51 protein-coding genes, 1 tRNA gene and 2 pseudogenes (2 of these 54 only partly in view) are annotated in these 56,685 nt (G+C 66.2%); 37 read left to right on the top strand and 17 right to left on the bottom strand.

Features of this window, described 5'->3' with window-relative positions; genetic code table 11:
* Both recJ and AC1DOX_RS04150 read right to left on the bottom strand, forming a co-directional pair.
* A protein-coding gene (recJ, locus tag AC1DOX_RS04155; protein ID WP_441615299.1) for a single-stranded-DNA-specific exonuclease RecJ crosses the window boundary here: on the bottom strand, positions 1–1,572 show its 5' portion. Its footprint begins 129 nt before the window's first position; the window shows 1,572 of its 1,701 coding nt (coding positions 1–1,572); it begins with the start codon at positions 1,570–1,572; the stop codon falls past the left edge of the window.
* Between the two features lie 114 nt (positions 1,573–1,686).
* A complete protein-coding gene (locus AC1DOX_RS04150) occupies positions 1,687–2,838 on the bottom strand; it encodes a hypothetical protein (protein WP_441615297.1) in 1,152 nt (383 codons plus the stop codon).
* 102 nt (positions 2,839–2,940) lie between these two features.
* Here AC1DOX_RS04150 and AC1DOX_RS04145 point away from each other — a divergent pair, with 102 nt between their 5' ends.
* The 5 genes and pseudogenes from AC1DOX_RS04145 to AC1DOX_RS04125 form a co-directional block, all read left to right on the top strand.
* Positions 2,941–4,191 carry a lipoprotein-releasing ABC transporter permease subunit gene (locus AC1DOX_RS04145; protein WP_441615295.1) on the top strand — a complete coding sequence of 417 codons (1,251 nt, stop codon included), beginning with the start codon at positions 2,941–2,943 and terminating at the stop codon, positions 4,189–4,191.
* Entirely contained in the window at positions 4,184–4,930 is a 747-nt protein-coding gene (lolD, locus tag AC1DOX_RS04140) for a lipoprotein-releasing ABC transporter ATP-binding protein LolD (RefSeq protein ID WP_441615293.1), read from the top strand. Before AC1DOX_RS04145 ends, lolD begins: the two co-directional genes overlap by 8 nt.
* Positions 4,931–5,024: 94 nt before the next feature.
* Positions 5,025–5,852, top strand: coding sequence for a TatD family hydrolase (locus AC1DOX_RS04135; RefSeq protein ID WP_441615291.1), 828 nt, complete (start codon positions 5,025–5,027; stop codon positions 5,850–5,852).
* Positions 5,853–6,241: 389 nt separating this feature from the next.
* Positions 6,242–6,526: pseudogene (locus AC1DOX_RS04130) on the top strand (hypothetical protein); the annotation flags it as partial.
* 37 nt (positions 6,527–6,563) lie between these two features.
* Positions 6,564–7,034 (top strand): annotated as a pseudogene (locus tag AC1DOX_RS04125) (ComEC/Rec2 family competence protein); the annotation flags it as partial.
* A gap of 231 nt (positions 7,035–7,265) precedes the next feature.
* Here the strand turns inward: AC1DOX_RS04125 and AC1DOX_RS04120 are convergent.
* Entirely contained in the window at positions 7,266–8,348 is a 1,083-nt protein-coding gene (locus AC1DOX_RS04120) for a MurR/RpiR family transcriptional regulator (RefSeq protein WP_441615289.1), read from the bottom strand.
* A gap of 273 nt (positions 8,349–8,621) precedes the next feature.
* On the opposite strand from AC1DOX_RS04120, the gene edd reads away from it, so the two are divergent.
* The 12 genes from edd to ftsB all read left to right on the top strand — a co-directional run bounded on the left by edd (position 8,622) and on the right by ftsB (position 21,838).
* Positions 8,622–10,511 carry a phosphogluconate dehydratase gene (edd, locus tag AC1DOX_RS04115; protein WP_477101312.1) on the top strand — a complete coding sequence of 630 codons (1,890 nt, stop codon included), beginning with the start codon at positions 8,622–8,624 and terminating at the stop codon, positions 10,509–10,511.
* A 146-nt stretch (positions 10,512–10,657) separates the two neighbouring features.
* Positions 10,658–11,176 carry a gluconokinase gene (locus tag AC1DOX_RS04110; RefSeq protein ID WP_441615638.1) on the top strand — a complete coding sequence of 173 codons (519 nt, stop codon included), beginning with the start codon at positions 10,658–10,660 and terminating at the stop codon, positions 11,174–11,176.
* Between the two features lie 235 nt (positions 11,177–11,411).
* Entirely contained in the window at positions 11,412–12,887 is a 1,476-nt protein-coding gene (locus tag AC1DOX_RS04105; RefSeq protein WP_092138693.1) for a circularly permuted type 2 ATP-grasp protein, read from the top strand.
* Between the two features lie 36 nt (positions 12,888–12,923).
* Complete coding sequence (locus AC1DOX_RS04100; RefSeq protein ID WP_441615285.1) at positions 12,924–13,877, top strand: alpha-E domain-containing protein; 954 nt, start codon at positions 12,924–12,926, stop codon at positions 13,875–13,877.
* Positions 13,878–13,958: 81 nt separating this feature from the next.
* Positions 13,959–14,792, top strand: coding sequence for a transglutaminase family protein (locus AC1DOX_RS04095; RefSeq protein ID WP_441615283.1), 834 nt, complete (start codon positions 13,959–13,961; stop codon positions 14,790–14,792).
* Between the two features lie 130 nt (positions 14,793–14,922).
* Positions 14,923–15,729 carry a proteasome-type protease gene (locus AC1DOX_RS04090; protein WP_176860999.1) on the top strand — a complete coding sequence of 269 codons (807 nt, stop codon included), beginning with the start codon at positions 14,923–14,925 and terminating at the stop codon, positions 15,727–15,729.
* Positions 15,730–15,856: 127 nt separating this feature from the next.
* Positions 15,857–16,678 carry an alpha/beta fold hydrolase gene (locus tag AC1DOX_RS04085; RefSeq protein ID WP_441615280.1) on the top strand — a complete coding sequence of 274 codons (822 nt, stop codon included), beginning with the start codon at positions 15,857–15,859 and terminating at the stop codon, positions 16,676–16,678.
* A gap of 220 nt (positions 16,679–16,898) precedes the next feature.
* Positions 16,899–18,551: a CTP synthase gene (locus AC1DOX_RS04080; RefSeq protein ID WP_441615278.1), complete on the top strand. Its 1,653-nt coding sequence runs from the start codon at positions 16,899–16,901 to the stop codon at positions 18,549–18,551.
* Between the two features lie 23 nt (positions 18,552–18,574).
* Positions 18,575–19,444, top strand: a complete 870-nt coding sequence (gene kdsA / locus AC1DOX_RS04075) for a 3-deoxy-8-phosphooctulonate synthase (protein WP_092138689.1) — start codon at positions 18,575–18,577, stop codon at positions 19,442–19,444.
* Between the two features lie 138 nt (positions 19,445–19,582).
* On the top strand, positions 19,583–19,873 hold the full coding sequence (locus AC1DOX_RS04070) for a DUF1330 domain-containing protein (RefSeq protein WP_441615276.1): 291 nt from the start codon (positions 19,583–19,585) through the stop codon (positions 19,871–19,873).
* A 94-nt stretch (positions 19,874–19,967) separates the two neighbouring features.
* The gene (eno, locus tag AC1DOX_RS04065) at positions 19,968–21,257 is read left to right on the top strand and encodes a phosphopyruvate hydratase (RefSeq protein ID WP_092138687.1); all 1,290 of its coding nucleotides are present in this window, start codon (positions 19,968–19,970) and stop codon (positions 21,255–21,257) included.
* Positions 21,258–21,496: 239 nt separating this feature from the next.
* Positions 21,497–21,838: a cell division protein FtsB gene (gene ftsB, locus AC1DOX_RS04060; RefSeq protein WP_092138686.1), complete on the top strand. Its 342-nt coding sequence runs from the start codon at positions 21,497–21,499 to the stop codon at positions 21,836–21,838.
* A 133-nt stretch (positions 21,839–21,971) separates the two neighbouring features.
* Here ftsB and AC1DOX_RS04055 read toward each other — a convergent pair whose 3' ends face one another.
* From AC1DOX_RS04055 to AC1DOX_RS04045, 3 genes are all read right to left on the bottom strand, one after another.
* A complete protein-coding gene (locus tag AC1DOX_RS04055) occupies positions 21,972–22,298 on the bottom strand; it encodes a hypothetical protein (protein WP_092138685.1) in 327 nt (108 codons plus the stop codon).
* Between the two features lie 184 nt (positions 22,299–22,482).
* Positions 22,483–23,505, bottom strand: a complete 1,023-nt coding sequence (hslO, locus tag AC1DOX_RS04050) for an Hsp33 family molecular chaperone HslO (RefSeq protein ID WP_441615273.1) — start codon at positions 23,503–23,505, stop codon at positions 22,483–22,485.
* A gap of 64 nt (positions 23,506–23,569) precedes the next feature.
* Positions 23,570–24,094, bottom strand: a complete 525-nt coding sequence (locus tag AC1DOX_RS04045; protein WP_092138683.1) for a gamma carbonic anhydrase family protein — start codon at positions 24,092–24,094, stop codon at positions 23,570–23,572.
* Between the two features lie 126 nt (positions 24,095–24,220).
* Between AC1DOX_RS04045 and AC1DOX_RS04040 the strand changes: the two genes are divergently transcribed.
* A complete protein-coding gene (locus AC1DOX_RS04040; RefSeq protein ID WP_441615270.1) occupies positions 24,221–25,105 on the top strand; it encodes a ferritin-like domain-containing protein in 885 nt (294 codons plus the stop codon).
* Positions 25,106–25,177: 72 nt separating this feature from the next.
* On the opposite strand, the gene AC1DOX_RS04035 is transcribed toward AC1DOX_RS04040, so the two are convergent.
* A complete protein-coding gene (locus tag AC1DOX_RS04035) occupies positions 25,178–26,902 on the bottom strand; it encodes an acetate--CoA ligase (RefSeq protein ID WP_441615268.1) in 1,725 nt (574 codons plus the stop codon).
* A 156-nt stretch (positions 26,903–27,058) separates the two neighbouring features.
* Between AC1DOX_RS04035 and AC1DOX_RS04030 the strand changes: the two genes are divergently transcribed.
* Positions 27,059–27,952 carry an alpha/beta fold hydrolase gene (locus AC1DOX_RS04030; protein WP_092138680.1) on the top strand — a complete coding sequence of 298 codons (894 nt, stop codon included), beginning with the start codon at positions 27,059–27,061 and terminating at the stop codon, positions 27,950–27,952.
* Positions 27,953–28,011: 59 nt separating this feature from the next.
* Here AC1DOX_RS04030 and AC1DOX_RS04025 read toward each other — a convergent pair whose 3' ends face one another.
* Positions 28,012–29,079: an NAD(P)/FAD-dependent oxidoreductase gene (locus AC1DOX_RS04025; protein ID WP_441615266.1), complete on the bottom strand. Its 1,068-nt coding sequence runs from the start codon at positions 29,077–29,079 to the stop codon at positions 28,012–28,014.
* 188 nt (positions 29,080–29,267) lie between these two features.
* Here AC1DOX_RS04025 and AC1DOX_RS04020 point away from each other — a divergent pair, with 188 nt between their 5' ends.
* The 7 genes from AC1DOX_RS04020 (at position 29,268) to AC1DOX_RS03990 (ending at position 35,327) form a co-directional block, all read left to right on the top strand.
* Positions 29,268–30,113 (top strand): 3',5'-nucleoside bisphosphate phosphatase, encoded by an 846-nt coding sequence (locus AC1DOX_RS04020; RefSeq protein ID WP_441615264.1) that lies wholly within the window; start codon positions 29,268–29,270, stop codon positions 30,111–30,113.
* 33 nt (positions 30,114–30,146) lie between these two features.
* Entirely contained in the window at positions 30,147–30,782 is a 636-nt protein-coding gene (locus AC1DOX_RS04015; RefSeq protein WP_092138677.1) for an L-threonylcarbamoyladenylate synthase, read from the top strand.
* Between the two features lie 48 nt (positions 30,783–30,830).
* Entirely contained in the window at positions 30,831–31,496 is a 666-nt protein-coding gene (locus AC1DOX_RS04010) for a site-2 protease family protein (RefSeq protein ID WP_441615261.1), read from the top strand.
* A 45-nt stretch (positions 31,497–31,541) separates the two neighbouring features.
* Positions 31,542–32,123: a class I SAM-dependent methyltransferase gene (locus AC1DOX_RS04005; RefSeq protein WP_441615259.1), complete on the top strand. Its 582-nt coding sequence runs from the start codon at positions 31,542–31,544 to the stop codon at positions 32,121–32,123.
* 154 nt (positions 32,124–32,277) lie between these two features.
* Positions 32,278–33,162 carry a 4-hydroxy-tetrahydrodipicolinate synthase gene (gene dapA / locus AC1DOX_RS04000; RefSeq protein ID WP_092138674.1) on the top strand — a complete coding sequence of 295 codons (885 nt, stop codon included), beginning with the start codon at positions 32,278–32,280 and terminating at the stop codon, positions 33,160–33,162.
* Between the two features lie 64 nt (positions 33,163–33,226).
* Positions 33,227–34,468 (top strand): outer membrane protein assembly factor BamC, encoded by a 1,242-nt coding sequence (gene bamC / locus AC1DOX_RS03995; protein ID WP_441615257.1) that lies wholly within the window; start codon positions 33,227–33,229, stop codon positions 34,466–34,468.
* Positions 34,469–34,538: 70 nt separating this feature from the next.
* Positions 34,539–35,327 carry an MBL fold metallo-hydrolase gene (locus tag AC1DOX_RS03990; protein ID WP_441615255.1) on the top strand — a complete coding sequence of 263 codons (789 nt, stop codon included), beginning with the start codon at positions 34,539–34,541 and terminating at the stop codon, positions 35,325–35,327.
* Between the two features lie 140 nt (positions 35,328–35,467).
* Here the strand turns inward: AC1DOX_RS03990 and AC1DOX_RS03985 are convergent, their stop codons facing one another.
* A complete protein-coding gene (locus AC1DOX_RS03985; RefSeq protein WP_092138671.1) occupies positions 35,468–35,710 on the bottom strand; it encodes a hypothetical protein in 243 nt (80 codons plus the stop codon).
* Positions 35,711–35,910: 200 nt separating this feature from the next.
* Positions 35,911–37,119, bottom strand: a complete 1,209-nt coding sequence (locus AC1DOX_RS03980) for a ribosomal protein uL16 3-hydroxylase (protein WP_441615252.1) — start codon at positions 37,117–37,119, stop codon at positions 35,911–35,913.
* 11 nt (positions 37,120–37,130) lie between these two features.
* On the opposite strand from AC1DOX_RS03980, the gene AC1DOX_RS03975 reads away from it, so the two are divergent.
* On the top strand, positions 37,131–37,664 hold the full coding sequence (locus tag AC1DOX_RS03975) for an FKBP-type peptidyl-prolyl cis-trans isomerase (protein WP_092138669.1): 534 nt from the start codon (positions 37,131–37,133) through the stop codon (positions 37,662–37,664).
* A 209-nt stretch (positions 37,665–37,873) separates the two neighbouring features.
* On the opposite strand, the gene AC1DOX_RS03970 is transcribed toward AC1DOX_RS03975, so the two are convergent.
* Entirely contained in the window at positions 37,874–38,845 is a 972-nt protein-coding gene (locus AC1DOX_RS03970) for a hypothetical protein (protein WP_441615250.1), read from the bottom strand.
* Between the two features lie 107 nt (positions 38,846–38,952).
* Positions 38,953–41,577: a DNA mismatch repair protein MutS gene (gene mutS, locus AC1DOX_RS03965; protein ID WP_441615636.1), complete on the bottom strand. Its 2,625-nt coding sequence runs from the start codon at positions 41,575–41,577 to the stop codon at positions 38,953–38,955.
* A 585-nt stretch (positions 41,578–42,162) separates the two neighbouring features.
* Here mutS and AC1DOX_RS03960 point away from each other — a divergent pair.
* Positions 42,163–42,636 (top strand): pilin, encoded by a 474-nt coding sequence (locus AC1DOX_RS03960; protein ID WP_441615248.1) that lies wholly within the window; start codon positions 42,163–42,165, stop codon positions 42,634–42,636.
* A gap of 122 nt (positions 42,637–42,758) precedes the next feature.
* On the opposite strand, the gene AC1DOX_RS03955 is transcribed toward AC1DOX_RS03960, so the two are convergent.
* On the bottom strand, positions 42,759–43,583 hold the full coding sequence (locus tag AC1DOX_RS03955; RefSeq protein WP_441615246.1) for an inositol monophosphatase family protein: 825 nt from the start codon (positions 43,581–43,583) through the stop codon (positions 42,759–42,761).
* Between the two features lie 278 nt (positions 43,584–43,861).
* On the opposite strand from AC1DOX_RS03955, the gene AC1DOX_RS03950 reads away from it, so the two are divergent.
* Together AC1DOX_RS03950 and cysE are read left to right on the top strand one after the other, a co-directional pair.
* Positions 43,862–44,806, top strand: coding sequence for an RNA methyltransferase (locus AC1DOX_RS03950; protein WP_441615244.1), 945 nt, complete (start codon positions 43,862–43,864; stop codon positions 44,804–44,806).
* Positions 44,807–45,115: 309 nt separating this feature from the next.
* On the top strand, positions 45,116–45,859 hold the full coding sequence (gene cysE / locus AC1DOX_RS03945; protein WP_092139130.1) for a serine O-acetyltransferase: 744 nt from the start codon (positions 45,116–45,118) through the stop codon (positions 45,857–45,859).
* 38 nt (positions 45,860–45,897) lie between these two features.
* On the opposite strand, the gene AC1DOX_RS03940 is transcribed toward cysE, so the two are convergent.
* The 4 genes from AC1DOX_RS03940 to AC1DOX_RS03925 form a co-directional block, all read right to left on the bottom strand.
* A complete protein-coding gene (locus AC1DOX_RS03940; RefSeq protein WP_441615241.1) occupies positions 45,898–46,695 on the bottom strand; it encodes a UDP-2,3-diacylglucosamine diphosphatase in 798 nt (265 codons plus the stop codon).
* A gap of 67 nt (positions 46,696–46,762) precedes the next feature.
* Positions 46,763–47,263 carry a peptidylprolyl isomerase gene (locus AC1DOX_RS03935; RefSeq protein ID WP_092138664.1) on the bottom strand — a complete coding sequence of 167 codons (501 nt, stop codon included), beginning with the start codon at positions 47,261–47,263 and terminating at the stop codon, positions 46,763–46,765.
* A gap of 37 nt (positions 47,264–47,300) precedes the next feature.
* Positions 47,301–47,903 carry a peptidylprolyl isomerase gene (locus AC1DOX_RS03930; RefSeq protein ID WP_092138663.1) on the bottom strand — a complete coding sequence of 201 codons (603 nt, stop codon included), beginning with the start codon at positions 47,901–47,903 and terminating at the stop codon, positions 47,301–47,303.
* Between the two features lie 81 nt (positions 47,904–47,984).
* A complete protein-coding gene (locus AC1DOX_RS03925; RefSeq protein ID WP_441615238.1) occupies positions 47,985–48,695 on the bottom strand; it encodes a tetratricopeptide repeat protein in 711 nt (236 codons plus the stop codon).
* A 253-nt stretch (positions 48,696–48,948) separates the two neighbouring features.
* Between AC1DOX_RS03925 and cysS the strand changes: the two genes are divergently transcribed.
* The 7 genes from cysS to AC1DOX_RS03890 all read left to right on the top strand — a co-directional run.
* Positions 48,949–50,337 carry a cysteine--tRNA ligase gene (gene cysS / locus AC1DOX_RS03920; RefSeq protein WP_441615634.1) on the top strand — a complete coding sequence of 463 codons (1,389 nt, stop codon included), beginning with the start codon at positions 48,949–48,951 and terminating at the stop codon, positions 50,335–50,337.
* Positions 50,334–51,194, top strand: a complete 861-nt coding sequence (locus tag AC1DOX_RS03915; protein ID WP_441615236.1) for a DNA-3-methyladenine glycosylase family protein — start codon at positions 50,334–50,336, stop codon at positions 51,192–51,194. The genes cysS and AC1DOX_RS03915 overlap by 4 nt, the downstream gene beginning before the upstream one ends.
* 155 nt (positions 51,195–51,349) lie before the next feature.
* Positions 51,350–52,321: an acetyl-CoA carboxylase carboxyltransferase subunit alpha gene (locus AC1DOX_RS03910; RefSeq protein ID WP_441615234.1), complete on the top strand. Its 972-nt coding sequence runs from the start codon at positions 51,350–51,352 to the stop codon at positions 52,319–52,321.
* Positions 52,287–53,771 (top strand): tRNA lysidine(34) synthetase TilS, encoded by a 1,485-nt coding sequence (gene tilS / locus AC1DOX_RS03905; protein ID WP_441615232.1) that lies wholly within the window; start codon positions 52,287–52,289, stop codon positions 53,769–53,771. The genes AC1DOX_RS03910 and tilS overlap by 35 nt, the downstream gene beginning before the upstream one ends.
* A gap of 123 nt (positions 53,772–53,894) precedes the next feature.
* Positions 53,895–55,145 (top strand): aspartate kinase, encoded by a 1,251-nt coding sequence (locus AC1DOX_RS03900; protein WP_441615230.1) that lies wholly within the window; start codon positions 53,895–53,897, stop codon positions 55,143–55,145.
* A 140-nt stretch (positions 55,146–55,285) separates the two neighbouring features.
* Positions 55,286–55,379 (top strand) — tRNA-Ser (locus AC1DOX_RS03895).
* A 119-nt stretch (positions 55,380–55,498) separates the two neighbouring features.
* Positions 55,499–56,685, top strand: the 5' portion of a protein-coding gene (locus AC1DOX_RS03890) for a DUF6538 domain-containing protein (protein WP_441615228.1). 268 nt of this gene lie beyond the right edge of the window; the window shows 1,187 of its 1,455 coding nt (coding positions 1–1,187); it begins with the start codon at positions 55,499–55,501; its stop codon lies beyond the right edge, outside the window.

Genomic DNA, 56,685 nt, shown 5'->3' with positions numbered 1-56,685 from the left:
GCGCTGACTGCCGCGCCCAAGCTGCAGTTTCAGATGCTTGCCCTTGAGCACGGTCTGGCGCAGCACGTCGAACTCCCCGCAAAACGTCGGCGGCGGAAATCCCTGGCCCCACACCTGGCCTTCCAGCAGCGTCACAAATTCCGGGCTGAAGCAGGCATCCTCGATGTCGCCATCGGTCTCGATCACCCGCGCCAGCTGCTCTTCGGTCAGCCATTCGCGGCCCACGGCTTCGAAGGCGGCCATGAAGGTGTCGAAATCCCTGGCGCGCAGCGTCATGCCCGCCGCCATCGCGTGGCCGCCAAACTTGACCAGCAGGCCCGGATGGCGCTTGGACACCAGGTCCAGCGCGTCGCGCAGATGGAACCCGGGAATCGAGCGGCCCGAGCCCTTGATATGTTCGTCATCCCCCGGCGCGAACGTGATCGTCGGCCGGTGGAACTTCTCTTTCAGGCGGGAGGCGACGATGCCGATCACGCCCTGGTGCCACGTGTCGTTGAACACGCTGACGGTGTAGCGTGACGCCGGGTCCAGCCCCGCCAGCGGCTGCTCGAGGATCTGCAGCGCTTCCTGCTGCATGCCGGCCTCGATATCGCGCCGCTCGCGATTCATGCCATCCAGTTCCTGGGCGATTTCCCAGGCGCGATTCGGGTCGTCGGTCAACAGGCATTCGATGCCGAGCGACATGTCGGCCAGCCGGCCGGCCGCATTCAGGCGTGGGCCCAGGCCGAAGCCGAGGTCGAACGTATTGGCGCGCGGCGCCTCGCGCCCGGCGGCGCGGAACAGCGCGGCCACGCCCGGGTGCATGCGGCCCGCGCGCATCCGGCGCAGACCCTGCGCCACGAGGATCCGGTTGTTGCTATCCAGCTTGACCACATCGGCCACGGTACCTAGCGCCACCAGGTCCAGCAGCGTCTGCAAGGGCGGCTGGGTGGCCTGCGTGTAGACGCCGCGCTTGCGCAGCTCCGCCCTCAGCGCCAGCAGCACGTAGAACATCACGCCCACGCCTGCCAGGTTCTTGCTCGGAAACTCGCAACCGGGCTGGTTCGGGTTGACGATCACGGCGGCGTCCGGCAGCACCGCGCCGGGCAGGTGGTGGTCGGTGACCACGACATCGATGCCACGTGCATTGGCCGCAGCCACGCCGTCGACGCTCGCGATGCCGTTGTCGACGGTCACGATCACATCCGGCCGCTGCTGCGCCGCCAGTTCGACAATCTCCGGCGTCAGGCCGTAGCCGTATTCGAAGCGATTCGGGACGATGAAGTCTACGTGTGCGCCGAGCATCCGCAGGCCGCGTACGCCGACCGCGCAGGCGGTGGCGCCGTCGCAGTCGTAGTCGGCGACGATCAGCAGTTTGCGATGGGCCGCAATGGCATCCGCCAGGTATTCGGCCGCGTGGCCGATGCCTTTCATGGTCGACGGCGGTGACAGCTCAGGCAGATCCGTGGCCAGCTCGGACGGATGCAGCACACCGCGCGCCGACAGGATGCGGGCGAGCGTGGGGTGAAGTCCCGACGCGGCCAGCGTGCTGGCGTGGGCGTCGGAGTAGGGGCGGACGGCGATCCGGGTCATGGTTGGTCGTTCGAAACGGTTCTGCGATATTTGGGAGCGATGCGGGGGGGCGCGATGGCGGACGGGCGATGGCCGAGCGCTGGGCGACGGGCTCAGGCGGCCATCAGGCTGTCATCAGGCGGCCATCGCCAGATCGGACAGCAGCGCGCGCCAGTCGCCGCGCGGACCCAGGCCGCGCCAGAACTTGCGCAAGTCCCCGCGCCGCACGGTGAATTCGGCAAAATGATTCTCGCCGCCCAGCACCAGCGTGACCGCCTGAATCTTGCCGTCCGCCAGCGCGGCCAGCGCCGGCGCGAACCAATTGGCGTCAAGCGCGTGCATGTGCTCGATCCACAGGCCCCAGTCCTGGGCAATATGCGCTTCGGTGGCGGTGTCGAGCATCGCCAGCACATCGCCGTCGGTGTTCGCAATGTCCACAAAGCGTGCCGGTTGCCGGCCCAGGTGGCTGCCACCGGCCAACGCCAGGCCGGCCAGGAACGGGTCGTCGGTCAGCACGGTGCCGGCCAGGGGCTTCACGGGCACGCGTTTGCCGCCGCCGTGCAGCCAGACCGAATTGATCGGCAGTCGGCCCTCGGCCTCGCGGGCCTGGTTGACCGGGTGGTCGTGCCACGTCATCTGGATCTCGTTCTGGAGCCGCCGCCAATCGCGCACCCGCGCGCCGGCCTGCATCCAGATATCGATATTGCGGCCCGTGGCCCGCACTGGCGTGGTGGCGTCCAGGTCGCCAAACGTGGCTTCGGGCACATACCAGCGGGCGGGGTGGGGAGTGTCCAGCAGGATGCCGGATTCACTCAGCAGGTCTCCGATGGCGGCGCGAAGTGCTGCGGCCTCATCGGGGCGGATTTCCAGCTGGTCGGGATGCATCAGCACCAGGTGATCGCGCGCGGCGTGGATATGGACCGGCTGGAGGCAGGCCCAGGCCGGCTCGTCAATGGCCGCGCCGCCGCCGGCTCCGATATCATTCGTCCCCGCTGCGGCGTCCGCGGCATCGTGCCGCAGGTCGGCCAGCCGCATATAGGGCGCAGTCGGCACCTGCTTGGTGTCCAGGCCAGCCCGTCCGGCCAGCCAGCGTTCCTGCGGCAGGCTGCGCAGGAAGGGGTCGTCGTGCCGCTCGCGCGGGCCGGGGGTCGCGCGGGTCAGCAACTTTCCGAGCGCCGGCAACTCCAACTGCCGCAGCAGTGCGCCGGGCACGACATCGTCCGTGGCGTCGTCGCCGGCGCCGGGCGGGACGGAAAAGGGCACAATCAGGGTCAGGTGCGTCATCATGGTTGCCGAGATTGTAAACTTCCGGCTGGCCGGCGCCAGTTTTCCGTCACCCGACGGCCGAAGGCGGCCCACCGGCGCATCCCCCGAACAACAGGACTTCTCTTGAACTTTCCCTACGAGTGGCAGATCGGCTGGCGATATACCCGCGCAAGCAAGCGCGCCAGTCGCAACACGTTCATTTCGTTTATCTCGATGATCTCGATGCTGGGCATCGCGCTCGGCGTGGCAGCGCTGATCGTCGTGCTCTCGGTGATGAACGGCTTCCAGAAGGAAGTGCGAGACCGGATGCTGTCGGTCTTGTCGCACATCGAGGTCATCGGCCCGACGGCATTGCCGGACTGGCAGAAGACCGCCGCCGAAGCGATGCAGAACAAGGAAGTGATCGGCGCCGCGCCCTACGTGGCCGCGCAGGCCATGCTCACGCGCGAAGACGCCGTGCGCGGCGTGCTGCTGCGCGGGGTGGACCCTGCCGAGGAGCCGAAGGTCTCCGACATCGGCAATCAGTTCCGTGCCGGCAACATGAACGCGCTGGTGCCCGGTGGTTTCGGCATCGCGCTGGGCAATGAACTGGCCAATGCCATGGGCGTGCGCGTTGGCGACAAGGTCACGCTGGTGGCGCCGCAGGGCACCATCACCCCGGCCGGCGTGCTGCCACGGCTCAAGCAGTTCACCGTCGTTGGCGTGTTTTCCTCCGGTCACTATGAATTCGATAGCGCGCTGGCGCTGATCGACATCCAGGACGCCGAGACGCTGTTCCGCCAGCCCGGGCCCACCGGCGTGCGGCTCAAGCTGTCGGACATGCAGCGCGCCCCGCAGGTGGCCGAGGCCCTGGCTGGGACGATGACCGGCGACCTCTACCTGCGCGACTGGTCCAAGCAGAACCGCAACTGGTTTGCCGCCGTGCAGACCGAGAAGCGCATGATGTTCATCATCCTGACGCTGATCATCGCCGTGGCGGCTTTCAATCTGGTCTCCACGCTGGTCATGACGGTGACTGACAAGCAGGCGGACATCGCCATCCTCCGCACGATGGGCGCGCAGCCGCGCTCGATCATGAAGATCTTCATCGTGCAGGGCGTGGCCATCGGGTTTATCGGCACGCTGCTCGGCGTGCTGGGCGGCACGCTGATCGCGACCAATATCGACGTGATCGTGCCTTTCATCGAGCGGTTGCTGCACGTGCAGTTCCTGCCTAAAGACATCTACTTCATCAGCGAATTGCCCTCGGATCCCCGCGTGAACGACATCGCCACCATCGGCATCATCTCCTTCGTGCTGGCCACGCTGGCCACGATCTACCCCAGCTGGCGCGCCTCGCGCGTCAATCCGGCGGAGGCGCTGCGCTATGAGTGAGACCACGCTGCTCCAGGAAACCACGGTGCCGGGCGTGCCCGGATTGAAGGTGCAGTCCGGTACCCCGGTGCTGGTGGCCGAGGGCCTGACCAAGCGCTTCCACCAGGGCGGACTCGATGTCGAGGTGCTGCGCGGCGTCGACGTGCGCGTGGACGCAGGCGAGAAGGTCGCCATCGTCGGCGCGTCCGGCTCGGGCAAGTCCACGTTGCTTCACGTACTGGGCGGGCTCGACAACCCGGACGCCGGTCGGGTGGCGCTCCTCGGCAAGCCGTTCACGTCGCTGCGCGAAAGTGAACGCAATATCGTCCGCAACCGCGCGCTGGGCTTTGTGTACCAGTTCCACCACCTATTGCCGGAGTTCACCGCGCTCGATAACGTAGCCATGCCGATGCGCATCCGCGGCCTGAAGGAGCATGAGGCGCGCGCCGCCGCGCAGGCCATGCTCGACCGCGTGGGTCTCGGTGGCCGCGCGAAACACCGGCCCGGCGAGCTGTCCGGCGGCGAGCGCCAGCGCGTGGCCGTCGCGCGTGCGCTGGTTGGCCAGCCGGCCTGCGTGCTGGCTGACGAGCCGACCGGCAACCTCGACGACCACACCGCGGGCGGCGTGTATGACCTGATGCTGGAACTGTCGCAGACACTTGGCACGAGCTTCGTCATCGTCACCCACGACCAGGATCTGGCTGGGCGATGCGACCGCGTGCTGCGCCTGCGCGACGGGCACCTGCATCGCGAGCGCTGACCGGTTTGCCTTGATCGGCCACTTTTCCCGTTACGACTTATCCCGCTAGTTTTCCTGACCATTTTTCCGTCACCTCACCGGCCACGCCCCCGCCATGTGGATCGATACCCACTGCCATCTTGACGCCAGCGAATTCGATGACGACCGCGACCGCGTGACGGCGGCCGCCCTCGAGGCAGGGGTGTCCGGCATCGTGCTGCCCGCCGTGGCCGTTTCCAATTTCGACGCCGTGCGCGCGCTGGCCGGCAACGGCTCGCATTGCGTCTATGCGCTCGGCATCCACCCGCTCTGCTCGCCGGGCGCGGGGCAGTCCGACGTGGACGAGCTGCGGCGCCAGGTGGCGATGTCGATGGACGACCCACGCTTTGTGGCCATCGGCGAGATTGGCCTCGACTTCTTCGTCCCGGGGCTGGACGCCGCCCACCAGACCTGGCTTTACGCCGAACAACTCAAGGTCGCGCGCGAGTTCGACCTGCCGGTGCTGCTGCACGTGCGCAAGTCTCAGGACCAGGTGTACGCGCAACTGCGCCGGGTGGGCGTCCGGCAGGGCATCGCGCACGCCTTCAACGGCAGCCACGAGCAGGCACGCCGTTTTGTCGATCACGGCATGAAGCTCGGCTTCGGCGGCAACCTGACCTTCAGTCGCGCACGACAGATCCGCCGGCTGGCCACGGACTTGCCGCTCGAGAGCCTCGTGCTGGAAACCGACGCGCCCGATATCGCGCCGGCCTGGCTATCCGACGACCAGTTCGGCGAGCAGCACAAGGCCCGCAACACGCCGGGCGAGGTGGCGGGCGTGGCGCGCGTGCTGGGCGAGCTGCGCGGCCTGCCCGAGCGTGCGCTGGCCGACATCATGTGGTGCAATTCGGTGGCCGCGCTGCCACGGCTGGCGACGTTTGCCGACATCATGGCCCCGCGCTGAACGGCGGCACAAGACCTCCGTCGCCGATTTAACCATCTGCCACACAAGCGTATCCGTCGGACACGTTTGACCCCATTCCTTCGCTGTACAAATACACCATCGGAGTTGAGTGCCGGGAGGTGCGATGCGTGCTGTGCTGCTGGCTTTCGTGGCCTGCTGCTGGCTGCTCCAGCAGCAGGCCGCGTTGCCGGCGTGGTGGTCGTGGGCGAGTGCAGTGGGCGGGGTGGGTGTGTGGTGGGCAGCGTGTTGGCGGAGGGTGGGGCCACGGGGTGAGTGTGGCCCGGCATTGACGCCATGGGATATGCGGGCGGCGGTGGTGGTCATGGCGATGGTGGCCGGGTTCGGATGGGGTGCGTGGTGTGCGGAAGCCCGGCTTGGGGACTGGCTCCATGCTGCGCTGGCGGAACGGGATATTTCGGTCGAGGGCGTCGTGGCGGACTGCCGGATATGGCCGAGTATGGCGCACGATTTCTTTTCATGCCTACGGGGGGGGCAATCAATCAGGTAGAGCGGCGGGTATGAAGGCACGTACGGCGTCAGGTACGGCGGCAGGTATGGTGGGACCGGACGGCGAGGAACCGGTGCGCTTGCCGGAGCGTTCGCTCCTGAGCTGGCGCGAGCCGCCCGAAGCGCTGCAGCCGGGACAGCGCTACCGACTGATCGTGCGGCTGCGCCGGCCGCGCGGACTGGCCAATCCGCACGGGTTTGACTATGCATACTGGCTACTGGCGGCCGGGTGGGCGCGACAGGACACGTCCGCCATGCGGTGCCCATCGTGGAGGCGACACCGTCCATGCAGGCGCCGATGCCATTGGCGATTCGCACGACGCATGGCGTGCCCGGCTGCGCGACCATCTTCGTGCGGCGCTGCCGGACGAGGCGCGATTTGGCGCGGTCCTGACGGCGCTGGTGGTCGGCGATCAGCACGGCATCGCACAGGCCGACTGGGAGGTTTTCCGACGTACAGGGATTGCGCATCTGGTCAGCATCTCCGGGCTGCACATCACGATGATCTCAGGTGCGTTGGGGGCGTTGGCGCATCGTTTGTGGGCGCACTCATTCGGCCTCGGGCGGTACTTGGGGCGGCCACTGCCGCTGATCTGGCCCGCCCAACAGGCGGCATTGGTTGCGGCGGTGCTGGCAGCGCTCGGGTACGGGCTGATTGCCGGCATGCAGATTCCGGCGCTACGCACGGCAACGATGCTGGCCGTCGCCGCGCTGGCGCTTTGGGTTGGTCGTGCGCCGCCGGCATCGGTCGTGCCGTCACGGTTGTCACGCGCGGCCGGCACCATATTGTGTCGACGTACCGGCAGCAGGTGCGCCGGTACTGGCGCGATGCGCCCCCGGCGCCGCGCTAGGGGCGTCATCAGGTGCTCGCAGCGGCCAGCGGGATGTCTTGTGCAAAGCCCGAGATCAGCGCGTCGTCTGCTTGCGCGTGCGGCGTGGGGCGGTGCTGGCTCCCACGGCGCTGGCGCCAACTGTGCGACTGCGGGCGTCAGCGGTCCTGATCGCCTTGCCGGGAGCGGCGGCGGAACGGCCGGTTCGAGATGGCGCGGATGCGGTGGTCGACGCGGTGGTAGCTGTGTTGGTTGAAGCGGAATCCCGCGCAGTGCTTGCCGCAACGCCGGCTGCCTCCTGCGGTGCGAGTTGGGCCGGTTCCGCGCCGGCAATACGGCGCTCGCGCAGATGCGCCTTGGCGCGTTGCAGTCCGGCGGCCACCGCGTCTGCGCGTTCGAGCGCCACGCCGGCCGCGAGAACGTCGCCGAGCACCAGGTGGCAGATGCGCGAGGTCATCGGCGTGTAGACCTCGCTGTCTTCTTCCACGTCGGAGAACACGCAGACGTCGGCCAGACGGGCCAGCGGAGATCCGCTGTGCGTGAGCGCCAGCACGCTGGCGCCACTGGCGCGGGCGAGCGTGGCGGCAGTCAGCATGTCCCAGGTGCGGCCGCTGTTGGAGACCAGCACGGCCACGTCGCCCGGCCGCAGCAGCGCGGCGGACATGCTGAAGACGTGCGAATCGGAATAGGCCGTGGTGGGAATGCCGAGGCGGAAGAACTTGTGCTGGATGTCCAGTGCGACGATGCCGGAATTGCCGCAGCCGTAGAACTCGATGCGGCGCGCGCTGGCCAGCAGCCGGATGCCGTGCTCGATCTGGTCTGCGGACAGCGCGTTGCGGACGCTCATCAACGTGGCAATGGTGCGGTCAAAGACCTTGCCGGCGATGTCGGCGGGGCGGTCGTCTGCCTTCACATCCTGATGCACGAATGGCGTGCCGCCGCCGACGTTCTGCGCAAACTGAAGCTTGAATTCCTTGAAGCCGTCATAACCGAGTGCCGCGCAGAAGCGCGCGATGGTCGGTTGCGAGACGCCCGCGCGCTCCGCCAGTTCCGGCATCGACAGACGGATCACGCTGGCGCCGTGCCGGGCGACGTAGTCGGCAAGGCGACGTTCGGAGGGGCGGAGCGTGTCATAGACGGCAAGAATTCGGTCGCGCATGGTCGGGTCGTGCAGGGTGTCGGGCTGGGCTGGCCATCGTATGCGGCCATGACCGGGGTTCTGAAAGTGTAGAGATTCTACACAGAATGGCATTTGATCTGAGGCGGTTTGGCGGGTTGAGATACCTAGGACTTTCCCGAATTTGCGGGCGCTACGTCATATTTTCGGGGAAACGAACTTCCGGCGTCGCTTGGGCCGTGGATATAATGTAGAAAATCTACAGATCGGGTGGCTGTTCTTGCCGCCCGGCGCCCCACCAGGAACATAGCCGCCATGTCCCAAGCCGTTCACGCCGAGGTATCTGCCGTTACGCAACGCATCATCGAACGCAGCCGTGCCAGCCGCGCCGCCTATCTCGCCCGGTGCGAGCGGGCGCAGCAGGAACTCGGGCCGCTGCGCGGGATGTCCTGTGCCAACCTGGCGCACGGTTACGCCGCGTTGCCCGCCGACGACAAGCTCAAGCTGCGCGTCGAGCATGCCCCGAACCTCGGCATCGTCACCGCCTACAACGACATGCTGTCGGCGCACCAGCCGTACGAGCGCTACCCTGCCGTGATCCGCGAGGCCGCGCGCGCCGTGGGTGGCGTGGCGCAGGTGGCGGGCGGCGTGCCGGCTATGTGCGATGGCATCACGCAGGGCAATGCGGGCATGGAGTTGTCGCTGTTTTCGCGCGACGCCATCGCCATGGGCACCGCGGTTGCGCTGTCGCACAACACGTTCGACGCAGCCCTGATGCTTGGCGTCTGCGACAAGATCGTGCCGGGCCTGCTGATGGGCGCGCTGCAGTTCGGGCATCTGCCGATCGTGTTCGTGCCGGCCGGTCCGATGGCTTCGGGCCTGTCGAACAAGGAAAAGGCGCGCGTGCGCCAGCTCTATGCCACGGGCCAGGTGGGCCGCGACGCGCTGCTGGAAGCCGAGTGCGCCGCCTATCACGGTGCTGGCACCTGCACGTTCTACGGCACCGCCAACAGCAACCAGTTCCTGATGGAAATCATGGGCCTGCACCTGCCGGGCTCGGCTTTCGTGCATCCGGACAGCGGCCTGCGCGATGCGCTGACGGTGGCGGCGGCTCAGCGTGCGCTGGCGCTGATCGCACGTGGCAAAGAGTACACGCCGCTCGCCAGGATCGTCGACGAGCGCGCCGTCGTCAACGCGATGGTCGGCCTGCTCTCCACGGGCGGTTCCACCAACCACACGATCCACTTGGTGGCCATGGCCCGCTCGGCTGGCATCGTCATCGACTGGAATGATTTCGACCGCCTGTCCGCCGTGACGCCGTTGCTGGCGCGCGTCTACCCGAATGGCTCGGCTGACGTGAACCACTTCCACGCCGCTGGTGGCGTGGCCTACGTCATTGGCCAATTGCTTGAGGCCGGCCTGCTGCACGAGGATGTGCAGACGGTCGCCGGTCCGGGCCTGGCGCGCTATACGGAGGAGCCGGTGATGACCGACGGCGCCCTGCGCTGGCGCGCCGGCCCGACCACGAGTGGCGATACCGCCGTGCTGGCCCCGGCATCCGCACCGTTCTCGGCGGAAGGCGGCCTGCGGCTGATGGCCGGCAATCTCGGGCGCGGCATGATCAAGGTTTCGGCCGTGGCGGACGAACACCGCGTAGTGGAAGCCCCGGCACGCGTCTTCGATTCCCAGGAAGCGCTGCAGGCGGCCTTTGAGGGTGGCGAGCTGGATCGCGACGTCATTGCGGTAGTGCGTTTCCAGGGGCCGAATGCCAATGGCATGCCGGAGCTGCACCGCCTGACGCCCGCGCTGGGCGCGCTCCAGGACGCGGGCCACAAGGTGGCGCTGGTGACCGACGGCCGTATGTCGGGCGCGTCCGGCAAGGTGCCGGCCGTGATTCACGTCGGCCCCGAAGCGCTGGCCGGCGGCCCGCTCGCGCGGGTGCGCGATGGCGACGTGATCCGTGTGGATGCCGTCGCCGGCACGCTGGAATGGCTTGGCGATGCGGCGGCACAGGCCGAGTTTGCCGCGCGCACACCGGTCGCGGCGCCGGTCGATGACTTCTCGCGCTTCAGCATGGGCCGTGGGCTGTTCGGCCTGTTCCGGCGACATGCCCGCATTGCGGAGGAGGGCGGCAGCGCCATGGACCTGTCCGAGGCCGATGCTGCAGTGCCCGCTGTCCAAACAGCAGGACAAGTCGCACAATAGCCGGGCGCTCAGTCCCGTTTTCCGATTTCTCGTATTCCCTTGGGGCGCGGATGTTGCCCCAAGGGCACCTTCGCGCCACTTTCCGTGCGCTCGAAGGCTACCGACAAGGATGGCACCACCATCCGACCATGATCGACGGAGCAGACATGATCTATATCCTGATGGGCGTTTCCGGCAGCGGCAAGAGCACGGTGGGCGAGATGCTGGCCGGCCGCCTGCATTGTGGCTTCCACGATGCCGATGCCTTCCACAGCGACGCCAACAAGGCGAAGATGCAAGCCGGCATTCCCCTGACTGACGAGGATCGCTGGCCGTGGCTGAGTGCCATGCGCGCGGCCATCGACGCCGCCCGTGCCGAGGGACGGACCCATGTGTTCACCTGTTCGGCGCTGCGCCAGGCCTACCGGGACCGCCTGACGCCGCCCGACGGCGGTGTGACCTTCGTCTTCATGAAGGGCGACGCGGCGACGATCGGCGGCCGGCTGTCGGCGCGCACCGACCATTTCTTCAACCCGGCGCTGCTGCAGAGCCAGTTCGAAACGCTGGAGGAACCGCAGGACGCGTTGGTGCTGGACATCCGCCGTACCCCCGAGGCGCTGGTGCAAGACATCCTGGACGAATGCCCGCCGGCATCCACGGACTGCGCTGACAAGCCGTCGCGCTGATCGCCGCCCCCCGGATTGCAGCACCCCGGCCAGGCGGCGAGGCATCGCCTGGCAAACATCTTGCTAGAACCGTTTCACGTGCCGGCGCACGCGCATCCCTTGCGGGTTTTGCCGGTACGGATATGCTGAAAGAGCCAACTCGACAGGCATCGATAAACGGGCAGCCGGCCCGCCGGTGAAGGGAAACCGGGAGGCGGCAGGCGGCAGGCGCCCATTTCACGAAGGAGCGGCCATCATGGCGGCGCGGTTTTTCGACGAGATGCTGGAAGGGCGAGACGACGGAGTGGTGGCGGCCATCGAGGCCGGGCACGCACTGCCATCAGGGGCGGTCCGGGCCCACTACCGGAGTTTTTCGGAATGGCTGGGCCGACAGTCCGTCGCGACGATGGACAACAAGCGCGCGGAGGCGGACCTGATCTTCCGGCGCGTGGGCATCACCTTCGCCGTCTATGGCGACAAGGACGAGTCCAACAGCGGCACGGAGCGGACCATTCCGTTCGACGTGATTCCGCGCATCTTTCCGGCCAGCGAATGGGCGACGCTCGAACGCGGCTTGCGGCAGCGCGTGGCGGCGCTGAACCGCTTCATCCATGACATTTACCACGGCCAGGACATCATCCGCGCCGGCGTGATCCCGCCAGACCAGATCTACAACAATGCCCAGTACCGGCCGGAGATGCTCGGCGTCGACGTGCCGCGCGACATCTACGCCCACGTGGCGGGCATCGACGTGGTGCGCGCGGGCGAGGGCGAGTTCTACGTGCTGGAGGACAACCTGCGTGTGCCGTCCGGGGTGTCGTACATGCTGGAAAACCGCAAGATGATGATGCGGCTGTTCCCGGATCTGTTCGCCCGCAATCGTGTGGCGCCGGTCGCGCACTATCCCGACCTGCTGCTGGACATGCTGCGCAGCGTGTCGCCGCAGAATATCTCCGACCCTACCGTGGTGGTGCTGACGCCGGGCATGTACAACTCCGCGTACTTCGAGCACGCCTTCCTGGCGCAGCAGATGGGCGTGGAGCTGGTGGAGGGCAGCGACCTCTTCGTCGAGGACGACCACCTCTACATGCGCACCACGCAAGGTCCGCAACGCATCGACGTGATCTACCGGCGCGTGGATGACGACTTCCTGGACCCGCTGGCGTTCCGGCCCGATTCCTCGCTGGGCGCGGCCGGGCTGCTGTCCGTCTACCGGGCGGGCAACGTGACGATCAGCAATGCCATCGGCACGGGCGTGGCGGATGACAAGTCGATCTATCCATACGTGCCGGACATGATTCGCTTCTACCTGGGCGAGGAGGCCATTCTCTCGAACGTGCCGACCTACATGTGCCGGCGCCCCGACGACCTGCAGTACGTGCTGGACCACATGGAAGACCTGGTGGTCAAGGAAACCCACGGCGCCGGCGGCTACGGCATGCTCGTGGGGCCGGCGGCCACGCGCGCCGAGATCGACCAGTTCCGCGAGGTGGTGAAGTCGCGCCCCGAGCAGTACATCGCGCAGCCCACGCTGGCGTTGTCCACGTGCCCGACCTATGTGGAATCCGGCATCGCGCCGCGCCACATCGACCTGCGGCCTTTCGTGCTGTCGGGCAAGGAGGTGCGCATGGTGCCGGGCGGCCTGACCCGCGTGGCGCTGCGTGAAGGGTCCCTGGTCGTGAACTCCTCGCAAGGGGGCGGCACCAAGGACACCTGGGTGCTGGAACGCTGAGTCGACTGTGAACGCTGATCGCCGGGAGAAACCATCATGCTGAGCCGTACCGCCGACCACCTGTTCTGGATGGCACGCTACACCGAGCGCGCGGAAAACACCGCGCGCATGCTCGACGTCAACTACCAGACCTCGCTGCTGCCGCAGTCCGCCGAGGTGGCGGAGCAGGGCTGGTGGGCGATGCTCGATATTTCCGAACTGACGCAGGCCTTCGACAACAAGTACGGGCTGCTGCACCGTGACGATGTGATCGACTTCATGGTGCGGGACATGACCAACCCGTCGTCGATCATGAGCTGCCTGCGCGCGGCGCGCGAAAACGCCCGCGCGGTGCGGGGCTCGCTGACGACCGAGGTCTGGGAGACGCTGAACACCACCTGGCTGGATGTGCAGCGCATCATCGCCGATGGCGAACTGCACGAGGACCCGTCGCGTTTCTTCGAGTGGGTCAAGTTCCGCTCGCACCTGGCGCGTGGCGTGCAGTTCGGCACCATGCTCAAGGACGACTCGTTCCACTTCATGCGCCTGGGCACGTTCCTGGAGCGTGCGGACAATACCGCGCGGATCCTCGACGTGAAGTTCCAGGCGTCGGGCAGCGATGACAGCGACCCCAACCGCGAGCAGAACGACTTCTACCACTGGGCGGCCGTCCTGCGTTCCGTGTCGGGATTCGAGGTCTATCGCAAGATCTACCGCGCCGTGATCACGCCCCAGCGCGTGGCGGAGCTGCTGATCCTGCGGCCGGACATGCCGCGATCCCTGGTCTCCAGCCTTGACGAGGTGGTGGCGATCCTGGCGCTGGTCGCCAACCAGCAGTCGTCGGAGACCGAGCGCCAGGCTGGTAAACTCCACGCCGACCTGAAATACGCGCGCATCGACGACATCTTCGCCGTCGGCCTGCACGCCTTCCTGACCAGCTTCCTGGAACGCATCGGCGATCTCGGCAACGGTATCAGCCGGGACTTCCTCGTCCCGCTGCTGGCTGCCTAGCCGGGTGCGCGGCGCGTCACGTTGCCCGAGTCCGTGGCGCGTGACGGGCCGGGCGACGGTCGCCGCGGCGTGCCCCTTATCGTGAAATACCAGATTCATCACAAGACCGTCTACCGCTACGCCGAACCGGTCCGCCGCAGCGTGCACGAGCTGCGCCTGGCGCCCCGCTCGGGGCCGCTGCAATCCGTGCAGGCGTGGAGCTTGTCCGCGCCTGGCAGCCTGTCCGAAGCCCGGGACGGCTTCGGCAACATCATTCACAACTTCACGCTGGCTGGCCCGGCCCGCACCATCGCGATTACCGCCACCGGCGAGGTGGAAGTGATGTCGACGCAATCCGGTGACGCTGGCGGCCATCACGCCTTTCACGATTTGCCCGATGCCGGCGAGTCGCGCGTGTCGCCGCTGTACTTCGCGGGCAGCACGGCGTTGACCCATGCGCCGGCCGACATGCAGGCGTTTGCGGCACCCTTTCTCTCCGCAGGGCACGCGGTGCCGGCACTGCTGGCGCTGGCCGACGGCATCGCCGGCCGCGTCGGCTACAAGGCCAACACCACCGACGTGGCGACCACGGCCGCGGACGCCTTCCGCCTGGGCAGCGGGGTCTGCCAGGACCAGGCGCAGGTGATGGTGGCTGCCTGCCGCGCATTCGGTATTCCCGCCCGCTATGTCAGTGGTTACTTCTACGATCCGGCTGCTACCGAGTTGGCCAGCCACGCCTGGGCCGACGTCTGCCTGGACGCCGGGCGCGCGCTCTGGTGCAGCATCGACGTGACGCACCGTTGCCTGACCGATGGCCGCCATGTACGCCTTGCCGTGGGGCGCGACTACGCGTCGGCGGCACCAATCCGGGGCATTGTGGAGGGCGGCGCAGGCGAAACCATGGAAGTCGACATCGCCATCACCCCGCTGGCCTGAGCGATCGTGCGCCCCCGGCGCCGGTCGTGGCATTCAAACGGTGCGTGCGGGCCCCGCCCGGGGCGCTAGAATGCAAGCTTGCCCTGCGTCGCCGTCCTCTGGCGAGCCGCGAAAACCAACATCACATCTCATGACGTACTGCGTAGCCATGCGGCTGGATGCCGGCCTGGTATTTCTGTCCGATTCCCGTACCAACGCCGGCGTGGATGCCATTTCCATCGCCCGCAAGATGACCGTGTTCGAAGAACCGGGCGACCGCGTGATGGTGCTGCTGACCGCCGGCAACCTGGCGATCAGCCAGTCCGTGCGGCAATGCCTGGTCGAAGGCCGTGACGAGAAGCGGTCGCTGTGGACCGCGCGCGACATGTTCGAGGCCGCATCGATCGTCGGTGACGCCGTCCGCACCGTGCACAAGCGCGACGCCCATGCGCTGCGCGACGCGGGCATCGAGTTCAATGTCAGCCTGATTTTCGGCGGCCAGATTCGCGGCGAGCGCACGCGCCTGTTCAATATCTATGCGGCCGGCAATTTCGTCGAAGCCACGCCGGAGACCTGCTACTTCCAGATTGGCGAGGCGAAGTACGGCAAGCCGATCATCGACCGCGTGGTATCGCCGTCGCTGCCGCTGGGCGAGGCCGCCAAATGCGCGCTGATCTCGATGGATTCCACGCTGAAGTCGAATATTTCGGTGGGCTTGCCGCTGGACCTGCTGGTCTATGAGGGCGACTCGCTGCAGGTGACGCGCTTCGTCAACATCGATGAGAAGAACGCGTACTTCCGCATGATCCGCGACACCTGGGGGCAGCGTCTGCGCCAGGTGTTCGGCGAGATCTGCAACCCGGAGTGGGACGCCAGCCAGCCGGCGGAGTTTCCGCTCGCGCGCGACGAGGCGGACCGCTGGGGCCAGCCGGTCCGCGCCCGGCACGATCGCGGCTGATCGGGGTCGATCGGGCCGCACCGCCGCAGGTTGTCGGCGCGGCGGCACCCCGGCGCCGCTATCGCCTTCATAAGCCCCCGTTTCCCATATCGTTCAACGCAGTCGACTTTCATTCGAGGACGCCGCAATGCGCGACATCCTGCTGTTCTCCCATGCCAACGGGTTTCCGGTGCGCACGTATCGCAAGCTGTTCGGCGCGCTGGAAGATGAATTCGAGATTCACGCAGTGGAGCGCTTTGGCCACGATCCGAAGTACCCCGTCACGCGCGAGTGGCCGCACCTGGTGGACGAACTGCTTGGCCAGCTGGACCAGGCGGGCCGCGAGGGTGCCGATCCCAGGCAGGTCTGGCTGGTCGGTCATTCGCTGGGCGGCTTCCTGTCGCTGATGGCCTCGCTGCGCCGGCCTGCGCGCGTGCGCGGCGTGGTCATGCTCGATTCGCCAATCATCGCCGGCTGGCGCGCATCGCTGCTCCGGGCGTCCCAGATCTTCGGACTCGACGAGAAGCCGGGGCCGGCGGCGGTCACCAAGAAGCGTCGCACGCACTGGCCCGATGCCGAGGCTGTCTGGAGCCATTTTCAGTCAAAGAAGAACTTCGCGATCTGGGACCCCGAGGTGTTGCGCGACTACACCGAGCACGGCACGGAGCCGACCGGCCGCGCGGCGGAACGCAAGCTGCGCTTCGACCGCGAGGTGGAGTACCAGATCTATCGCACGCTGCCGACCAGTCTCGGACGCAAGGTGGCACGCGGCTCGCCGGTGCCGGTCGGGTTTATCGCCGGCACGCGTTCGCGCGAGGTGAGGCAGGCCGGACTGGGCGCGACGCGGCGGCTGGTGGGCGAGCGCCTGCGCTTCATCGAGGGTGGCCATCTCTATCCCATGGAGAAGCCGCTGGAGACGGCGGACCTGGTGCGCGACCTGATCGGGACGATGCGGCGGGACGGGCGGTAAGGCGGGAAGGAAAGGCCGGAGGGTAAGGCAGGCGGCAGGGCGCGGGGCGGCGGCGATTCTGGCTGCGCCTTGGGTCGTGGCAGGCGGGCAGTGGCCATCGGCGCCCGCCGGTGCGGCGGAAGCGTCGCAACCGCGGGGTTGCACCCGGTTGTCACAATTTCCGGGTCCGCGCGAAACGGGCTCTCATGTATAATCCCGATTTCCCCGGCAAGCTCGGTTTATGACCAAATTCGTCTTCGTCACCGGTGGCGTCGTCTCTTCTCTCGGCAAGGGCATCGCTGCTGCTTCGCTCGCGGCCATTCTCGAGTCGCGCGGCCTCAAAGTCACCCTCCTCAAGCTCGATCCCTACATCAACGTCGACCCCGGCACGATGAGCCCTTTCCAGCATGGCGAGGTGTTCGTGACCGAGGATGGCGCTGAAACCGACCTGGATCTGGGTCACTATGAGCGCTTCGTATCGGCCAAGATGCGGAAGTCGAACAACTTCACGACCGGCCAGATCTACGAATCCGTAATCCGCAAGGAACGCCGCGGCGAGTACCTCGGCAAGACCGTGCAGGTCATTCCCCACATCACCAACGAAATCCAGGCCTTCGTGGAACGCGGCGCCGCCGCTTCGCATGACGGCAAGGCCGACGTGGCCCTGGTGGAAATCGGTGGCACGGTGGGCGACATCGAATCGCTGCCGTTCCTGGAAGCCGCGCGCCAGATGAGCCTGCGTATGGGCCGCAATCACTGCGCGTTCGTGCACCTGACGCTGGTGCCGTTCATCGCCAGCGCCGGCGAGCTCAAGACCAAGCCGACCCAGCACTCGGTGCAGAAGCTGCGCGAAATCGGCATCTCGCCGACGGCGCTGCTGTGCCGCGCCGATCGTCCGATCCCGGATGACGAGCGCGCCAAGATTTCCCTGTTTGCGAACATTCCGCAGGAAGCCGTGATTTCGGTGTGGGACGCGGACAGCATCTACAAGATCCCGCAGATGCTCAACGAGCAGGGCCTGGACCGCCTGATCTGCGAGGAGCTGCGCCTGGATCCCAAGCCGGCCGACCTGTCGATGTGGCAGAAGCTGGTCAACGCGCAGGAAAACCCCGAGCACGAGATCACGATCGGCATGGTCGGCAAGTACGTCGACCTGACGGAATCGTACAAGTCCCTGATCGAGGCGCTGCGTCACGCCGGCATGCACACCGCCACGCGTGTGAACATCGAATACATCGATTCGGAAGAACTGGAGTCGGGTCACCTGGAAGTCCTGCAGCCGCTGGACGCGATCCTGGTGCCGGGCGGCTTCGGCAAGCGCGGCACGGAAGGCAAGATTCGCGCGATCCAGTATGCCCGCGAGAACAAGGTTCCGTACCTAGGCATCTGCCTGGGCATGCAGCTGGCCGTGATCGAGTTCGCGCGTCACGTGGCCAACATGAACGACGCCAACTCGACTGAGTTCAACGTGGAAACCGAACACCCGGTGGTCGCGCTGATCACCGAGTGGGTGGACCGCGAAGGCCGCGTCGAGCAGCGTTCGGCCGATTCCGACCTGGGCGGCACGATGCGCCTGGGCGCCCAGCGCGTGCCGGTCAAGTCGGGCACCAAGGCCGGTCAGATCTATGGCGCGGAAGTCAACGAGCGTCACCGCCACCGTTACGAAGTCAACAACCACTACGTGCCGATGCTGGAAAACGCCGGCATGGTGATCTCGGCCCGCACCCCGACGGAAAACCTGCCGGAGATGATGGAGCTGCCCGAGTCCCTGCACCCGTGGTTCGTTGGCGTGCAGTTCCACCCGGAATTCACGTCCACGCCGCGTGATGGCCATCCGCTGTTCAAGGCCTACGTGGAAGCCGCGCTGGCCAGCCAGCAGTGCAAGGGCGCCTGAGCCCGCGGACGAAGGAGTCAGCCATGAAACTGTGTGGATTCGACGTCGGCCTCGACAAGCCGTTCTTCCTGATTGCCGGTCCGTGCGTGATCGAGTCCGAGCAGATGGCGCTGGACACGGCCGGAGAGCTGAAGGCGATCACGGCCGAACTGGGCATCCCGTTCATCTACAAGTCGTCGTTCGACAAGGCCAACCGGTCGTCGGGCAAGTCGTTCCGCGGCCTCGGCATGGAGCGCGGCCTCGAGATCCTGGCGACCGTGAAGCGCGAAATCGGCGTGCCGGTGCTGACCGACATCCACGAGATCGACGAGATCAAGCCCGTCGCCGCCGTGGTGGACGTGCTGCAGACGCCGGCGTTCCTGTGCCGCCAGACGGATTTCATCCGTGCCTGCGCCCAGAGCGGCCGGCCGGTGAACATCAAGAAGGGCCAGTTCCTGGCGCCGCACGACATGAAGAACGTGATCGACAAGGCGCGCGACGCGGCTCGCGAGGCCGGTCTGCCAGACGACGTGTTCATGGCCTGCGAGCGTGGTGTCTCCTTCGGGTACAACAACCTCGTGTCCGACATGCGATCGCTGGCGATCATGCGCGAAACCGGCGCGCCGGTCGTGTTTGATGCCACCCACTCGGTGCAGCTGCCCGGCGGGCAGGGCACCAGTTCGGGCGGCCAGCGCGAGTTTGTGCCGGTGCTGTCGCGTGCCGCGGTGGCTACCGGCGTGTCGGGTCTCTTCATGGAGACGCACCCGGACCCGAGCAAGGCGATGTCGGATGGCCCCAACGCCGTGCCGCTGTCGCGCATGAAGGAACTGCTGAGCGTGCTGAAGGACCTGGATACCCTGGTCAAGCGCGCCGGCTTCCTGGAAGATAATTTCGGCTGGCCGGCCTGCGCCTGAGCCTGTCGTGGCACCCGCCGCCCGCGTCACCCGCGGGCGGTGTCGCTTCCGGTACCCGCTTCTGGCACCGTTTCTGGCGATGCTTCAAGTGATGACGTACCGTATCGAAAGACAATACAAAAGATTCGGAGATAACGCATGGCCGCCGGCTATATCATCGCGTACGTCGATGTGACAGATCCCCAGCAGTACGAGCAGTACAAGGTGCTTTCCACGCGGGCCATGCAGGCCAACGGCGCAGAGGTGCTGGTGCGTGGCGGCAAGACCGAGCGGCTCGAGGGCGATTGGGCGCCCACGCGCGTCGTGTTGCTGAAGTTCGAGAGCTACGCGGCCGCCAAGGCCTTCTACGACAGCGAGGAATACCTGGCCGCGCGCAAGTCGCGCGAGCACGCCGCGAAGATGAACATGATCGTCGTCGAGGGCGCCTGACATCATCGCCAGGCCCCTTGGGGTGCGACCGGCGCGCCCCGCTTCTGATGTAATGGCCGCAAAGCAGCAAGATTCAACAGTCCAGAGAGGAAATATGAGTGCAATCGTAGATATCATCGGTCGCGAAGTTCTCGACTCGCGCGGCAATCCCACCGTCGAATGCGACGTGCTGCTGGAATCCGGCGTGATGGGCCGCGCCGCCGTGCCGTCGGGTGCATCGACGGGCTCGCGCGAAGCCATCGAATTGCGTGACGGCGACAAGTCGCGCTACCTGGGCAAGGGCGTGCTGAAGGCCGTCGAGCACATCAACACCGAGATCTCCGAGGCGATCATGGGCCTGGACGCCTCCGAGCAGGCCTTCCTGGACCGCACCCTGATCGACCTGGATGGCACCGAGAACAAGGGCCGTCTGGGCGCCAACGCCATGCTGGCCGTGTCGATGGCCGTGGCCAAGGCCGCTGCCGAGGAAGCCGGCCTGCCGCTGTACCGCTACTTCGGCGGTTCGGGCGCCATGCAGATGCCGGTGCCGATGATGAACATCGTCAACGGTGGCGCGCACGCCAACAACAGCCTGGACATCCAGGAATTCATGATCATGCCGGTGTCGCAGACGAGCTTCCGTGAAGCCCTGCGTTGCGGCGCGGAAGTGTTCCACGCACTGAAGAAGATCCTGGCCGACAAGGGCATGTCCACCGCCGTGGGCGACGAAGGCGGCTTCGCGCCGAATTTCTCGTCGAACGAGGAATGCCTGAACACCGTGGTGCAGGCCATCGAGAAGGCTGGCTACAAGGCCGGCGAAGACGTGCTGCTGGCGCTGGACTGCGCCGCGAGCGAGTTCTACCACGAGGCCGAGGACGTCTACCAGCTGGAGGGTGAAGGCCTGAAGCTGTCGTCGACGCAGTTTGCCGACTACCTGGCCAACCTGTGCGACAAGTTCCCGATCGTGTCGATCGAGGACGGCATGGCCGAAGGCGACTGGGACGGCTGGAAGACGCTGACTGAGAAGCTGGGTACCCGCGTGCAGCTGGTGGGTGACGACCTGTTCGTGACCAACACCAAGATCCTGAAGGAAGGCATCGAGCGCGGCATCGGCAATTCGATCCTCATCAAGATCAACCAGATCGGCACGCTGACGGAGACGTTCGCCGCCATCGAAATGGCCAAGCGCGCCGGTTACACGGCTGTGATCTCGCACCGTTCGGGCGAGACCGAGGACAGCACGATCGCCGACATCGCTGTGGGCACCAACGCTGGCCAGATCAAGACCGGTTCGCTGTCGCGTTCGGACCGTATCTCGAAGTACAACCAGCTGCTGCGCATCGAGGAAGATCTGGGCGACATCGCCACGTACCCGGGCAAGAGCGCGTTCTACAACCTGCGCTAAGTCCAGCATCAGGGAAGGCTGAAAAAGGCGCCGCACCGGCATTCCGGGCGGCGCCTTTTTCTATGGCGCGGTCGCCACGGTCGAGCGTCCGCGCGCGCCGAGTTGCGTTTTGTATTGTCTTTTGTTTTGCAATCTTCGGCCGCATGGGAGATCATTGGTCCCGGTTGTCCGCCGGACCGCTGCCAATCGGATATTTCCGGCCCCGCTTGGCCTTTGCTTCCTAGCGCCCCCTTGCCCCGATGCGCCTGATTTCCCTGCTGTTGTTCGTGCTGCTGCTCGCCATTCAGTACCCGCTCTGGCTGGGAAAAGGCGGCTGGTTGCGCGTCTGGGATCTCAACCGCCAGGTGCAGGACCAAACCACGCACAATCAGGCGCTCAAGCTGCGCAATGCCAAGCTTGAAGGGGAAGTGAAGGATCTTCAGGATGGCACCGGCGCCATCGAGGAACGTGCCCGCTATGAGCTGGGCATGGTGAAGGAAGGCGAGGTGTTCGTGCAGTTTGTGGCCCCGGCCCCGAAGGTCAGCGCCACGCCACCGCTACCGCCCCCAGCCAATTCGGTAGCCGGCAAGGGCGGCCACTAAGAGGCTGTTTCAAAACGAAGCGAAGCGGTCCTGGCTAGACGCGCGGCCGCAGACAGTACAAGTAGTACGGCAAGGCCGCGCAACGACGCCAGGATCTTTTTGAAACGGCCTCTAAGAGGCGCTACCGGTCCGGTTACCACCAGTACGGATAGCCGCCCCAGCCCCAGTATCCGGGGCTTCCCACGCTGACGCTGCCCCCCCAGCGGCCTCCGCCCCATCCTCCGTAGAACAGACTCCAGCTCGTATTCGGGTAGGCGTAGGCCGCCCGCGCCCAGGCTTCTGCCTGTTGCTGCTGGGCAATTGCCGATTCCTGCTCACGCAGCACCTGCTGGTTCAGCTCGGCGAGCTTCTGCCCATCTTCGGGCGTGATCGGCGCTGGCGGGATGGCGTTGGGCGCCAGCCGGGCGGTCATCGGCGATCCGTTGAAGTCGCGCGGCAGGTCCGCCGCGCAGCCCGCCATCAGGGCGCCGGCCAGTGCCGCGACGCCGGCCAGTGCGGTACCGCGCAGGCGTGGAGAAAGTCGGGAAGAGCGGGGAGGGGGGGAAGAGCGCGTGGGCGTGCACATATCAGCCTCCGATGAAATCCGGTGCCATGAAACCATGCCATTGGACCCGTCCCGCCACGCGCTCGGTTCCGCACCGTGCTCAGTGGTGCTGATGGGCCCCGTCGCCCGCGCCGGTGGCCACGGGCGCGGTGAACAGTTGCGCACTATCGACCGGATCGAACTCGTAGCGCTGGCCGCAGAAGTCGCAATGGATTTCCACATGGCCGCGCTCGGCGATGATGCTTTCCACCTCGGCCTGCCCCAGCGACTGCAGCATGCCCGCCACCTTGGCGCGCGAGCACGAGCATTGGAAATGCGGCGTGAGCGGATCGAACACGCGCAGGCCCGTAGCTTGCAGATCTTCCCAGAACAGGCGGCGCAGCAGCGTGTCCGGCGATTCGGCAAGCAGTTCCTCGTCCTTCAGCGTGGCGCCGAGCTGGCACGCGCGGTCCCAGGTGTCCAGGTCCTGCGCACGGCCTTCGTCGCCCAGCGGCGCGCCGGTCTCGCCGACCTGTGCCGGCTGGTTGCCCTGGCCCTCCATCGTGCCGCCATACGACGGCAGCTTCTGCAGCAGCATGCCCGCCGCGACCTGGTCGTTCGAGGCCAGCCACAGGCGCGTGTCGAGCTGTTCGGACGCCTGCATGTAATGCTCCAGCACGGCCCCCATCGTCGCCAGCGGGCCGTGTTCGTCCGACAGCGGCACGATGCCCTGGTACGCCTGCTGGCCCGGCAGCTTGTCCTGCGGATCCAGCGTGATGGCAAAGCGGCCGTGGCCGTGGACGTTGACCAGCTGCGTGAGCGTGGCGTCATCGGCGATGTCCGCGCCTTCGGCAATCTTGGCCGTGGCGCGCATCGAGAGGTCGGACAGGCACTCGACGACCAGCATTCTCACCGGGCCATCGCCATGCAGTTGCATCACCAGCGCGCCATTGAACTTGAGGTTGGCCGAAAGCAGCGCCGCGGCCGCCATCATCTCGCCCAGCAGGCGCCGCACCGGTGCCGGGTAGGCGTGGCGGTTCAGCACCTCTTGCCAGGTGGCCTCCATGCGGACCAGCTCGCCGCGCACAGGTGCCGCGTCGAACAGGAATTTCTGGAGAAGGTCGGGATTGGAGGATGCGGTCACGGTCGTAATCAGTCGGTCAGTCGGTTGGGCTGGCGGGCAAACGCGCCAGCCAGCCGGTCTTTCATCAGTCAATACGCTTCAGTTCGGTCTTGTACATGGCCTGCCGTTTCGCATACGTTTCCGCGTTGCGGTACAGGTTGGCCACGTCGGCATCGGTCAGCTCGCGCACCACCTTGGCCGGTGCGCCGAGGATCAGCGAACGATCCGGGAACACCTTGTTTTCGGTCACCACGGCGCCGGCGCCCACCAGGCATTCCTTGCCGATCACGGCGCCGTTCAGCACCACGGCCTGGATGCCGATCAGCGAGCCTTCGCCCACCGTGCAGCCGTGCAGCATGGCCTGGTGGCCAACCGACACCTTGTCGCCCAGCGTCAGCGGGCGGCCCGGGTCGGTATGCAGCACGGAGCCTTCCTGGATGTTGGTGTCCTCGCCCACCACGATCGGTTCGTTATCGCCACGGATCACCACGCCGGGCCACGCGCTGGCGCGCGCCTTGAGCGTCACGTTGCCGATGACGGTGGCTTCCGCCGCCACATAGGCGTCGTGGTGGATGGTCGGGGCGATGTCGCCGAGCTGGTAAAGCGCCATGAGGTCTCCTGCCTGAAGCAATTTTGGGTAATTGGGGGTGGCCGTCGCGAATAAAAGAGCACGTGTGATGCGCCGGGAGCGGGCCCGGCCAGGCTCTACAATGGCGGCAGCCGAGATTTTACGCCTATGCCAGCCATCGTACCCGCCGCAGATTCACACGATTCGCCACGTTTGCCGCACTTGCCACGCTTGACGCGTCAAGGCGCGCTCGACGTCCTGTGCATGACCGATGCCAGGGCCAAGGCGACCGCCGCGCGGGCCCTGTACGCGGCAGTGCTGGCGGACGGGGATGGCAAGGGGGATGGCGGGGCGGATACCGCGGCGATCCTGGCTGCCGATCCGGCGTTGCCCCTGCCGGGCCGGCCCGCGCACCCGGAGCTGGTGCCGCCGCAGAAGGTGGAGCGGCGCCGGTCGCTGCGTACCGATGCCGGCCGCGCGGCGATGATTCACGCGCTTTGCCATATCGAATTCAACGCGATCAACCTCGCGCTCGATGCCGTCTGGCGCTTCGCCGGCATGCCGCCGGGGTTCTACCGCGACTGGTTGCGCGTGGCCGACGAGGAAGCGCTGCATTTCACGCTGCTGGCCGACCATCTGGGTACGCTGGGTGCCGCCTACGGCGATTTTCCGGCCCACAACAGCCTCTGGGAAATGGCCGACAAGACCGCTGGCGACGTACTGGCGCGCATGGCGCTGGTGCCGCGTACCCTGGAGGCGCGTGGGCTCGACGCCTCGCCGCCGGTCCGGGCGAAGCTGGCCGAGGCGGGCGACGAGGCCGCCGCCGCGATCATCGACATCATCCTGCGCGACGAGGTGGGCCACGTGGCCATCGGCAACCACTGGTACCGCTGGCTGTGCGCGCAGCGTGGGCTGGACCCGGTGGCCACCTATGCCGCGCTGGCCGAGCAATACCGCGCGCCGAAGCTGCGCGGCCCGTTCAATCTCGACGCCCGCCGTGCGGCGGGATTCGACGAGGAGGAACTGGCCTGGCTGGAGGCGTCGGCGGGCTGAGCCGCAGATCCACCATAAGCCACCTTGAGCCGCGTTACGCTGGCTCGAGCTGCCCAGGGCCAGTCCCGGGCATCAGGCCTTGCTGCCGGCCTTTTCCTGTTCCATCAGCCGCAACACCCGCCGCTGGATCTTGCCGGTCGTCGTCATCGGCAACTGGTCGATGAATTCGATCGCCTTCGGATACTCATACGGTGCCAGCTGCCCGCGCACGTGCTGCTGCAGTTCGGCCACCAGCGCGGCGTCGCGGTCGTTCGACCGCGTCACCGACGCTGTCAGCACGATGAATGCCTTGACGATGGCGCCCCGCTCGGGGTCCGGCGATGGCACCACGGCGCAGTTGGATACCGCCGGATGCTTGAGCAGGCAGTTCTCGATCTCGCTCGGCCCGATCCGGTAGCCGGACGACTTGAACACGTCATCGGCGCGACCCTGGTACCACAGGTAGCCGTCCGCATCCATGCGCGCCAGGTCGCCGGTGCGGCACCAGCGCAGCCCGTCGGATTCCGTGTACTTGCCTGCGGTCGCCGCGTCGTTCTTCCAGTAGCCAAGGAAGAACACCGGATCCGGATGGCCGTGGATGTCGGTGGCGCAGACCGCCACCTCACCGTCCTCGCCCGGCGGGCACTGCCTGCCCTCGTCGTCGATCACGGCCACGCGGTGACCGGGGTAGGGGCGCCCCATCGATCCCGGTCGCGCAGGCCATCCAAGCCGGCTGTCGTCGTACTGTGCGGTGCAGTTGCCGACGATGTAGTTGATCTCAGTCTGGCCAAACATCTCGTTGACGATCACGCCCAGCGCATCGCGGCACCAGCTGAACACGGTTTCGCCAACGGCTTCGCCCGCGCTCATGATCGCGCGCAGCCTGAGGTCGTAGCGTCCGGCGGGATCCGGGCACGCCTTCATCATCTGCTTGAGCGCGGTCGGGAACAGGAACGTGTTGGTGATCTCGTAGCGCTCCAGCAACTCGAACGCGCGCTCGGCGGAAAAGCGGCCCTGGTAGCCGAGGATGGGTTTGCCGAAATACAGCGCCGGCATCAGTGCGTCCCACAGGCCGCCGGTCCACGCCCAGTCCGCCGGGCTCCAGAACACGTCGCGATCCTGCGGATACCAGTTCTGCGAACACACGAAGCCGGTCAGGTTGCCGATCAACGCGCGGTGCGGAATCAGCGCACCCTTGGGTGGGCCAGTGGTGCCGCTGGTGTAGATCAGCACCGCGCCCTCGTCGGCCTTGGTCTGTTCGGCCGTGAAGGTGGGCAACTGGGCGGCCAGCAGGGCGTCGAAGTCCAGGTCGGCGCGGCCCGTGGCTTCCCCGGCGCCGATGATCGTCTGCAGCGTCGGGCAGTCGGGACGGGCGGCCAGCAGGTTGTCGATCGACGTTTCATCGGCAATCGCCACGCGTGTTTCGCTGTGGTCGATGCGGTAGGACAGCGCTTCCGGCCCGAACAGCATCGACAGCGGCATCGCCACGGCGCCGAGCTGGTAGACCGCCATGCCGGCGATCACGGTTTCGATGCGCTGTGGCATGACGATGGCCACGCGATCCCCGCGCTGCACGCCAAGTTCGCGCAAGGCGCGTGACAGACGGTTGGCCTCGGCCTGGATATGCGCGTAGGAGTAGGACGCGCGGCGGCCGTCCTCATGCTCCGTATAGACCGCGATGCGGTCCATGGTCGCCGGGTCGCGCGCCCAGCGGCCGCAGCACACCTCGGCCAGGTTGAACCATTCGGGCACGTTCCAGCGGAACGAATCATGCAGCGCGCGATAGTCGTCGCGCCGGGTTGCCGGCAAGGCGGTCATCCAGTTGTCTCCGATGTTTTGCATCGTCCTGCCTGCCACGTGGCTATAATGCCCAGCAAGCGAACGATCGTTCTATTTTTATCTCCAGGCTGCCGCGCGGCCATTGACCCGGTGCCCATGCGCGTGCCAGAAGACCTGAGCAAAGGGGGAAAGACCATGACCATCGCGGAAACCTCGCGTTCGGAATTTATCACGCTGCGTGGACTGCGCACGCATGTCCGTCACTGGGGCACGCCCGGCGCCCCGAAGTTGTTCATGCTGCATGGCTGGATGGACGTGGCGGCATCGTTCCAGTTCCTCGTCGATGCGTGCGAGCGGGACTGGCATGTGATTGCGATGGACTGGCGCGGTTTTGGCGAGACTGACTACCCGACGCGCTATCCGGGGACCGGGTCCTACTGGTTCCCCGACTACGTGGCCGACCTCGAGGCGCTGCTCGACCACTACCAGCCCGAGGGGCAGGTGGACCTGGTGGGCCACAGCATGGGTGCCAACGTGGTCTGCGTCTACGCCGGCGTGCGCCCCGAGCGGGTGCGGCGCGTGGTCGATCTGGAAGGCTTCGGCATGACCCGCACGCGGCCAGATCAGGCGCCGGGACGGATGGTGCGTTGGCTGGACGAGCTGCGCGCACAGCCCGCCTTGCGCACCTATGACAGCGAGGCCGCCGTGGCCGCGCGGCTGCAGAAGACCAACCCGCGCCTGCCCGACGACCGCGCCGCCTTCCTGGCCGCGCACTGGTCGCGGCGGAATGCGCAGGGGCAGTGGGAGATCCTGGGCGATGCGGCGCACAAGCTGATCAACCCGATGCTCTACCGGATCGACGAAATCATGGAGATCTGGGCAAAGGTGAGCGCGCCCGTGTTGCATGTGGAGGCGCGTGATTCGGCGACCCTGAAGCACATCGCCCACAAGCAGAGCGTGGAGGAGTTCAAGGAGCGCTTCCGCGCGTTCCGGGACTTCCGCGAGGTGATCGTCGACGATGCGGGTCACATGCTCCATCACGACCAGCCGCAGGTCGTGGCACGGCTGATCGAGGACTTCCTGGCCTGAGACGGTGCCTCCGAGCGTGGATCGGAGGCGTCTTGAATATCCGCGCGACGACTACTACGCTACGCGTGCGTCAGCTTTTCCTTGAGCGCGGCGTTGTTGCTCGTGTGCACATGCACCAGCGCTTTTTCCGGAAACGCGTAGTGGTAGGCCTTGCGCAGGGCCAGCGCGGCCTCGTGGAAGCCGGAGAGGATCAGCTTCTGCTTGTTCGGATAGAACGCGATGTCGCCGGCGGCAAAGATGCCACGGCGCGAGCTTTCGTAGGTGGTGGTGTCCACCAGGATGCGGCCGGCGCGCATGTCCATGTCCCATTGCGCAATCGGTCCCGGTTCGGACACCAGGCCGTACAGCGCGATGAGTTCGTCCGCCGGCAGCGTCTGCTCGCCGTCACGGGTCTTGATGCCGGCCCCGGTCAGCGCGCCGCTGTCGTCGGTCTGCAGGCTACCCAGCATGCCAATCACAAAATCCATCTCGCCGGCTTCCACTGCAGCGCGCATCGACGCCACCGAGTGATCTGCCGCGCGAAACCCGTCGCGCCGATGCAGCAGCGTGACGCGCGCGGCCACCTTGCGCAGCGCCAGCGCCCAGTCCAGCGCGGAGTCGCCGCCGCCGGCCACGATCACGCGTTTGCCGGCAAAACGCGAGACATCGCGCACCGCATAGTGCAGGTGGCGGTGTTCCAGCGCGGCGGCCTCGGGCAGCGCCACGCGTTGCGGCGCGAACGCGCCGGCGCCCGCGCAGATCAGCACGGCGGCGACATCGAAGCGCTTGCCGGCATCCGTGGTGACGAGCATGCGGGGATGGCCGTCGGCGTTTGCAGTCTCGCCGAGACCGTCGGCGCGCTGGCTGAAGTGCATCGGGAACGCAAACGGGGCGCACTGCTCGAGCAGGCGGTCCACCAGGTCCTGCGCCAGGCAGCCCGGCACGGCGGGAATATCGTAGATCGGCTTTTCGGGATACAGCTCGGTGCATTGGCCGCCGGCGCGATCGAGCACGTCGATCAGTTCGCACTTCAGCCCCAACACGCCTGCCTGGAATGCGGCAAACAGGCCAACCGGCCCGGCACCGACGATCAGCACATCGGTCTGGATGGTTTCGGGATGGGTGGCGGTGGCGGGCGTGGTCGACATGGCGGCAGGGTGCGGCGCGGCGGCGCACCGCAAGGGGGGAGCGGAACAAGACCCCATCATACCTTGCAGGGCGGCGCAATCCGGGCGCGCCAGCGTTGCTGGCAGGGCTATCTCCCGGCCCGGCGAGGACCGCTTTCTCTTCACTCCCGCGGCCCCGCGGGCTGACCGTCGGGAGTAGAATAAGGGCCATGAAAAACCCTCACGCCATCAACGCCGATCTGCACTGCCACTCCACCGTATCCGACGGGCTGCTGTCGCCGCGCGACGTCGCGGCCCGGGCACATGCGGGCGGTGTGGCGTTCTGGGCGTTGACGGACCACGATGAAGTGGGCGGGCAGGCGGAAGCCCGCGCCGCCGCCGAGGCGATGGGCATGCGCTACGTGCCCGGCGTGGAAATCTCGGTGACGTGGGCCGGGCAGACGGTGCATATCGTCGGCCTGCAGATCGATCCGTTCCATCCGGAACTGGTCGATGGCCTGGCCAGGACGCGCGATGGGCGTGCCCGCCGCGCGCAGGACATCGGCGAGGCGCTGGCGCGCGTCGGCATCGAGGGTGCCTATGAGGGCGCGTTGCGCTACGTTGGCAATCCCGACCTGATTTCCCGCACGCACTTCGCCCGCTGGCTCGTCGACGAGGGCCGTTGCGCCACCATCGGCGATGTGTTCAGCGAATACCTGTCCGAGGGGCGTCCGGGATTCGTGCCGCACCGGTGGTCGAGACTCTCCGAGGCGGTCGGCTGGATCCGTGCCGCGGGCGGCATCGCCGTGATGGCGCACCCGGGCCGCTACAACTACACGGCGACCCAGCACGACGCGCTGTTCGACGAGTTCACGCAACTGGGCGGTGGTGCCGTGGAAGTCGTCACCGGCAGCCACACGCCCGACCAGTTCCGCCGCTATGCCGATGTGGCCCGGCACTATGGCCTGCTGGCATCGCGCGGGTCGGATTTCCATGGTCCCGGCGAAGGCCGGGTGGAAATCGGCACGCTGCCGCCGCTGCCGTCGGACGTGACGCCGGTCTGGCACGACTGGTAAGTCCGGGCTTTCCCTTTACGATATCCGCGCCTCATGTCCCAGTACTTCGAGATCCATCCCGAAAATCCGCAGGCACGGCTCATCAAGCAGGCCTCGCAGATCGTCCGCCAGGGCGGTCTGATCGCGCTGCCCACCGATTCAAGCTACGCGCTGGCCTGCCCGCTGGACGATAAAACCGCCGTGGAACGCCTGCGCCGGCTGCGCGGCATCGACGACCGGCATCACCTCACCCTGATGTGCAGCGACCTGTCCGAGCTCGGCAACTTCGCGCGCGTGGACAACCGCCAGTACCGATGGATCAAGGGCGCCACGCCGGGGCCGTACGTCTTCATCCTGGAAGCGACCAAGGAAGTGCCGCGGCGTCTGTCGCACCCGGCACGCAAGACCATCGGTGTGCGGGTGCCTGACCACGCCATTCCGCTGGCGCTGCTGGCGGAGCTGGGCCAGCCGCTGATTTCCGCCACACTGCAGATGCCAGGCGACGAAGCGCCGATGAACGACCCGGCGGAGATCCGCGCACGGCTGGAGAAGCAGCTCGACCTCGTGGTGTGTGGCGGTCCGGCCCCGGCGCAGCCGACGACCGTGATCGACCTGACCAGCGGGGAGCCGGAGCTGGTACGCGCCGGCCGTGGCGATGTGGAACGTTTTGGGCTGGAGGCCACGCTTTGACACAAACCGGACAGCCCGACGGCGCGGTTGCTCGGTAGAATAGGCCGCATGGATTCCTCCCTTATCCAGACCGTTGCGGTCTACGCCCTGCCTGTCCTGTTCGCTATTACGCTGCACGAAGCCGCGCACGGCTACGTGGCCAGGTTCTTCGGCGACAACACGGCCTACCTGCTGGGGCGAGTCAGCCTCAACCCGGTGCGCCACGTCGATCCGATCGGCACCATCGCCGTTCCGCTGCTGCTGTATTTCCTGACCGCGGGCCAGTTCGTCTTCGGCTTTGCCAAGCCGGTGCCCGTGGTGTTCAGCCACCTGCGCAACCCGCGCTGGCACGGCATGTGGGTGGCGCTGGCTGGCCCCGCCAGCAACCTCGTGCAGGCCTTTGTCTGGGCACTGGTGGCCATCGGGCTGGCCTGGGCGCGAGTGCAGGAGCCGTTCTGGGGCGAGATGGCCCGCGCCGGCGTGCTGGTCAACCTGGTGGTGGCCGCCTTCAACCTGTTCCCGATTCCGCCGCTCGACGGTGGACGGGTGCTGACGGCCTTCCTGCCTCAACGGGTGGCCGCAGCCGTTGGCCGGATCGAGCCGTACGGCATTTTCGTCGTGCTGGCGCTGGTGGCTGCCGGCGTGATTACCAAGGTCTGGATGCGTCCGGTTGTCAACGGCCTGTACGCCATCGTCGAACTGATGTTGCGGCCCATCCTGCTGGTGCTGCAGTGACCCCGCCCGCCGCGTGTGGCTAGACGCCCTGATTTCACTTTCCGCATGACCCTGACCCATCCGCCACTGGCCGCGCCATCGACCTGGATTACCCGCTGGGCCCATCTGATCCGTCCGGGTGGACGCGTGCTCGACCTCGCGTGCGGCAGCGGTCGCCATGCCGTCTGGCTGGCCGGGCAGGGGTTCCAGGTACTGGCCGTCGACCGTGATGCGGAGGCCGTGCGAGGGCTGCCAGCGGGGATTGAAGGCCGGGTGGAGGACCTCGAGCAGGGTGCCTGGCCGTTGGCCGGCGTCGCCCGGTTCGATGCCATCGTGGTGACCAATTATTTGCACCGGCCCCTCTGGCCGCACTTGCTCGAGGCGCTGGCGCCCGGCGGTGTGCTGCTGTACGAGACTTTTTCATTTGGTAACGAAACCGTCGGCAAGCCGTCCCGGCCGGATTTTCTGCTCCGCCCGGGCGAGTTGCTCGACGTGGCGCACGGTGCGCTGCGGGTAGTGGGTTACGAGGACGGCACGCTGGAAGTGCCGAAAACGGCGTTCGTCCAGCGGATGTGCGCCGTGCGCGAGGAAACCGGCCCCGCCAGCGAGACCGCCCCGCCACGTTACCGGCTACCCGGCCTGGGGTAGGTGCCATGCCCACCCGGCGGCGCCGATGGCCGTCAGCGGGGAGGGCGCTTCACACGTTGATAAATTAGACGTTTTCCCTCATCCCGGGGGTGTCCGGAGCGGCTGACGGTTCCGGTACAATCCCGTTTATTCGATTTTCCGAGTTCCCTGAGCTATGACACAGATTACCGGCAGCATCGTGGCCATCGTCACCCCGATGCATGAGGATGGCAGCCTGGATTATCCGGCCCTGCGCGCCCTCATCGACTGGCACGCGGCGGAAGGCACCGATGGCATCGTGATCGTCGGGACCACCGGCGAATCGCCGACCGTCAACGTGGATGAGCATTGCGAGCTGATCCGCGTGGCTGTCGAGCAATCCGCCAAGCGGATCCCGATCATCGCCGGCACCGGCGGCAATTCCACCCGCGAGGCGATCGAATTAACCGCCTTCGCCAAGAAGGTGGGCGCCGATGCGTCGCTGCAGGTCGTTCCGTACTATAACAAGCCGACCCAGGAAGGGATGTACCGCCATTTCCGCACCATCGCGGAAGCTGTGGACCTGCCCGTGCTGCTGTATAACGTCCCCGGCCGCACGGTCGCGGACATGAACAACGACACCATACTGCGTCTGGCGCAAGTGCCGGGCATCGTCGGTGTCAAGGAAGCCACCGGCAATATCGACCGGGCTGCGCAACTGATCAAGGGCGCGCCGGAAGGCTTTGCCATCTACAGCGGCGACGACCCCACCGCGGTTGCGCTGATCCTGCTGGGCGGCCAAGGCAATATCTCGGTCACCGCGAATGTGGCTCCGCGCAAGATGCACGAGATGTGCGTCGCCGCGCTCAAGGGCGACGTGGTCACGGCCCGGCGTCTGCACATGGAGCTGATCGACCTGAACCGCGCCATGTTTGTCGAGGCGAACCCGATCCCGGTGAAGTGGGCGCTGCAACAGATGGGCAAGATGGAAGGCGGTATCCGCCTGCCGCTGACCCCGCTGGCGGAGTCGCAATACGACACCGTGCGCCGCGCGCTTGCCGCCGCCGGCCTGCTTGCCTGATCTCCAACCTTTCCGGCTGAACCGCGGCAACTCGCCGACTTCTTGAAACCAGGATTACGTGTCAATGAAACAGAAGCTTAACCGTCGCGGCGCGACCCAAGTTCGCCGTGCCGCCGTGGTCACGCCCGTGCTGGCCATGACCCTGATCGCCGGCTGCGGCAGCATCAACGAGGCCATGCAGCCGGACAAGATCGACTACAAGTCCCAGGGCAAGAAGACTGCTTCGCTGGATATTCCGCCGGACCTGACCAAGCTGGAAGGCGACCGCCGTTACACGGTGCCCGATGCCGCCGGCACGTCCACGCTGTCGAATTACAGCCAGGCCAACAAGACGCGCGAGGCCAGCCCCTCCGAAAACGTCCTGCCCTCTTCGCAGGGCATTCGCATGGAGCGCGATGGCAATCAGCGCTGGCTCGTCATCGGCAACGGCATGCGTGCCGACCAGCTGTGGCAGTCGCTGCGCGGTTTCTGGCAGGAGTCCGGTTTCCTGCTGGTGCAGGACTCGCCCGAGACCGGCATCATGGAAACGGACTGGGCGGAAAACCGCGCCAAGATTCCGCAGGACATCATCCGCAATACGATCGGCAAGGTGTTCGATGGCCTGTACTCGACGTCCGAACGTGACAAGTTCCGTACCCGTGTGGAACGTTCGCAGAACGGCCAGTTGGAGGTGTTCATCAGCCACCGTGGCGCGCAGGAACAACTGACGGGCATCGACAAGTCCAACACGGTCTGGACGCCGCGTCCGGCCGATCCCGAACTCGAAGCCGAATTCCTGTCGCGCCTGGCGCAGCGCCTTGGCGTGCAGAAGGATCAGGCCGACAAGATGGCCAAGAACCCGGCGCCGGCAGGCGTCGCCGCTGCCGACGCGCCGGCGGGCAATGCTCCCACGGGCATCGGCGCCGCCGCCGCGACCGGTGCGGCATCGTCGACCGACAGCAGCAAGTCGTTCCTGGCCCAAGTCAACGGCGCGCCGGCGCTGCAACTGCCGGAACCGTTCGACCGCGCGTGGCGTTCGGTCGGGCTGTCGCTCGATCGCGTCAACTTCACGGTGGAAGACCGCGACCGGGCCCAGGGCCTGTACTACGTCCGCTACGTTGATCCGCGTGCCAACGTGGACGACCGCGGTTTCTTCTCGAAGCTGTTCACCAAGCCCAACGACGGCAAGACCGCGAAGAAGTATCGCGTGGCGCTGAAGGGCAACGGCACGGGCACCACGGTAACCGTGCAGAATGATGCCGGCCAGCCGGACAACTCCGAGATCGGCAAGCGCATCCTTTCCCTGCTGGACGAGCAACTCCACTGATGCTTTTCCGTCGCAGTCAGAGGGTCCCGACGGCGCAGGCCGTCGGGGGCCACACCCAGCGAGCGCATCAATGATGCGCTTTGCTTTTTTGGGCAGCGGCAGCGAGGGCAATTCGTTGCTGATCGAAGCTGCCGACGGCACTGCCGTCACCCGCGTATTGCTCGATTGCGGCTTCGGAATTCGCGAAACCGCACGGCGGCTAGAGCGCCTCGGTGTCACGCCCGAGCAGCTCGACGCCGTGCTCGTCACGCATGAGCATGGCGACCATGTTGGCTCCGCCTACGCGTTCGCCGCACGTCACAAGCTTCCTGTTCACACCAGTCATGGTACGTGGCTGGCGACGTCGCATATGCGTGGTGCCGATGCGGCCGATGTGCGGGTGTGTTGCGCCGACCATGCCTTCGAGATCGGCGGGCTGCAGATCCGGCCATACACCGTGCCCCACGATGCACGCGAGCCGCTGCAGTTCGTGCTGTCGGATGGCGACGCTGTGCTTGGCGTCCTGACGGATGCCGGTATGGAGACGCCGTATGTCACGGCACGGCTGGCCGGTGTCCACGCGCTAGTGCTCGAGTGCAATCACGACCGGGAGATGCTGCGCAATTCGGCCTATCCGTATTCGTTGAAGCGCCGTATCGGCGGAGATTTTGGGCACCTGGCCAACGAGGTGGCGGCAAGCATCCTGTCGCAAGTGGCGCACACGCAGTTGACGCGTGTGGTGGCCGCGCATCTGAGTCGGCAGAACAACACACGTGAGCTGGCGGCCGGTGCGTTGGCAGCGGTGCTCGGTGCGACGCTCGATGACATTTTGATTGCAGACCAGGATGAAGGCCTGAACTGGCAGCGCGTGCGCGGATAAATGACACGCGTACGTGGGTGCGCGAATTAGACTCGGATGATTCCGAGGGGGAGTGACGGCATCCGGTTCGTGCCCGAGAAAATCACCGGAAATAAAAAAAGCCGACCCGAAGGTCGGCTTTTTTTATCGGACGAATCCGATTACTGCTTGGCAGCCGGAGCCGAAGCGTCAGCGGCCGGAGCCGAGGCGTCAGCAGCCGGAGCAGCGGCCGGAGCCGAAGCGTCAGCGGCCGGAGCAGCGGCGGGAGCCGAAGCGTCAGCGGCGGGGGCGGCAGCAGCCGGAGCGGCGGTGTCAGCGGCCGGAGCAGCGGCTTCTTCTTTCTTGCCGCAAGCGGCCAGGGCAACAGCAGCCAGCAGGGATGCGATCAGGAGAGACTTCTTCATTTGTTCGTCCTTTAACTTTTAATAACTGAAAAACAGGCGATGAATAATTACCGGTAATTATCGCTCTTGAACTGCAAATTTGAGGCTCTCCCGGGTGCCGACAATGCAGTGGTACACAGTACTAGCCAGCGGGCGATTATATCCGCGTTTTCCCGCCTTGTGTACAGTCGAAATTTACTGGTTCTCTTTGTTACGCATTATTACACGCGTACCGGCGCGATCTGCAGCCAGCCTTCAAGCGTCCAATCATGGAATGTCTCCATCAGGTCTGGCAATGATGCGCACGCGTTCATTTCCTCGGAAGTCAGATGTCGCGCATCGGCCAGACGACGCAGCCATTTCCCCAGCGGGGCGGGCGGCTCGTACGCTTCGCCATTGAGGAAAAAATGGGTGCGGTCATAGAGCGCAATGGAGCCCGGGGCAAGGACCACGCCATGTGCCTGGGCCAGCTTCGCATACTTGCGCAGCGGAATCTCTTCGACCTCCGCGAATTCGACTGACTGCTTGGGCTCGGACAGGTGTGTGCCGAGGAATTCCGAGACCATGCCGGCATTCCATTTCATGGCCTGCAGGCGGTCGGCCACGGCGCGCGCGAGCCCTGCGGGCAACTGTGCCGGGTGCGAGGTGGCGGCCTCGCCTGCGTCTGCGTAGCGGCCGTCCAGTTCCTCGTTGCCTTCCACCGTTTCAGACAACCAGGCCAGGAAATGCCCCGCCAGTTCCCGGTACGCGGGAGCGCGGAAGCCGATGGAGGCAGTCATGCATTCGCCTTCGGCCACGCCGTCGTGCGCATATTGTGGCGGCAGATAGAGCATGTCGCCGGGCTCGAGTACCCACTCCTGTTCCGAGGTGAAATCGGACAGGATCTTCAGCGGCATGTCGGGAATCAGGTCGAGCTTCGTTTGTGACGAAATGCGCCAGCGACGCCGGCCCGATACTTGCAGCAGGAAAACGTCGTATGAGTCGAAGTGCGGGCCCACGCCGCCACCGTCGGTGGCGTAGCTGATCATCACATCGTCCAGCCGCGCGTCGGGGACGAAGCGGAACTGGCTCATCAGGTCCGCTGCGGCCTGGTTGTGCAGGTTCACGCCCTGGACCAACAGCGACCACTTGCCCGTCTTGCGTGACGGCAGGTTGTCTTCGGCGAACGGCCCGTGTTCGAGCTTCCAGCGGTTGCGAAAGTACGACACCAGCCGGGACTCGACGGCCTCGTGGTCGGCCAGTTCGAAAAGCGCTTCCCGCGACACTGGTGGCACGATTCCAGGCACCGCCTGTCGAATCAGCAAGGGTTTGCGGTGCCAGATGTCACGCATGAACGCCGCGGGCGTCATGCCCCCGAGCAGCGTGAGCGGCGCGTCGGGATCAACAGGTCCCGCAGGCATAGCCTGCGCGTATAATGCGGAATCGCTCATGGAGTCAAGAATTGAAAATCGCTAAGAACACGGTGGTGTCCGTGATGTACAAGCTGTCGGACACGCAGGGCAACCTGATTGAAGAGTCGGACGAGCCCATGGTCTATTTGCACGGCGGGTATGATGGCACGTTCCCCAAAATCGAGGAAGCACTGGACGGCCACGACGCCGGCTTCGAGACGCAGCTGCAGCTGGAACCCGAAGAAGCGTTTGGCGACTACGACGCCGATCTCGTGAAGGTGGAGCCGCGCAACCGCTTTCCGGAGCCGCTGGAAGTCGGCATGCAGTTCGAGGGTGTGCCCGAGGACGGCGACGATGACGACTCCATCATCTACACGGTGACCGATGTGGCCGAGGACAAGGTGGTGCTCGATGGCAACCACCCGCTGGCAGGCATGGCGCTGCGCTTCTGGCTGAAGGTATCGGAAGTGCGTGAAGCGACGGCCGACGAGGTCGAGCACGGCCATGCACACGGCGCATCGGGTGTGGAGGTCGTCGACGAAGATGAAGACGGCGACGAGGACAAGCCTCGCACGCTGCACTGACATCAATTTCTGAGCGATATGCGATACCACCCTCGCGGTGGGTCGCTACTGCGATGGGTCGTCGCAGGCAAGAAAGCCGGCAAATGTCATCCGACAGCTTGCCGGCTTTTTTGTTGCCTGCGTCGGGCGCGTCGCTGTCGTCCCATCCTGGCCTGGCTTTTGGTCCGGCTCAGCCCCGGTTGCATTGCGACGCCATGTCAATCCAGCGTTCAGTTGTCCTTGGGACCGCTCTGCAGCCGTACCTGGAACACCGACTTCGTACCGGGCGACACCATCAGCTCCGTCCATTGCGACGGCGATCCTACTGGCAGCACCACGCGCGTGAAGTTGGCCACGACTTTGCCGGCGGCGTCGCGCAGGGGCTTGTCCACGCTGAAGCTGCCATCGCCGGCATGGACCAGCAATACCTGCCCGGAGAACTTGCCTGTCAGATCGCGTAGCTGACGCTTGAATTCCAGGTAGCCGTCGCGCGCGCCGCGCCGCACGAAGGCGTCGAAAAGCGATGGCTTGCCACGCTTTTCCCAGCCATTGCCGAACTGCGGGTCGCCGTGCGCGACAACGACGACGCCCGCCACATCATGCTGTGCCGCGACGGAGAACGCGCGGGCCAGCCACTGGCGATTGGCTTCGCGGCGATCCTCGAATTCGCCATTGCGACCGCCTTCCGTGCGGTAGTGGTTGTTGTCACCGGGCAGATTCAGGCCCACCAGCAGGACGTTGCCCTTCAACAGCCTGACATTCTCGCGATAGCTGCGGAACAGCGCCTGGTCCGACTGCCGGATGACGGGTAGCGTTTGCCGCCCAAGCGTGGCATCGACCGGGAAGAACAGTTCGCGTAACCGGTTGAGCCGTTCCACGGCATCGAACTGTCCGTTGACCGGTTTCTGGCACTCGGCCCAGTCGTTCTCGCCCGGCACGTAGATCACGGGCAGAGGCGCCTCGTCCAGTACGCGCTGACGCGCGGCGAGCACGGCATCCCCGCAGGATTCGGTATCGCCCTTGATGCCGCCGGCGTGGATGACCAGGTCGATCTGGCGTGAGGCCATGGTCTCGAACAGCGTGGCCGTTTCCGCCTCAGCTGCGGGCCACTGCGGCACGTCTGCAATCAGCGCCACGCGCAGTGGCTCTACCGCGGGCGCGGGCGAGGGCGTGACCTTGCTCACACGAGCGGCGTGGGCCATCGTGGGCGCCACGATGGGCACCGCGAGGAGGGCGCAGCATGAGGCGACGCAAGAGAGGAAGCCAGTTGCGACGATTGCCTTGGCCCGCCGTGACCAGCGAAGGGCTGTCATACCGTGCGCGTGGTCTCCGTCAGGGCCTTGAGCCTGTATAGCGCGTCCAGGGCGTCGCGCGGCGTCAGGCTGTCGGGGTCGATATCGGCTAGCGCCTCGAGCGTCGCGGCCTGCGCGGACGAGAGGGCAGGTGTCAGACCCGACGACATGCCGCCCTCGTCATCCTCTTCATCGGGCGAGTTGGGCTGGGTAGACGGGGCGGCAAACAAGTCCATCTGCGGCGTGGGCGTGGCATCCGCCGACTGTTGCTCCAGCCAGGCCAGGTGCTTGCGCGCTGCGCGGATCACCGGCTGCGGCACGCCGGCCAGCTGCGCCACCTGCAGGCCATAGCTCTGGCTTGCCGGGCCGTCCTGCACCGCATGCAGGAACACAATGCCGTCGCCGTGCTCGACCGCCGACAGGTGCACGTTGGCCGCCTGCGGGAATTCCTGCGGCAGTTGTGTCAGTTCGAAATAGTGTGTGGCGAACAGCGTGTGGCTGCGGTTGTGGGACAGCAGGTGCCGCGCGATCGCCCACGCCAGCGCGAGGCCGTCGAAGGTTGAGGTGCCACGGCCGATTTCATCCATCAGCACCAGGCTCGACGGCGTCGCGTGGTGCAGGATGCCGGCGGCTTCCGTCATCTCGACCATGAACGTGGAGCGTCCGCCCGCCAGGTCATCGGCCGCGCCGATGCGGGTGAAGATGCGGTCCACGGGGCCGATCACGGCGCGGCGCGCCGGTACCCAGGCACCCACGCAGGCCAGCAGCACGATCAGTGCGGTCTGGCGCATGAACGTCGACTTGCCGCCCATGTTCGGGCCGGTGATCAGCAACAGCTTGCGCGCTTCGGTGAGCTGGCAGTCGTTGGCGATGAAGGCCACCGATTCCGCCGCAAGCTGGCCTTCCACCACGGGGTGCCGGCCCTGCACGATGTCGATCACGTTTTCGCTGACGCGCTCGGGCTGCGTCCAGTCCAGCGTCTGGGCGCGTTCGGCCAGGGCCGCCAGCACGTCAAGCCGCGCCAGCGCGCCGGCCACGCGCTGCAGGTTGCCGATATGCGGCAGCAGTGCCTGGAGCAGGGCTTCGTAGAGCTGTTTCTCGCGCGCCAGCGCACGATCCTGCGCGGACAGCGCCTTGTCCTCGAAAGCCTTGAGTTCGGGCGTGATGTAGCGTTCCGCGTTCTTCAGCGTCTGGCGGCGGCGATAGTCGTCGGGCACCTTGTCTGCCTGCCCGTTGGTGACCTCGATATAGAAACCGTGCACGCGGTTGTACTCGACGCGCAGATTGGCGATGCCCGTGCGGGTGCGCTCGCGAGCCTCCAGGTCGATCAGGAACTGGCCGCAGTTCTCGGAAATGTCGCGCAGCTCGTCAAGATCCGCGTCATAGCCACGTGCGATCACGCCGCCATCGCGCAGCACGGTAGCCGGTTCTTCGGCCACGGCGCGCACCAGCAGGTCCAGGCAATCCTCGGGAACCTCGAGTTCCTCCACGGTCTGGGCCAGTAGCGGCGCATCGTCGCTCAGCGTGACATTGGCGTTGACGTCGGGCAGCGCGCGCAAGGTGTCGCGCAGCGAGGACAGGTCGCGCGGGCGTGCCGATAGCAGCGCCAGCCGCGAGGTGATGCGCTCCACGTCAGACAGCCGGCGCAGCGTGGCCCGCAGCGCGTCCGGGCTTTGTGCGATCAGCACGCCGATGGCCTGCTGGCGTGCCTGCGGCAGCGCGGGGTCGCGCAGCGGGTGATGGAGCCAGTGACGCAGCGCGCGGCTACCCATTGCCGTGGCGCAGGTGTCGAGTAGCGAGAACAGCGTGGGCGATTCGCCGCCGCGCAGCGTTTCGGTCAGCTCCAGGTTGCGGCGCGTGGCCGAGTCGAGCCCGACGAATTCAGACTCGCGCTCCACCGTAACGCCCTGCACGTGCCGCAGGGACTGGCCCTGTGTGGAAGCGGCATAGTTCAGCAGCGCACCCGCCGCGCCGAGCGCGGCGCCCAGCCCCGCGCAGCCGAAGGGCTCCAGGCTGGCCACGCCGATCTGTTCGCGCAGGCGGCGCGTGCCGGCGTCCTGGTCGAAATGCCACTCCGGCAGTCGCGTGCGTGCGCAAGCCAGCGCGGGCAGGTCGATGCCGTCCGCATGCAGCAATTCGGCGGGCCGGATCCGTTCGAGTTCACGGCCCAGCTGGGCGGCTTCGCACTCCATCAGCCGCAGTTCGCCGCTGGCCAGGTTGAGCCAGGCCAGGCCGGTCTTGCTGACGCCGCCGCGCGTGGTCTGCTGGTGTACGGCCATCAGGAAGGTGTCGACCTTGTCTGGCAGCAGCGCGGCGTCGGTCAACGTGCCGGGCGTGACGATGCGTACGACCTTGCGCTCGACCGGCCCCTTGCTGGTCGCCGGATCGCCGATCTGTTCGCAGATCGCCACGGACTCGCCGAGCTTGACCAGCTTGGCGAGGTACTGGTCCACCGAATGAAACGGAATGCCGGCCATGCGGATCGGCACGCCGCCCGACTGCCCGCGCGAGGTCAGCGTGATGTCGAGCAACCTTGCCGCTTTTTCCGCGTCGTCGTGGAACAGTTCGTAGAAGTCACCCATCCGGTAGAACAACAGCGTGTCGGGGTGATCGGCCTTGATGCGAAGGTACTGCTGCATCATGGGCGTGTGCTTCTCCGGCGCGCCGCGCCGGGTATCGGAGCCCTTGGGCGCAGGTTGCGGCGCGTCCGTCACGTCATGGGCGGCCGCGGCTGCGCTGTCGTCATGGGTGGCGTCGGTGGGGTCGCCTTGGGTGGAAAGGGCTTCTACGGACATGCATTCCTCTCGGGCGGCCGCTGCCCGGGCCGCCGGTATATCGGTTGCCGCCAGCGGGGTGTGTCACCCCGCCGCGGCGCAAAGCGGCATTTTACTGCCAGCCTGGCCGTCCTCCTGCGCTACGTTCTCAATTTTCGCTCGGATACATCTCATCGAGGCACGTCGAGTATGGGCCGACTGTACGGCCCTTGGCCGGATCTCGTCCGGTGCCCGATTCTCAAAGTGAAAGCGCAGAAGCGACGAGATTTGTCAGTGCCCGGGTCCCGTGGCTGCAACTTTGTCAGCCGGGCCACTGCCGAAGTGACGAATCGACCAAAAAATGTCACTTATTGGCACTTCCGTGCCGTTTTTGGGCTGGCACGTCATTTGGATAGGAGAGGGGGGAGCGCAGGAGAGGCACCGGCAGGTGCGATACAACAAAACGGGGCGCCGATGACAACAAGACGGACGGAACTGCAACGCGCGCTGCGCGCGGGCTTTACGCTGATCGAGGTGATGATCGTGGTGGCGATCATTGGCATCCTGGCGGCGCTGGCCATCCCGCAGTATCAGGACTACGTGGTCAAGTCGCAGATCTCGCGGGCGCTCTGGGAGGCCTCGGCGTACAAGATTCCGGTGGAAGAGCGCATGCACAACGGGGTGTTCGCGTTTCCGGATCCCGCGGGTACGCTGGGCTATATACGGTCGTCGCTGACCAGCACGCCGAATACGTTTACGTTCAACGCCGACGGGTCGGGCGCTATCGTTGTCCTGCTGAATGGCGACGTGCATCCGGCCGTCACCGGTACGCGGATAACGGTGGGGCGCCGGGCCACTGGCGACTGGACGTGCGCGGTACGAGGTGGTAGCGCCGATTTCAAGCCATCGTTGCTGCCGCAAGGCTGCACGCTCGACACCGGCAGCTAAGACGCACAATGAACGGCGCGTGCAGGCGCGGAGCTTGTAGAAATGGCTCTCGCCAATGAAAACAGGCGCCAATGGCGCCTGTTTCGCGTGGCTGGCTGGCGGGTGTGCCAGCGATCCGATTATCAGATCCTGGTGGCCGGCTTGGTGTTGTCGAGCGAGTAGGGCGACAGCAGGCGCACCATCTGCGCGAAGGCCTTCGGATTGCCCGCCAGCACTTCGCCTTGCTCCATCTGGCGGGCCTCGCCAGCGTAGTTGCCGACCAGGCCGCCGGCCTCGGTGATCAGCAGCATGCCGGCGCCCATGTCCCACGGCTTCAGGCCGCGTTCGAAGAAACCATCCAGGCGGCCGCAGGCTACGTAGGCCAAGTCCAGCGCGGCGGCGCCCGGACGGCGCAGGCCTGCACAGCTGCGCGTCATCAGCGCAAACATTTCCAGGTATTCCTCCACGCCCTCCAGGTCGCGGAACGGGAAGCCGGTGCCGATCAGGCAATCGGCCAGCTTGTCGCGGCGGGTCACGCGGATACGGCGGTTGTTCAGGAACGCGCCGGCGCCCTTGCTGGCGGTGAACAGTTCGTCACGGGTGGGGTCGTAGACCACGGCTTGCGCCGGCACGCCCTTGTGCAACTGGGCGATGGAAACCGCGTACTGGGGAAAACCGTGGATGAAATTGGTGGTGCCGTCGAGCGGGTCGATGACCCAGGTGTACTCGTGCTCGGCATCGTCCTCGGTCCAGGACTGGCCGGACTCTTCCGCTAGAATGGCGTGCTCGGGGTAGGCGGTGCGGATGATCTCGATGATCGCCGCTTCCGCTGCACGATCGACTTCGGTCACGAAATCGTTGTGTTGTTTGCGCGAAACGCGCACCAGATCGACGTCGATGGACGCACGGTTGATGATGGAACCCGCCTTGCGGGCCGCCTTGACGGCGATATTGAGCATCGGATGCATGAATCTCTCCAGGCGGCAGGGCGGGGGCGGCGCGCGGCAACGATCGCCAGACAATGGCGAATGCGCGCGGACAAGCCCCGATCCGGCCGAACAACACAACGAATTGTAGAAGAACGAGGGGCGTCGCCAAGTTGCCGCACAAGGCACCGGATCAGGATCCGGGCATGCGCATTGGCAGCAAAAAGCGCTGCGCCAACAAATTTGAAGGCTGCATTGTATAGGAACCCGGCCCACCGCACGAGTCGGCGGCAACAATCACCGCGGATGGAGTGCTTCACATGATCGACAAGTTCACCGGCCCCACAGACCAGGCCGTGCCTGCCAGCTCACCCACCCCAAAAAGTGATGCGGCTGGCATTTTTTCGCGTGTGCGCGTGGTGCTGGTGGAAACCAGTCACCCGGGCAATGTCGGCTCGGTCGCCCGGGCGATGAAGACCATGGGGTTTGGTGACGCGCCGGGCAGCCTGGTGCTGGTATCGCCGCGCGAGCCCGACGTGCGCAACCATCCCGAGGCGGTGGCGATGGCCAGCGGTGCCGACGACGTACTGGCGGGCGCACGGATCGTCCATGACATCGAGTCCGCGCTGGCCGGTACGGCCTTCACCGTGGCGATGACGGCCCGTCCGCGCGAATTCGGTCCGCCCCGGCTGATGCCGCGCGTGGCCGTGGCGCAAGGCCGGGCGGTGCTGACCGCTGGCGCCGATAACGCTATCGCCTTCGTTTTCGGCAACGAGCGCTACGGTCTGCCCAACGACGTCGTCGAACGGTGCTCGGCCGTCACGCATATTCCGGCCAATCCCGTTTATGCGTCCCTAAACCTTGCGCAGGCCGTGCAACTGATCGCCTATGAGATGCGCCTGACCTTGCTCGACGAGCTAGAGGCCGCAGGGGCGCCGGCGGACGGGTTGGGGAATATCGGCTATTCTGGTGAGCCCGCCACGGCGGAGCAAATCGAGTCGATGTTCGGTCATCTGCAGGCCGGGTTGGCGGCAATCGGCTTCCTAGATCCGGCCAATCCGCGCAAGCTGATGTCGCGCCTGCGACGCCTGTTTGCGCGCAGCGGCCTGGAGCGCGAAGAGGTCAATATCCTGCGAGGCATCGCCCGGCGCATGGTGCTGGCGGACGAAGGTGGGAAACACGCAGGCGACCCTGATTTGCCGGACCGGGGCGACGACACAACGTCGCCGCTCCGGCATGGCGAGACAAGTAAAAAGGATCGGTGACACCGTGGCAATTTTCGCGGCGCATGACACGCAAGGCGGGTTCGCGCTCCCGGCAGGCTCCCTGCCGGCGAAGGCGCTGGCCTGTGCGTGCGCGCCGGCACGATGTTGAAGCCGGATCGACAACAAAGTCCCTGACGGCATCAGGGGCCGGCGGCAGGCGCCTGAATCTCTTACACTCCCTGCTCCCGCGCGATCCGGCCGTCCCCCAGCCGTACCTCCGGCCAATGACCGCACCGGCGACCGTTCACATGCATGCGCGCCCCGCGCAGCGGTGCGCGGCGCACGGCCCGGCAACACGACACGACAAAGATGTTCACTCGCCTGAAGGAAGATATCGACACGATCATGCTGCGCGACCCTGCCGCGCACAGTCGTCTGGAAGTCCTGACCTGCTATCCCGGCCTGCACGCCATGGTGTTCCACCGCGTGGCCCATGCCTGCTGGCGCGGCGGCCTTCGCTGGCTGGGGCGCTGGATCTCGCACTGGTCGCGTTTCCTGACCGGCATCGAGATCCACCCGGCGGTCAGGATGGGCCGCCGCGTGTTCATCGATCACGGCATGGGCGTGGTGATCGGCGAGACCGCCGAGATCGGCGACGACTGCACGATCTACCAGGGCGTGACGCTCGGCGGCACGTCGCTCTACAAGGGGCAGAAGCGGCATCCGACGCTGGGCGCGGGCGTGGTGGTCAGCGCCGGCGCCAAGGTGCTCGGCGGCTTCGTCGTGGGCGATGGTGCGCGAGTGGGCTCCAATGCGGTCGTGCTCAAGCCGGTACCGCCCGGTGCCACCGCAGTCGGCATCCCGGCGCGCATCATCATGCCCGATGCGCCGACGCAGCAGCAGGGTGCGAAGCAGGAATTCTCGGCCTACGGCATCACGCCGAATGCGGATGATCCGGTGTCGCTGGCGCTCAAGAGCCTGATCGACAACGCGGCCAAACAGCATGACCGCATCGAGGCCGTGCTGGCCGCACTCGACCGGCTCGGCGAGCATCTCGAGAACACGCCAAACGACCGCTTCGACGCGAGCGAGTTGCGGAAGCTGATGAAGTAAGGGACTGGCAGGCTGGTCGGCGCATCGTCAGTCAGCCGTTAGTCGGTCTGTGGCAGGACGGTGAAGCCGTCCGCGTCGAGCTGCAGCGCCGCGGCACGCGGATGGCGGCCGTCGAGGTCCCAGTCGGTCAGTACCCAGCGCACACGGCCGTCGTGCTCGTGGCGGGCAGGGCGGTGGGTGTGTCCATGGACGAGTGCGGTGGCGTTGCTGGCCTCCAGCAGGGCGGACACGGCCGATGGCGTGGCATCGCCATAGGTGGGTGGCATGGCGTCGGCATTCGCCAGCTGGCGGGCGCGGCCAGCCTCGCTGTCCGCGCGCAGGCGGCGCGCCACGGCCAGCCGGGACGACAGCGGCAGCATCAGGAACAGTCGTTGCACCCAGCCCCTGCGCGTCCAGCGCCGGAACCGCATGTAGCGTTCATCGTCGGTGCACAGCATGTCGCCGTGGCTCAGCACCACGCGCAGGCCGGCACATTCAATCACGGTGGGGTCGTGCAGCAGCGTTGCGCCCGCGGCGGCGGCAAATCGCCGGCCGAGCAGGAAGTCGCGATTGCCGTGCATCAGGTACACCGGCACGCCTGCTTCAGCCAGCTGGCGCAGTGCGGCGGCCACACCGGCGGCGAATGGCGAGGCGGTTTCCTCGTCACCCACCCAGAACTCGAAAAAATCCCCCAGGATGAACAGCGCGCGCGCGTTTTGCGCGGCACGGTCCAGCACGCGCTGGAAGGCGGCCAGCGTGCGTGGCATGCCGGGCGTGAGGTGGAGGTCGGAAATGAACCACGCCGGCGCCTGCACCGGGATCGGTGCGGCCGCCGGCGTGCGGGCGGATGCGGTCATGCGGGTCGAAGGTGTCTGGTCACGACGAAAGGCATGCCGCAAACGGGGAAACAGGCGCGGGCGAGGCTTACTCGACCACCACGGCCTTCTGGATCACCACGTCTTCCAGCGGCACGTCCTGGTGGAAGCCCGAGCTGCCGGTGCGCACGGCCTTGATCTGGTCGACCACATCGGTGCCTTCCACGACCTTGCCGAACACGGCATAGCCAAAGCCTTGCGGCGTGGGCGAGCTGAAGTTCAGGAAGTCGTTGTCCACCACGTTGATGAAGAACTGGGCCGTGGCCGAGTGCGGCGCGTTGGTGCGGGCCATCGCCACGGTGTAGCGGTCGTTCTTCAGGCCGTTGCCGGCTTCGTTCTCGATCGGCGCATCGGTGTCCTTCTGCTTCATGCCCGGCTCGAAGCCGCCGCCCTGGACCATGAAGTTCTTGATCACGCGGTGGAAGATCGTGTTGTCGTAGTGGCCCTTGCGCACGTACGACAGGAAGTTCTCGACGGACTTCGGCGCCTTTTCGGCGTCGAGTTCGATGGTGATGACACCCTGGGTGGTGTGGAGTTGTACCTTGCTCATGGCTTACCTCTGTTCGGTGGGCGGTTGTGTTCGGATGTTATTTGACGACAGTGGCCGACTCGATCACGATCGGCGTGGCCGGCACATTGCGCATCGGGCCGTAGGCCGTAGTGGGTGCGGACTTGATCTTCTCGATCGTATCCATGCCTTCCACCACCTTGCCGAATACGGCATATCCGTTGCCGTCCGGCTGCGGGTAGTCGAGGTTCGGATTATCCACCACATTGACGAAGAACTGGGCGGCCGCGGAGTTCGGATTGGCCGTGCGGGCCATGGCGATCGTGCCGGTCTTGTTCTTCAGGCCGTTCTGGGACTCCAGCGGAATCGGGGCGCGCGTCGGCTTTTCCTTCATGTCGCGGTCAAAGCCACCGCCCTGGACCATGAAGCCGTTGATCACACGGTGGAAGATGGTGCCGCTGTAGAAGCCGCTCTTCACGTATTCCATGAAGTTGGCGACGGTCTTGGGCGCGGCATCCGGGTAGACCTCCACGGTGAACTTGCCGGCGTTCGTGACAAATTGCACGCGCTCGTTCTTCTGCGCGGCGGCCGGGCTGGCCCCCTGGGCCATGGCGGCAAGCGGGGACAAGGCGGTGGCCGCGGCCATCAGGCCGGCCAGGACGATGCGGCGGGAAATGGTCATGTCTGAACTCCGTGTTGCGGGATAGGCAGCCGGCGACGCTTACCCGATGCGTTACCGGTGGTGAACAAAAGAGGGAGGGCCTCAGCGGGCGGCCGGCGCGCTGGCCGGCGCCCTGCGCGACGCAGGGGTTCCGGAGGCCTTGCCGGCGGGCGCGGTGGCTGGTGTCGTGGCGGACGGCGTGGCGCCGTCCGGCTGAAGCTGGCGGAGGTTGCCCGCTGCACGCGCATCGCCCGGATTGCGGCGCACCGCTTCGCCATACGCCTGTTCAGCCAGGCGACGGTACACATCGCCCAGGTTGCTGTAGGCGACGGCGTAATCCGGCTTGGCGTCGAGCGCGGCCAGCAGCTCGGCCTCGGCGCGCTTCAGGTCGCCGCGCTTGGCATAGAGCAGCGCCAGGTTGTTATGCGGTTCCGGCAGTTCCGGAAAGTCCTGCGCCATGTCGGAGAAGGCCTTGATGGCCTCGTCCTCGCGGCCGGCTTGCGCCAGCGACCACGCGCGCTGGAATCGGGCCTGGGCGTTGCGCGGATTGGTGGCCAGCACGCGGTCGAAATCCGCCACGGCATCGGTGTAGCGTTTTTCCTTGACGGCCTTTTCGGCCGGCACCATGCCCGGGTCGGCGGAGCGCGGACCGGTCGGCGGTGCAGCTGGCGCCGCCAGCGACAGCGGTCCGTTCTGCGCGAACGCCGGTGCGACCATCAGCGCGGCAGCCACGGCCAGCGCGCCCGCCAGCGCGGAAAGGGTGCCATCGCGGCGGGAAGAGGCAATCGTCGGGGTGGGCAGAAGCAGGCTCATGTAAGGGCGGTCCGTTATACTCCGCGGCATTCTAGCAAAGCGGCGAGGCGTGCAGTACAGGTCGCAGTACGGGTCGCCGCACAGGTCCGTGGGCCGGCCGGTGCGCCCGGCAGCGGCCACGCGCACCGGGCGGCCACCCGGTGCGGGGGCTTCCGGTAAGATATGGGGCCCGCACGCCATGGCCCGCAGCGTCACGGCGGCCGGGATCCTCGCGGCACGCCCATGGCGCCGCCTCAACTACTCACATCGTTTCATGCAGCAACTGAACATCTACAACACGCTTGCGCGTGAGAAGCAGCTCTTCGTGCCAATCGAACCCGGCAAGGTCCGCATGTACGTGTGCGGCATGACGGTGTACGACTATTGTCACGTGGGCCACGCGCGCGTGATGGTGGTGTTTGACATGGTGCACCGCTGGCTGCGCACCGCCGGCTACGATGTGACGTATGTGCAGAACATCACGGATATCGACGACAAGATTATCCGTCGCGCCGCCGAAAACGGCGAGACGATCGGCGAGCTCACCACGCGCTTCATCCAGTTCATGCACGAGGACGCCGCCGCGCTGGGCATCATCCGCCCCGACTACGAGCCCCGCGCCACGGATTACGTGCCGCAGATGCTCAACCTGATCGAAAAGCTTGAGGCCAATGGGCTGGCCTATCAGGCGGCGGATGGCGACGTGAACTACTCGGTGCGCAAGTTCGAGGGCTACGGCAAGCTCTCCGGCAAGTCGGTGGAGGATCTGCGTGCCGGGGAACGGGTTTCCGCCAATGATGCCAAGCAGGACCCGCTGGACTTCGTGCTGTGGAAATCCGCCAAGGCATCGGAGCCGCCCGAGAGCAAGTGGGATTCCAAATGGGGCAGTGGCCGCCCGGGCTGGCACATCGAGTGCTCCGCCATGAGCTGCACGCTCCTGGGCGAGCATTTCGACATCCACGGCGGCGGCGCCGACCTCCAGTTCCCGCATCACGAAAACGAGATTGCGCAGTCCGAGGGCGCGAGCGGCAAGCCATTCGTGAACATGTGGATGCACAACGGCTTCGTGCGTGTGAACGACGAGAAGATGTCGAAGTCGCTCGGCAATTTCTTCACGATCCGCGAAGTGCTGAAGGCCTATGACCCGGAAGTCGTGCGCTTCTTCATCCTCCGCGCGCACTATCGCAGCCCGCTGAACTACAGCGATGCGCACCTGGACGACGCCCGCCACGCGCTGACGCGCCTGTACACGGCGCTCAAGGAAACGCAGCCCGGTGGCTGCGCGGTGGACTGGGACGAGCCGCACGCAAAGCGCTTTGCCGAGGCGATGAACGACGACTTCAACACGCCGATCGCGATGTCGGTGCTGTTCGATCTGGCCAGCGAGGTCAATCGCACGGGTTCCGCCGTGGCGGCGCGCCAGCTGAAGGCCCTGGCCGGCACGCTGGGCCTGCTCGAGCGCGATCCGCACACGTTCCTGCAAGGCGGCAAGGTGGCCGATGGTCCCACCGCGGAGCAGATCGAGGCGCAGATCGCCGCCCGCAAGGCCGCGAAGGCCGAGCGCAATTTCGCGGAAGCCGACCGGATCCGTGCCGACCTGCTTGCCGCCGGCGTGGTGCTCGAGGACAAGCCGGGCGGTGCGACCGAGTGGAGGCGTGCTTGAACGCTGCCGCGCGCAAGCCAAAGTCGCCCGCGCCCGCGCCGGAGAAGGTCAGCCGGACGACCCGCGCTGCGCCGAAGCCGGCGGGCAAGACGACAGCGAGCGTGGCGGGCAAGGTTGCCGCCAGGGACGCGGGCAAGGCCGGGAGCAAGGCTGCAGGCAAGGCGGCGGCAAAGGGCGGCAAGCCTGTGCTGCCGGAAGCCAACGCGGTGCCGCTGCCGGTGGAAACGGTCATGGACGCCGTGCGGCCGGCCTTCTGGGACGAGGCCTGCGCCGACCTGATGAAGCGCGACCGCATCCTGCGCAAGATGATCCCCACCTACGGTCCTGCGCACCTGATTTCGCGCGGTGATCCCTTCATCACGCTGGCGCGTTCGGTGGTCGGGCAGCAGATTTCCGTCAAGGCCGCGCAGTCGGTCTGGGAGCGCCTGGCCGCCACGTGTCCGCGCCTGACGCCGGCACAGTTCCTGAAAGCGGGTCCGGAGACATTGGCCGGCTGCGGCCTGTCGCGGCGCAAGGCGGAATACATCATCGACCTTGCAGAACATTTCAAGGCCGGACGCGTCCATGTCAATGAATGGACCGGCATGGACGACGAGGCGGTGATCGCCGAGCTCACGCAGATTCGCGGCATCGGACGCTGGACGGCCGAGATGTTCCTGATGTTCAATCTGATGCGGCCGAACGTGCTGCCGCTGGATGACGTGGGCCTCATCAACGCGATTTCCGCCAACTATTTCAGTGGCGAACCCGTTACCCGGAGTGAGGCGCGCGAAGTGGCGGCCAACTGGGAACCCTGGCGAACCGTGGCCACGTGGTACATGTGGCGCAGCCTCGACCCGTTGCCGGTGACGTATTAGGAACAAGCAGGAACAAACAGGAACGAAGCAGGGCAGTTTCAGGTAGTGACGGTGTTGATTTCACATAAAAGTGATGTGAATTCAACTTATTGGGCGGTTGGAAACCGGCTTTTTTCCGGTAGAATCCGCCCCTTCACAGACAGGTCCGTGTTTCTATGAAAACCACCTTCCTGGATTTCGAGCAGCCGATCGCCGAGCTCGAGGCAAAAATCGAAGAACTGCGCTTTGTGCAGGACGATTCGGCTGTTGATATTTCCGAAGAGATTTCGTGGCTGGCTGGCAAGAGCCAGCAGCTCACCAAGGACATCTACGCCAACCTGAGCCCGTGGCAGGTTGCGCAGATCGCCCGCCACCCGCAGCGTCCTTACACCCTGGACTACGTGCGGGAGATTTTTACCGACTTCCATGAGTTGCACGGCGACCGCGCCTTCGCGGACGACCTGTCGATCGTAGGCGGCCTGGCCCGCTTCAATGGGCAGGCGTGCATGGTGATCGGTCACCAGAAGGGCCGCGACACCAAGGAACGCGCGTTGCGCAACTTCGGCATGTCCAAGCCCGAGGGCTACCGCAAGGCCAAGCGCCTGATGGAACTGGCCGACAAGTTCGGCCTGCCGATCTTCACCTTCGTGGATACGCCGGGCGCATTTCCGGGCATCGACGCGGAAGAGCGCGGCCAGTCGGAAGCCATCGGTCACAACCTCTATGTGATGGCCGGCCTGAAGGTGCCCCTGATCGCCACCATCATCGGCGAAGGCGGCTCCGGCGGCGCGCTGGCGATTGCCGTGGGCGACGTGGTGCAGATGCTGCAATTCGCCACCTACGCTGTGATCTCGCCGGAAGGCTGCGCGTCGATCCTCTGGAAGACCGCCGAGAAGGCGCCCGAGGCTGCCGAGGCCCTGGGCCTGACCGCGCACCGCCTGAAGGCGTTGGGCCTGATCGACAAGATCGTGAACGAGCCGCTGGGCGGCGCGCACCGCGATCCGAAGGCGATGGCCACCATGCTCAAGCGCACGCTGGCCGAATCGCTGCGCCAGTTCCAGGGCATGAGCGTGAAGGAATTGCAGGCACGCCGGCACGAGCGCCTGATGGCCTATGGCAAGTTCAAGGAAACCGGCGCTCCGGAATGATGCGCGAGACGGGACACCCGATCCCGTGCCCGCGCAACTGACCGCGCGTCTGACCGACAAGGTCGCACAGGCTCTCCAGGCCGGTGCGGCCTTTGTTGTTTCTGGCAGCGGCGCACCGCCGACCGTTGCCGTGGCGCTCTCGGGCGGACGCGATTCGGTCGCGCTGCTGCACGCCGCGTGCGCGGCCGTCGCCGGCGTCTCGCCACCGGCGCGCGTGGTCGCGCTGCATATCCATCACGGTCTGCAGGCGCAGGCCGATGACTGGGACCGGTTCTGCGAGTCATTGTGCCGCGACTGGCAGGTGCCGCTCGTCAGTGAGCGCGTGACGGTACAGGCTGCGGCGGGCGAGGGGATCGAGGCCGCCGCGCGCCGCGCCCGATACGAAGCGCTCGGCCGCATGTGCCGCGCGCAGGGGGCGGGCCTGCTGCTGTTCGCCCACCATCGCGACGATCAGGTTGAAACCGTGCTGCTGCGGCTGTTCCGCGGCACCGGTGTGGCCGGCATGGCCGGCATGCCAGCGCAACGGCCGCTGGACGGGCAGGGTGATGTGCAACTGCTGCGGCCGTGGCTGGAGGTACCTCGCGCGGACATTGACGCCTATTGCCAGTCACAGCAGTTGCAATGGATCGACGATCCCTCCAACACCGACCCCCGCTATGCCCGCAATGCGCTGCGCGCCCAACTGCCGACGCTGCTGCAGGCGTTCCCGGCGCTGTATGGCAGCGTGACGCAGGCTGCCGCGCACTTCGGGCAGGCGGCCAGTCTGCTCGATGCGCTGGCCGTGCGCGAACTCGCCGCGCTGGCGGGCCCCGGCCGAGACCCGGAGACGCTCTCGGAACTCGATCTCGCTGGTCTGCGAGCGCTACCAGCCGATCAGGCAGACGGCGTACTGCGCCACTGGTTGCGCGATCTTGGCGTCCAGGCGCCATCCACCGCACGGCTGGCCGCGATGCGTGCACAACTGATCGAGCGCGATGGCGGCGAGCCGGCGATCGCGCATGACGGGCTGGTGCTCAGGCGATTCCGCGACAAGGTGCTGGCCTGCCATGCCGTCCCGCGGACTGCGCCGGCACCGTTCAGTTTTGACTGGCAGGGCGAGGCCCGGTTGGTCGTACCCGCATGGCGTGGAGCGCTGCACTTCACGCGCGACGACTCGTTTGGCGTGCCCGACGCCGTGCTGCGCCAGCCGCTACGCCTGACGGGCAGGGCGGGGGGCGAGCGCATCGTCCTGCGGCCCGGCGGCCCGGCGCGGGCGCTCAAGCAGGCCTTCCAGGAAGCCGCCATTCCCGCCTGGCGCCGGGCGTACCTGCCGTTGCTCTGGAGCGGCGATACGCTGGTCATGGCGGCAGGTCTGGGCATGCACCGCCGATGGGCGGCCGACGCGCCCCATGCGCCGCGCTGGCGTGTGGAGTGGATGCCCTGGGGCGAAGGCGCCGTGCACGCCTCCTGAGGCGGCCGATTAGCGCCCGGCAGGTCACTCGCACCGGACCGCCAGCCCCGCCGCCGCCTTGCCTGGCGGGCGGTCTTCGTGTATTTTCAAGGGCTTTGCACAATCGCTGGCGTCGACAAGAAGATGGCTCTCATCGTTCACAAATACGGCGGCACTTCGATGGGTTCCTCGGAACGCATCAAGAATGTCGCCAAGCGCGTAGCCAAGTGGCACCGCGCCGGTCACCGCGTTGTCGTGGTGCCTTCGGCCATGTCGGGCGAGACCAATCGCCTGCTGGCCCTTGCCAAGGAAATTTCCGCGCAGCCGGATCCGCGTGAACTGGACATGCTGGCCTCCACTGGCGAGCAAGCCAGCGTGGCGCTGCTGGCCATCGCGCTGCACGGCGAAGGCATCAACGCGGTCAGCTACACCGGCTGGCAAGTGCCGGTGAAAACCGATTCGGCCTACACCAAGGCCCGCATCGAATCGATCGATGACGAGCGTATCCTGGGTGACCTGGACGCGGGCCGCGTGGTGGTGATCACGGGCTTCCAGGGCATCGACGACGACGGCAACATCACGACGCTGGGCCGCGGCGGCTCCGATACCTCGGCAGTGGCCATTGCCGCCGCCATCGAAGCCGACGAGTGCCTGATCTATACCGATGTGGATGGCGTGTACACGACCGATCCGCGCGTGGTCGAAGACGCTCGACGACTGGACCAGATCACCTTCGAGGAAATGCTGGAAATGGCCAGCCTGGGCTCCAAGGTGCTGCAGATCCGCTCGGTGGAGTTCGCCGGCAAATACCGCGTGAAAACGCGCGTGCTGTCGTCGCTGACCGACCCCCTGATGCCGCTCGAGCAGGAAATGCACTCGGGCACGCTGATTACTTTTGAGGAAGAGTCTGAAATGGAAGCAGCCGTCATCTCCGGCATCGCCTTTGCCCGTGACGAAGCCAAGATCACTGTCCTGGGCGTGCCGGACAAGCCGGGCATCGCCTACCAGATCCTGGGCCCGATCGCCGACGCGAACATCGACGTCGACATGATCATCCAGAACCAGTCGGTGGACGGCAAGACCGACTTCACCTTCACCGTGCCGCGCGGCGACTACCAGCGCGCGCTGACGATCCTGAACGACAACGTGAAGGGCCATATCGGCGCCGCGAGCGTGTCGGGCGACCCGAAGGTGTCGAAGGTGTCGGTGGTGGGTGTGGGCATGCGCTCGCACGTCGGCATCGCCAGCAAGATGTTCCGCACGCTGTCGGAAGAAGGCATCAACATCCAGATGATCTCCACCTCGGAAATCAAGATCTCGGTGCTGATCGACGAGAAGTACATGGAGCTCGCCGTGCGCGCGCTGCACAAGGTGTTCGAACTGGATCAGGCGTGATCCGAATTTGAGGTTTGTTTCCTGGCGGGGACGTATCGTTTTTTTGCAAGGCCGGTCATCGAAATTTCATTGACCAGTTGATGCAGCCTCGCTAGAATACGCGCTTCGTTGTGCGGCCTCCCTCGCACAACGCAAGTTTGGGAGACGTGGCCGAGAGGTCGAAGGCACTCCCCTGCTAAGGGAGCATCCGGGCCAAAACCTGGATCGAGGGTTCGAATCCCTCCGTCTCCGCCAGCAATGGCGGCGAACCCCGGAAGATCGCGGTCTTCCGGGGTTTTGTTTTTTGGGGCGGGTTTCCAAGCTGTGCGCTGTCCGGTGTCTGTTACACCAACCCTCTCAGACAGAGTGCGAACATGGCGAAATCCAACCACCTCACCAGACGCGAAGGCACCTACTACTTTCGCCGCAAAATTCCCGCTGACCTCCTCGGGCACTACCCCGGCAAACGGGAGATCGTTCGCAGCCTCCGCACGAAAGACCACGACGAAGCCGCACGCATAGCGCGTCGCGTATCTGTGGATTTGGACAGCGAGTGGGAAGCCCTGCGCGACGTGGCCAAGGGAAAACAGGCCGACGCTGCACACATCGCCCAACTATTGGGGGAGCCCGCGCAGCCCGTCGCAGTGGAGAATCTGGACCCCGCCTATTGGGATGAGGCCGCCAGCCATAGGCATGCCGAGGAAGCGGCGGCGCATTGGGATGCCGAGGACGAGCAGCAGGGAAGGGACGAGGCCGAGGCAGACCGGCTGGAGCGGGTTTGGGCCATCGTGGAGCGGCGTAGGGTCGAGGCAGGGCAAGCCCCCATCCCGCCCGCCATACGGGACGTCATTGTCCCTGCAAAGCAGTCAGGGAGTCCGCAGAACGCGGACACGGGCCAGCAAGCCAAGGCCAAGCCATCGGCGGGCCTCACCCTTGAGCAGATCATTCCCCTCTGGCAGCGCGACAGGCAGCCTACGGCCAAGACTGTGGACGCTGTGACCCGCGCAGTCCGGGAAGCGAAAGACCCGGACATCCACGCCATCAAACGGCAGATCATCATCGCCATGCGTGACCACTGGATAGCGGCAGGCAACAGTGTCGCCACCACGAACAAGAAGATTGGATTTATCCGCTTGCTTTTGGGCGTCGCCAAGTCTCGCGGCCTGATCGAAGTGAACCATGCCGAGAACGCAGAGCTTCCGCCACCGAAGCGGGCCGTAGAACTGCGGAAACCCTACAGCCCCGAGCAGGCAGAGGCCGTTATGGCTGTTACCGAGGGCGGGAGAGAATCAGACCCCGCAATGTACTGGCTGCCCCGGCTGGCCCGTTGGACAGGTGCCCGGCTGAACGAACTGCACCAGCTACGCCGCGAGGACTTGCAGACCCGCGAGGGAATACCTGGCCTCACGCTTACCGACGAGGGCGATCACGACGAGGGTGTAGCCCTTCGCCTTAAGAACGAGGGCAGCCGTCGATGGGTGCCGCTTGCTGAGCCGGTGCGCGACTTCGCGGAATGGGTGCACGCGCGGCAGGATGGCCCGCTGTTCCCCGCCAAGGCGGA

The organism is Cupriavidus sp. 01L415, assembly GCF_056400065.1.
Note: the sequence above shows the minus strand (reverse complement) of the source record. Positions and strands in the feature narration are given on the sequence as shown.

Coding starts and splice junctions, on each gene's coding strand:
- AC1DOX_RS04150 (WP_441615297.1), bottom strand. CDS start 2,838: ATGATGACGCACCTGACCCTGATTGTGCCCTTTTCCGTCCCGCCCGGC.
- lolD (WP_441615293.1), top strand. CDS start 4,184: ATGAGTGAGACCACGCTGCTCCAGGAAACCACGGTGCCGGGCGTGCCC.
- AC1DOX_RS04135 (WP_441615291.1), top strand. CDS start 5,025: ATGTGGATCGATACCCACTGCCATCTTGACGCCAGCGAATTCGATGAC.
- AC1DOX_RS04120 (WP_441615289.1), bottom strand. CDS start 8,348: ATGCGCGACCGAATTCTTGCCGTCTATGACACGCTCCGCCCCTCCGAA.
- edd (WP_477101312.1), top strand. CDS start 8,622: ATGTCCCAAGCCGTTCACGCCGAGGTATCTGCCGTTACGCAACGCATC.
- AC1DOX_RS04110 (WP_441615638.1), top strand. CDS start 10,658: ATGATCTATATCCTGATGGGCGTTTCCGGCAGCGGCAAGAGCACGGTG.
- AC1DOX_RS04105 (WP_092138693.1), top strand. CDS start 11,412: ATGGCGGCGCGGTTTTTCGACGAGATGCTGGAAGGGCGAGACGACGGA.
- AC1DOX_RS04100 (WP_441615285.1), top strand. CDS start 12,924: ATGCTGAGCCGTACCGCCGACCACCTGTTCTGGATGGCACGCTACACC.
- AC1DOX_RS04090 (WP_176860999.1), top strand. CDS start 14,923: ATGACGTACTGCGTAGCCATGCGGCTGGATGCCGGCCTGGTATTTCTG.
- AC1DOX_RS04085 (WP_441615280.1), top strand. CDS start 15,857: ATGCGCGACATCCTGCTGTTCTCCCATGCCAACGGGTTTCCGGTGCGC.
- AC1DOX_RS04080 (WP_441615278.1), top strand. CDS start 16,899: ATGACCAAATTCGTCTTCGTCACCGGTGGCGTCGTCTCTTCTCTCGGC.
- kdsA (WP_092138689.1), top strand. CDS start 18,575: ATGAAACTGTGTGGATTCGACGTCGGCCTCGACAAGCCGTTCTTCCTG.
- AC1DOX_RS04070 (WP_441615276.1), top strand. CDS start 19,583: ATGGCCGCCGGCTATATCATCGCGTACGTCGATGTGACAGATCCCCAG.
- eno (WP_092138687.1), top strand. CDS start 19,968: ATGAGTGCAATCGTAGATATCATCGGTCGCGAAGTTCTCGACTCGCGC.
- ftsB (WP_092138686.1), top strand. CDS start 21,497: ATGCGCCTGATTTCCCTGCTGTTGTTCGTGCTGCTGCTCGCCATTCAG.
- AC1DOX_RS04055 (WP_092138685.1), bottom strand. CDS start 22,298: ATGGCGGGCTGCGCGGCGGACCTGCCGCGCGACTTCAACGGATCGCCG.
- AC1DOX_RS04045 (WP_092138683.1), bottom strand. CDS start 24,094: ATGGCGCTTTACCAGCTCGGCGACATCGCCCCGACCATCCACCACGAC.
- AC1DOX_RS04040 (WP_441615270.1), top strand. CDS start 24,221: ATGCCAGCCATCGTACCCGCCGCAGATTCACACGATTCGCCACGTTTG.
- AC1DOX_RS04035 (WP_441615268.1), bottom strand. CDS start 26,902: ATGACCGCCTTGCCGGCAACCCGGCGCGACGACTATCGCGCGCTGCAT.
- AC1DOX_RS04030 (WP_092138680.1), top strand. CDS start 27,059: ATGACCATCGCGGAAACCTCGCGTTCGGAATTTATCACGCTGCGTGGA.
- AC1DOX_RS04025 (WP_441615266.1), bottom strand. CDS start 29,079: ATGTCGACCACGCCCGCCACCGCCACCCATCCCGAAACCATCCAGACC.
- AC1DOX_RS04020 (WP_441615264.1), top strand. CDS start 29,268: ATGAAAAACCCTCACGCCATCAACGCCGATCTGCACTGCCACTCCACC.
- AC1DOX_RS04015 (WP_092138677.1), top strand. CDS start 30,147: ATGTCCCAGTACTTCGAGATCCATCCCGAAAATCCGCAGGCACGGCTC.
- AC1DOX_RS04010 (WP_441615261.1), top strand. CDS start 30,831: ATGGATTCCTCCCTTATCCAGACCGTTGCGGTCTACGCCCTGCCTGTC.
- AC1DOX_RS04005 (WP_441615259.1), top strand. CDS start 31,542: ATGACCCTGACCCATCCGCCACTGGCCGCGCCATCGACCTGGATTACC.
- dapA (WP_092138674.1), top strand. CDS start 32,278: ATGACACAGATTACCGGCAGCATCGTGGCCATCGTCACCCCGATGCAT.
- bamC (WP_441615257.1), top strand. CDS start 33,227: ATGAAACAGAAGCTTAACCGTCGCGGCGCGACCCAAGTTCGCCGTGCC.
- AC1DOX_RS03990 (WP_441615255.1), top strand. CDS start 34,539: ATGATGCGCTTTGCTTTTTTGGGCAGCGGCAGCGAGGGCAATTCGTTG.
- AC1DOX_RS03985 (WP_092138671.1), bottom strand. CDS start 35,710: ATGAAGAAGTCTCTCCTGATCGCATCCCTGCTGGCTGCTGTTGCCCTG.
- AC1DOX_RS03980 (WP_441615252.1), bottom strand. CDS start 37,119: ATGAGCGATTCCGCATTATACGCGCAGGCTATGCCTGCGGGACCTGTT.
- AC1DOX_RS03970 (WP_441615250.1), bottom strand. CDS start 38,845: ATGGCCCACGCCGCTCGTGTGAGCAAGGTCACGCCCTCGCCCGCGCCC.
- mutS (WP_441615636.1), bottom strand. CDS start 41,577: ATGATGCAGCAGTACCTTCGCATCAAGGCCGATCACCCCGACACGCTG.
- AC1DOX_RS03960 (WP_441615248.1), top strand. CDS start 42,163: ATGACAACAAGACGGACGGAACTGCAACGCGCGCTGCGCGCGGGCTTT.
- AC1DOX_RS03955 (WP_441615246.1), bottom strand. CDS start 43,583: ATGCATCCGATGCTCAATATCGCCGTCAAGGCGGCCCGCAAGGCGGGT.
- AC1DOX_RS03950 (WP_441615244.1), top strand. CDS start 43,862: ATGATCGACAAGTTCACCGGCCCCACAGACCAGGCCGTGCCTGCCAGC.
- cysE (WP_092139130.1), top strand. CDS start 45,116: ATGTTCACTCGCCTGAAGGAAGATATCGACACGATCATGCTGCGCGAC.
- AC1DOX_RS03940 (WP_441615241.1), bottom strand. CDS start 46,695: ATGACCGCATCCGCCCGCACGCCGGCGGCCGCACCGATCCCGGTGCAG.
- AC1DOX_RS03935 (WP_092138664.1), bottom strand. CDS start 47,263: ATGAGCAAGGTACAACTCCACACCACCCAGGGTGTCATCACCATCGAA.
- AC1DOX_RS03930 (WP_092138663.1), bottom strand. CDS start 47,903: ATGACCATTTCCCGCCGCATCGTCCTGGCCGGCCTGATGGCCGCGGCC.
- AC1DOX_RS03925 (WP_441615238.1), bottom strand. CDS start 48,695: ATGAGCCTGCTTCTGCCCACCCCGACGATTGCCTCTTCCCGCCGCGAT.
- cysS (WP_441615634.1), top strand. CDS start 48,949: ATGCAGCAACTGAACATCTACAACACGCTTGCGCGTGAGAAGCAGCTC.
- AC1DOX_RS03910 (WP_441615234.1), top strand. CDS start 51,350: ATGAAAACCACCTTCCTGGATTTCGAGCAGCCGATCGCCGAGCTCGAG.
- tilS (WP_441615232.1), top strand. CDS start 52,287: ATGGCAAGTTCAAGGAAACCGGCGCTCCGGAATGATGCGCGAGACGGG.
- AC1DOX_RS03900 (WP_441615230.1), top strand. CDS start 53,895: ATGGCTCTCATCGTTCACAAATACGGCGGCACTTCGATGGGTTCCTCG.